The 57,518-nt window shown below is 60.8% G+C and carries 54 protein-coding genes (2 of these 54 running past the window's edge); 34 read left to right on the top strand and 20 right to left on the bottom strand.

Features of this window, described 5'->3' with window-relative positions:
• On the bottom strand, positions 1-101 hold the beginning of the coding sequence (locus tag AC061P_RS00565; RefSeq protein ID WP_480391550.1) for a 3-hydroxyacyl-CoA dehydrogenase. It extends 883 nt beyond the left edge of the window; 101 of the gene's 984 nt are visible here — the first part of the coding sequence; it begins with the start codon at positions 99-101; its stop codon lies beyond the left edge, outside the window.
• A gap of 7 nt (positions 102-108) precedes the next feature.
• The gene (locus tag AC061P_RS00560; RefSeq protein WP_480391549.1) at positions 109-1,080 is read right to left on the bottom strand and encodes a dihydrodipicolinate synthase family protein; all 972 of its coding nucleotides are present in this window, start codon (positions 1,078-1,080) and stop codon (positions 109-111) included.
• 222 nt (positions 1,081-1,302) lie between these two features.
• Here AC061P_RS00560 and AC061P_RS00555 point away from each other — a divergent pair, with 222 nt between their 5' ends.
• Positions 1,303-2,013 carry an IclR family transcriptional regulator domain-containing protein gene (locus tag AC061P_RS00555; protein ID WP_480392186.1) on the top strand — a complete coding sequence of 237 codons (711 nt, stop codon included), beginning with the start codon at positions 1,303-1,305 and terminating at the stop codon, positions 2,011-2,013.
• Positions 2,014-2,087: 74 nt separating this feature from the next.
• Here the strand turns inward: AC061P_RS00555 and AC061P_RS00550 are convergent, their stop codons facing one another.
• Positions 2,088-3,581, bottom strand: a complete 1,494-nt coding sequence (locus tag AC061P_RS00550) for an NAD-dependent succinate-semialdehyde dehydrogenase (protein ID WP_449647971.1) — start codon at positions 3,579-3,581, stop codon at positions 2,088-2,090.
• Between the two features lie 129 nt (positions 3,582-3,710).
• On the opposite strand from AC061P_RS00550, the gene AC061P_RS00545 reads away from it, so the two are divergent.
• The 22 genes from AC061P_RS00545 to AC061P_RS00440 all read left to right on the top strand — a co-directional run bounded on the left by AC061P_RS00545 (position 3,711) and on the right by AC061P_RS00440 (position 30,592).
• Entirely contained in the window at positions 3,711-4,106 is a 396-nt protein-coding gene (locus AC061P_RS00545) for a nuclear transport factor 2 family protein (protein ID WP_449647970.1), read from the top strand.
• 97 nt (positions 4,107-4,203) lie between these two features.
• On the top strand, positions 4,204-5,349 hold the full coding sequence (locus AC061P_RS00540; protein WP_480391548.1) for an NAD(P)/FAD-dependent oxidoreductase: 1,146 nt from the start codon (positions 4,204-4,206) through the stop codon (positions 5,347-5,349).
• Positions 5,350-5,680: 331 nt separating this feature from the next.
• Positions 5,681-6,085 carry a DUF4440 domain-containing protein gene (locus AC061P_RS00535; RefSeq protein ID WP_449647968.1) on the top strand — a complete coding sequence of 135 codons (405 nt, stop codon included), beginning with the start codon at positions 5,681-5,683 and terminating at the stop codon, positions 6,083-6,085.
• A 61-nt stretch (positions 6,086-6,146) separates the two neighbouring features.
• Positions 6,147-7,733: an ABC transporter substrate-binding protein gene (locus AC061P_RS00530; RefSeq protein WP_449647967.1), complete on the top strand. Its 1,587-nt coding sequence runs from the start codon at positions 6,147-6,149 to the stop codon at positions 7,731-7,733.
• Between the two features lie 93 nt (positions 7,734-7,826).
• Positions 7,827-8,843: an ABC transporter permease gene (locus AC061P_RS00525; RefSeq protein ID WP_449647966.1), complete on the top strand. Its 1,017-nt coding sequence runs from the start codon at positions 7,827-7,829 to the stop codon at positions 8,841-8,843.
• Entirely contained in the window at positions 8,840-9,757 is a 918-nt protein-coding gene (locus AC061P_RS00520) for an ABC transporter permease (RefSeq protein ID WP_480391547.1), read from the top strand. Before AC061P_RS00525 ends, AC061P_RS00520 begins: the two co-directional genes overlap by 4 nt.
• 10 nt (positions 9,758-9,767) lie before the next feature.
• Positions 9,768-10,790 (top strand): ABC transporter ATP-binding protein, encoded by a 1,023-nt coding sequence (locus AC061P_RS00515; RefSeq protein ID WP_449647964.1) that lies wholly within the window; start codon positions 9,768-9,770, stop codon positions 10,788-10,790.
• Complete coding sequence (locus AC061P_RS00510; RefSeq protein ID WP_449647963.1) at positions 10,777-11,769, top strand: ABC transporter ATP-binding protein; 993 nt, start codon at positions 10,777-10,779, stop codon at positions 11,767-11,769. The genes AC061P_RS00515 and AC061P_RS00510 overlap by 14 nt, the downstream gene beginning before the upstream one ends.
• Positions 11,770-11,872: 103 nt before the next feature.
• Positions 11,873-12,244, top strand: a complete 372-nt coding sequence (locus AC061P_RS00505; protein ID WP_480391546.1) for a PPOX class F420-dependent oxidoreductase — start codon at positions 11,873-11,875, stop codon at positions 12,242-12,244.
• A gap of 80 nt (positions 12,245-12,324) precedes the next feature.
• Positions 12,325-13,953: a DUF885 family protein gene (locus tag AC061P_RS00500; RefSeq protein ID WP_480391545.1), complete on the top strand. Its 1,629-nt coding sequence runs from the start codon at positions 12,325-12,327 to the stop codon at positions 13,951-13,953.
• A gap of 85 nt (positions 13,954-14,038) precedes the next feature.
• The gene (locus AC061P_RS00495; protein ID WP_449647960.1) at positions 14,039-14,281 is read left to right on the top strand and encodes a hypothetical protein; all 243 of its coding nucleotides are present in this window, start codon (positions 14,039-14,041) and stop codon (positions 14,279-14,281) included.
• Between the two features lie 707 nt (positions 14,282-14,988).
• Positions 14,989-16,203 (top strand): M24 family metallopeptidase, encoded by a 1,215-nt coding sequence (locus tag AC061P_RS00490; protein WP_480391544.1) that lies wholly within the window; start codon positions 14,989-14,991, stop codon positions 16,201-16,203.
• A 70-nt stretch (positions 16,204-16,273) separates the two neighbouring features.
• Entirely contained in the window at positions 16,274-18,052 is a 1,779-nt protein-coding gene (locus AC061P_RS00485; protein ID WP_449647958.1) for an ABC transporter substrate-binding protein, read from the top strand.
• Between the two features lie 61 nt (positions 18,053-18,113).
• Positions 18,114-19,970, top strand: coding sequence for a dipeptide ABC transporter ATP-binding protein (locus AC061P_RS00480; RefSeq protein WP_480391543.1), 1,857 nt, complete (start codon positions 18,114-18,116; stop codon positions 19,968-19,970).
• Positions 19,970-20,983 (top strand): ABC transporter permease, encoded by a 1,014-nt coding sequence (locus AC061P_RS00475; RefSeq protein ID WP_480391542.1) that lies wholly within the window; start codon positions 19,970-19,972, stop codon positions 20,981-20,983. Before AC061P_RS00480 ends, AC061P_RS00475 begins: the two co-directional genes overlap by 1 nt.
• Positions 20,980-21,939, top strand: a complete 960-nt coding sequence (locus AC061P_RS00470; protein WP_449647955.1) for an ABC transporter permease — start codon at positions 20,980-20,982, stop codon at positions 21,937-21,939. The genes AC061P_RS00475 and AC061P_RS00470 overlap by 4 nt, the downstream gene beginning before the upstream one ends.
• Positions 21,940-21,951: 12 nt before the next feature.
• Positions 21,952-22,323 carry a TIGR03618 family F420-dependent PPOX class oxidoreductase gene (locus tag AC061P_RS00465; protein WP_449647954.1) on the top strand — a complete coding sequence of 124 codons (372 nt, stop codon included), beginning with the start codon at positions 21,952-21,954 and terminating at the stop codon, positions 22,321-22,323.
• Positions 22,324-22,409: 86 nt separating this feature from the next.
• Complete coding sequence (locus AC061P_RS00460; protein ID WP_480391541.1) at positions 22,410-25,610, top strand: WD40/YVTN/BNR-like repeat-containing protein; 3,201 nt, start codon at positions 22,410-22,412, stop codon at positions 25,608-25,610.
• A gap of 23 nt (positions 25,611-25,633) precedes the next feature.
• The gene (locus AC061P_RS00455; RefSeq protein WP_480391540.1) at positions 25,634-26,650 is read left to right on the top strand and encodes an extracellular solute-binding protein; all 1,017 of its coding nucleotides are present in this window, start codon (positions 25,634-25,636) and stop codon (positions 26,648-26,650) included.
• Between the two features lie 2 nt (positions 26,651-26,652).
• On the top strand, positions 26,653-28,263 hold the full coding sequence (locus AC061P_RS00450) for an ABC transporter permease (protein ID WP_480391539.1): 1,611 nt from the start codon (positions 26,653-26,655) through the stop codon (positions 28,261-28,263).
• Positions 28,260-29,306 carry an ABC transporter ATP-binding protein gene (locus AC061P_RS00445; RefSeq protein ID WP_449647950.1) on the top strand — a complete coding sequence of 349 codons (1,047 nt, stop codon included), beginning with the start codon at positions 28,260-28,262 and terminating at the stop codon, positions 29,304-29,306. The genes AC061P_RS00450 and AC061P_RS00445 overlap by 4 nt, the downstream gene beginning before the upstream one ends.
• Positions 29,307-29,338: 32 nt before the next feature.
• On the top strand, positions 29,339-30,592 hold the full coding sequence (locus AC061P_RS00440; RefSeq protein ID WP_449647949.1) for an MFS transporter: 1,254 nt from the start codon (positions 29,339-29,341) through the stop codon (positions 30,590-30,592).
• Between the two features lie 19 nt (positions 30,593-30,611).
• On the opposite strand, the gene AC061P_RS00435 is transcribed toward AC061P_RS00440, so the two are convergent.
• The 4 genes from AC061P_RS00435 to AC061P_RS00420 all read right to left on the bottom strand — a co-directional run bounded on the left by AC061P_RS00435 (position 30,612) and on the right by AC061P_RS00420 (position 34,091).
• The gene (locus AC061P_RS00435; RefSeq protein WP_480391538.1) at positions 30,612-31,418 is read right to left on the bottom strand and encodes an IclR family transcriptional regulator domain-containing protein; all 807 of its coding nucleotides are present in this window, start codon (positions 31,416-31,418) and stop codon (positions 30,612-30,614) included.
• A gap of 68 nt (positions 31,419-31,486) precedes the next feature.
• On the bottom strand, positions 31,487-32,653 hold the full coding sequence (locus AC061P_RS00430; RefSeq protein WP_449647947.1) for a thiolase family protein: 1,167 nt from the start codon (positions 32,651-32,653) through the stop codon (positions 31,487-31,489).
• Positions 32,654-32,670: 17 nt separating this feature from the next.
• Positions 32,671-33,333, bottom strand: a complete 663-nt coding sequence (locus tag AC061P_RS00425) for a 3-oxoacid CoA-transferase subunit B (RefSeq protein ID WP_449647946.1) — start codon at positions 33,331-33,333, stop codon at positions 32,671-32,673.
• Complete coding sequence (locus tag AC061P_RS00420) at positions 33,330-34,091, bottom strand: 3-oxoacid CoA-transferase subunit A (protein ID WP_449647945.1); 762 nt, start codon at positions 34,089-34,091, stop codon at positions 33,330-33,332. The genes AC061P_RS00425 and AC061P_RS00420 overlap by 4 nt, the downstream gene beginning before the upstream one ends.
• Before the next feature lie 369 nt (positions 34,092-34,460).
• On the opposite strand from AC061P_RS00420, the gene AC061P_RS00415 reads away from it, so the two are divergent.
• Complete coding sequence (locus AC061P_RS00415; RefSeq protein WP_449647944.1) at positions 34,461-34,685, top strand: tautomerase family protein; 225 nt, start codon at positions 34,461-34,463, stop codon at positions 34,683-34,685.
• A gap of 84 nt (positions 34,686-34,769) precedes the next feature.
• Positions 34,770-36,398 (top strand): LuxR C-terminal-related transcriptional regulator, encoded by a 1,629-nt coding sequence (locus tag AC061P_RS00410; protein ID WP_449647943.1) that lies wholly within the window; start codon positions 34,770-34,772, stop codon positions 36,396-36,398.
• A 13-nt stretch (positions 36,399-36,411) separates the two neighbouring features.
• Here AC061P_RS00410 and AC061P_RS00405 read toward each other — a convergent pair whose 3' ends face one another.
• Entirely contained in the window at positions 36,412-37,518 is a 1,107-nt protein-coding gene (locus tag AC061P_RS00405) for a hypothetical protein (protein ID WP_449647942.1), read from the bottom strand.
• Between the two features lie 147 nt (positions 37,519-37,665).
• Between AC061P_RS00405 and AC061P_RS00400 the strand changes: the two genes are divergently transcribed.
• The 4 genes from AC061P_RS00400 (at position 37,666) to AC061P_RS00385 (ending at position 40,358) form a co-directional block, all read left to right on the top strand.
• On the top strand, positions 37,666-38,577 hold the full coding sequence (locus tag AC061P_RS00400; protein WP_480391537.1) for an ATP-binding cassette domain-containing protein: 912 nt from the start codon (positions 37,666-37,668) through the stop codon (positions 38,575-38,577).
• Entirely contained in the window at positions 38,574-39,458 is an 885-nt protein-coding gene (locus tag AC061P_RS00395; RefSeq protein WP_480391536.1) for an ABC transporter permease, read from the top strand. Before AC061P_RS00400 ends, AC061P_RS00395 begins: the two co-directional genes overlap by 4 nt.
• 127 nt (positions 39,459-39,585) lie before the next feature.
• Positions 39,586-39,897 carry a hypothetical protein gene (locus tag AC061P_RS00390; protein ID WP_480391535.1) on the top strand — a complete coding sequence of 104 codons (312 nt, stop codon included), beginning with the start codon at positions 39,586-39,588 and terminating at the stop codon, positions 39,895-39,897.
• 65 nt (positions 39,898-39,962) lie between these two features.
• Positions 39,963-40,358, top strand: coding sequence for a GntR family transcriptional regulator (locus AC061P_RS00385; RefSeq protein ID WP_449647938.1), 396 nt, complete (start codon positions 39,963-39,965; stop codon positions 40,356-40,358).
• A 41-nt stretch (positions 40,359-40,399) separates the two neighbouring features.
• On the opposite strand, the gene AC061P_RS00380 is transcribed toward AC061P_RS00385, so the two are convergent.
• Together AC061P_RS00380 and AC061P_RS00375 are read right to left on the bottom strand one after the other, a co-directional pair.
• Positions 40,400-41,020, bottom strand: a complete 621-nt coding sequence (locus AC061P_RS00380; RefSeq protein WP_480391534.1) for a response regulator transcription factor — start codon at positions 41,018-41,020, stop codon at positions 40,400-40,402.
• Complete coding sequence (locus tag AC061P_RS00375) at positions 41,017-42,306, bottom strand: sensor histidine kinase (RefSeq protein WP_480391533.1); 1,290 nt, start codon at positions 42,304-42,306, stop codon at positions 41,017-41,019. Before AC061P_RS00375 ends, AC061P_RS00380 begins: the two co-directional genes overlap by 4 nt.
• 162 nt (positions 42,307-42,468) lie before the next feature.
• Here AC061P_RS00375 and AC061P_RS00370 point away from each other — a divergent pair, with 162 nt between their 5' ends.
• Positions 42,469-43,542 carry an ABC transporter permease gene (locus tag AC061P_RS00370; protein ID WP_449647935.1) on the top strand — a complete coding sequence of 358 codons (1,074 nt, stop codon included), beginning with the start codon at positions 42,469-42,471 and terminating at the stop codon, positions 43,540-43,542.
• On the top strand, positions 43,539-44,246 hold the full coding sequence (locus tag AC061P_RS00365) for an ABC transporter ATP-binding protein (RefSeq protein ID WP_449647934.1): 708 nt from the start codon (positions 43,539-43,541) through the stop codon (positions 44,244-44,246). The genes AC061P_RS00370 and AC061P_RS00365 overlap by 4 nt, the downstream gene beginning before the upstream one ends.
• Here the strand turns inward: AC061P_RS00365 and AC061P_RS00360 are convergent.
• Together AC061P_RS00360 and AC061P_RS00355 are read right to left on the bottom strand one after the other, a co-directional pair.
• The gene (locus tag AC061P_RS00360) at positions 44,243-45,055 is read right to left on the bottom strand and encodes an aldo/keto reductase (RefSeq protein WP_449647933.1); all 813 of its coding nucleotides are present in this window, start codon (positions 45,053-45,055) and stop codon (positions 44,243-44,245) included. The genes AC061P_RS00365 and AC061P_RS00360 overlap by 4 nt on opposite strands.
• Before the next feature lie 53 nt (positions 45,056-45,108).
• Positions 45,109-48,579 (bottom strand): bifunctional proline dehydrogenase/L-glutamate gamma-semialdehyde dehydrogenase, encoded by a 3,471-nt coding sequence (locus tag AC061P_RS00355; protein ID WP_449647932.1) that lies wholly within the window; start codon positions 48,577-48,579, stop codon positions 45,109-45,111.
• A gap of 127 nt (positions 48,580-48,706) precedes the next feature.
• Between AC061P_RS00355 and AC061P_RS00350 the strand changes: the two genes are divergently transcribed.
• Positions 48,707-49,600 (top strand): LysR family transcriptional regulator, encoded by an 894-nt coding sequence (locus AC061P_RS00350; RefSeq protein WP_449647931.1) that lies wholly within the window; start codon positions 48,707-48,709, stop codon positions 49,598-49,600.
• A gap of 72 nt (positions 49,601-49,672) precedes the next feature.
• Here AC061P_RS00350 and AC061P_RS00345 read toward each other — a convergent pair whose 3' ends face one another.
• The 5 genes from AC061P_RS00345 to AC061P_RS00325 form a co-directional block, all read right to left on the bottom strand.
• Positions 49,673-50,014, bottom strand: a complete 342-nt coding sequence (locus AC061P_RS00345; protein WP_449647930.1) for a hypothetical protein — start codon at positions 50,012-50,014, stop codon at positions 49,673-49,675.
• Positions 50,015-50,115: 101 nt separating this feature from the next.
• The gene (locus AC061P_RS00340; protein ID WP_449647929.1) at positions 50,116-51,084 is read right to left on the bottom strand and encodes a sensor histidine kinase; all 969 of its coding nucleotides are present in this window, start codon (positions 51,082-51,084) and stop codon (positions 50,116-50,118) included.
• Positions 51,081-51,806, bottom strand: coding sequence for a response regulator transcription factor (locus AC061P_RS00335; protein WP_449647928.1), 726 nt, complete (start codon positions 51,804-51,806; stop codon positions 51,081-51,083). The genes AC061P_RS00340 and AC061P_RS00335 overlap by 4 nt, the downstream gene beginning before the upstream one ends.
• 81 nt (positions 51,807-51,887) lie before the next feature.
• The gene (locus AC061P_RS00330) at positions 51,888-52,436 is read right to left on the bottom strand and encodes an acyl-CoA thioesterase (RefSeq protein ID WP_480391532.1); all 549 of its coding nucleotides are present in this window, start codon (positions 52,434-52,436) and stop codon (positions 51,888-51,890) included.
• A gap of 67 nt (positions 52,437-52,503) precedes the next feature.
• A complete protein-coding gene (locus AC061P_RS00325) occupies positions 52,504-53,412 on the bottom strand; it encodes an endonuclease/exonuclease/phosphatase family protein (RefSeq protein WP_449647926.1) in 909 nt (302 codons plus the stop codon).
• A 160-nt stretch (positions 53,413-53,572) separates the two neighbouring features.
• On the opposite strand from AC061P_RS00325, the gene AC061P_RS00320 reads away from it, so the two are divergent.
• Both AC061P_RS00320 and AC061P_RS00315 read left to right on the top strand, forming a co-directional pair.
• Positions 53,573-54,172: a helix-turn-helix domain-containing protein gene (locus tag AC061P_RS00320; RefSeq protein ID WP_449647925.1), complete on the top strand. Its 600-nt coding sequence runs from the start codon at positions 53,573-53,575 to the stop codon at positions 54,170-54,172.
• Positions 54,169-54,321, top strand: coding sequence for a hypothetical protein (locus tag AC061P_RS00315; RefSeq protein ID WP_449647924.1), 153 nt, complete (start codon positions 54,169-54,171; stop codon positions 54,319-54,321). Before AC061P_RS00320 ends, AC061P_RS00315 begins: the two co-directional genes overlap by 4 nt.
• Positions 54,322-54,355: 34 nt before the next feature.
• Here the strand turns inward: AC061P_RS00315 and AC061P_RS00310 are convergent, their stop codons facing one another.
• The 3 genes from AC061P_RS00310 to AC061P_RS00300 form a co-directional block, all read right to left on the bottom strand.
• Entirely contained in the window at positions 54,356-55,291 is a 936-nt protein-coding gene (locus tag AC061P_RS00310) for a DNA-3-methyladenine glycosylase family protein (RefSeq protein WP_449647923.1), read from the bottom strand.
• Positions 55,292-55,354: 63 nt separating this feature from the next.
• Positions 55,355-56,383 carry a LacI family DNA-binding transcriptional regulator gene (locus tag AC061P_RS00305; protein WP_480391531.1) on the bottom strand — a complete coding sequence of 343 codons (1,029 nt, stop codon included), beginning with the start codon at positions 56,381-56,383 and terminating at the stop codon, positions 55,355-55,357.
• Between the two features lie 55 nt (positions 56,384-56,438).
• Positions 56,439-57,518: the 3' portion of a GH1 family beta-glucosidase gene (locus tag AC061P_RS00300; RefSeq protein ID WP_480391530.1), read on the bottom strand. Its footprint extends 336 nt past the window's final position; 1,080 of the gene's 1,416 nt are visible here — the last part of the coding sequence; its start codon lies beyond the right edge, outside the window — the gene reads right to left on this strand; it ends in the stop codon at positions 56,439-56,441.

Genomic DNA, 57,518 nt, shown 5'->3' with positions numbered 1-57,518 from the left:
CCACTCGTTGCGAACACTACGGCCCAACCGATGCCGATTGTGCCGACACCGATGAGCGCTATGGTCGGCGCTTCGCTGTCGTGTTCGAGGCTGGTATTCACGCTCGAATCACAGGCCCAGACGAGTGGACTGCTGCGAGATCCGTTCCATGATGGGGAGGATGCGGCTCACGCGCTCTTCGCCCTCGTCGCCCAGTTGCGCGAAGGTAGTGAGGGGCGGGCGAACAGTGCCGACGGGGTAGCCTGCGCGAGCCGCCAACTCCTTCGAGTAGCACTGGTGACCGTAAGTGGGGTGACCCTCGGCGATAATCTCGTCGAGTTCATCGATGAGTCGCTGAATCGTGCGAGCCTCTTCGAAGCGACCGTCGGCGGCAAGCTGAACGAAGCCAGCGGATGCCCGGGGGATGTAGTTTCCGTAGGGGTTGACGTAGCCGACCGCGCCCAAAAGATAGGAGTCGACAACGCGCTCTCCCGCAAAGACGTTGATGAGGCCGTCGCTGGCTTCGAGCACATCACGCACGCGACCGAGCTCTTGGCTCGATTCCTTGATGTAGCGCACGTTCTCAAAAGCGCGAGCGAGTCGAGCGACCAGTTTGGCACTCATGTCGACGTTTGATGTGACCGGGTTGTTGTACAACATGATCGGGATCTGCACGGCTTCACTGATCGCCTTGTAGTGGCGGAAGATCTCGTCATCCGTTGGCGTGTAGTAGAAGGGGGGAAGAATCATGAGTCCGTCTGCGCCCAACTCTTCTGCTTGTGCGCTACGTCGGACCGCTTCCTTGGTGCTCGCGGCCATCGAGCCGACAACAACAGGAATACGTCCGTTGATGTGCTTGACGGTCTCTTCGACAACCTGCTGACGCTCGTCATCGGTGATCGCGACGAACTCGCCGGTCGTACCGAGCATGATGATGCCGGGGACTTTCTCGTCGAGCTGCCAGTCAAGGAATCGCTTGAGCGCTGGTACGTCGATTGACGAGCCGTCGGCGGTGAATGGGGTTACGGCGACGGTATAACTACCTCGGAATTCGGCGACCACAATTTCCTCTCTGCGCACGAGTGTGCGTGTAATGAACATTTACAGCATACGGGAGTTGGACTCTGCTCGTCGAGAATTGGCACGAAGTATTTCACTATGCGGTCGATCTGTCCGTATAGCGAACACAAATGAGGTCTGCGCGCTATATGCTAGTTTTCTTGACGATCAAGATTCAGGTAGGGAAAATTAGTGAGCGATCCAGAACTCCCAGCGAATGGCGCGGCCGATTTCGTCCAGTCTCTCGATCGCGGACTCCGCGTTATTCGAGCGTTCAGCGATCGACATGATCGTCTATCCATGGCCGACGTCGCGCGTGCGACCAATCAGAGCCGTGCAGCGACCCGCCGCTTCCTCCTCACTTTGGAGTCACTGGGCTACCTGGGCGTCGATGACAAGCGATATTACCTTCGGCCCCGGGTTCTCGAACTCGGCTACGCCTACCTCTCCTCCTCCACCGCGATCGAAGTGACACAGCACTACCTTGAGGAACTCAGCAAGGAACTCAATGAATCTTGTTCGGCGTGCGCTTACGATCGTGGCGAAATTGTCTATGTCGCGCGGTCCGCTGCCGACCGGATCATGACAGTCAACATCGGTGTTGGCCGCCGACTCCCTGCTTTCGCCACGTCGACCGGACGGCTCATGCTGTCGTCCCTCTCCCCAGCGGAGCTCGATGACTTCTTCGCGACCTATCCCCGCCCTGCGCTGACAAACAAGACCATCACCGACGAAGGCGAACTCCGAGCCCTCATCGCAACAGCGGGCGAGCAGGGTTGGACCATCAACGACGAGGAATTCGAGCACGGGGTTCGCGCCGTCGCGGCCCCGGTTTATGACGCCGCCGGAAAGATGTGGGCGGCAGTCAACATCTCCGTGCCCGCCTCCCGCGCCTCGATGAAAGAACTCGAGTCAAAGTTCTTGCCCCGCTTGCTCGAAGTGACTCAACAGATTTCACGAGACATTAAGCGCTAACAACAAGATCCGCTATGAGTCAAGGGCCGAGAGATTATCTCGGCCCTTGACTGTTGCATCGCGAAGCGTACTTGTTACTCGAAGCTCGACTCGTCGACCGTAAGAGCGATGTACTTCGTCTCCAAGAAGTCCTCGAGACCCTCATGCCCGCCCTCACGGCCGAGTCCCGACGACTTCACTCCACCGAACGGGGCTGCAGGCTCCGCCATGATTCCGCGGTTGACGCCGACCATTCCGAAGTCGAGGCGCTCCGACAACGCAACTGCTCGCGAAATGTCACGGGTGAAGAGGTACGCCGCCAGCCCATAGTGGGTATCGTTGGCGAATTCCAGCGCCTCAGAAACAGAGTCGACGGTGTAGAGCGCAGCGACGGGCGCGAAGATTTCGTCGTTGCAGAAGTCGTGCTTCTTGTCGGGGAAACTCATCACGGTTGGCTCGAAGAAGAAGCCGTCGCGATCGATCGCCTTCCCGCCGAGCAGCAGCGTTGCTCCCGCGGCTTTTTGGAAGTCTTCGACGAGACGCCCGGTACGGTCGCGCTGACGAGCGTTGATGAGGGGCCCGACAACAACGTTCGAGTCAAAGCCATCGCCCACTTCAAGTTCGCCGGCCGCAGCCACGAACTTCTCCGTGAACTCCTGCGCGATGTCGCGGTGCAAAATGATTCGATTGGCGGCAACGCACGCCTGACCGGCGTTACGGAACTTGCAGTTGACCGCTTCACGCACAGCAAGATCAACGTCCGCGTCATCCAGCACCACAAACGGCCCGTCGCCACCCAGCTCCATCGACGTGTTGACGATATTGCGCGCAGCCTGTTCGAGCAACGTGCTTCCCACGGCTGTAGACCCGGTGAAGCTCACCTTGCGCAGCCGCGGGTCAGCAAGCAGCGGTGCCGAGATGGATGCCGAATTGCTGGTGTGGATGAGGTTAACGACGCCAGCGGGGAAACCTGCCTCCTCCAACGTCGCCACAAACAGTGCCGCCGTCAGCGGGGTCTCGCTTGCCGACTTGAACACCACGGTGCAGCCCGCGGCGAGCGCAGCCCCACCCTTGCGCGCGTTCATGAGCATAGGGAAGTTCCATGGGGTGATGAGCAAAGCAGGCCCGACGGGCTGCTTGGTGGTCATTACGCGAAATCCACCGTTGGATGACGAAGAATAGGTGCCGTGGATGTGCGCAATCTGCTCGGCGTACCACTGGAAGAATCCCATCGATAGAGCGAATTCGCCCACGGACTCCGCCCGGGGCTTTCCGCTCTCGAGCGTCATGACGTCGGCAAACGCATCTGCGCGGGATTCGAGCAGACGGTGGGCGGCGTGGAAGAGGTTGGCACGCGCACGAGGCGCCATCGTGCGCCAGCTATCTTGCGCGGCAACCGCCGCGTCGAGCGCGCGCACGGCGTCTGAAGCGTCACCGTCGCTTACGCTGGCAATGACGCTGCCGGTTGACGGGTTAACGACCGAGAACTCGCGGCCGGTTTCTTCCCAGGTGCCCCCGATGAAGATTCCCAGCGGAACCTTGTGGTCGCTAAGCAGTGTATGTGTTTGCGGGGTAAGTGGTTCGACCATGGCGGCGCCTTCCTGGAGCGTGGGTGGTGTTCACATCAATTCTGCCATCTATCCGCTTTGCGCACGAGAGGGCGAATAGCGGTTATTCTCATTCATGATTGCACACCATCTAAATGAGAGGCACAACAAATGTCGAACGAAACCGATGCCGCAGAGATTTGGGCGAACCAGCAAGACATGTACGTCGGATTTGAAACCGGCAACCGCGCTCGCACCGACCAGTACATTCATGCCGACTGCACGATCTGGGATTCAGGCAACTGGTCTATGGTGATCGGCCTCGACGGACTCAACGCCGTTCGCGCAGCACGCCCAGCCGACGACGACCAGCCCAAGGTCCTCTCACTCACTGCACACGACCCCGTCACCGACGTCTGGGGCGACATCGCCGTGCTACGCCACTACGCCACCGTCGTATTCGAGGGAGACACCCCCGACGAGCTGCTGCGCAACACCGGCGTCTGGCAGCGCGAGCCCGAGGGATGGCGCCTCATTCACAACCAAGAACAACGCTCGTGGGAATAACTTCCCCTTCGCCTTCGTGGTGCTGCGTTCCCGTGAGCGCAGCACCAAGGCTGCATAGTAGATACAGAACTCACGGGTTAATCGGGGACAAGACACAGTGAAACAGAATGCGGAAGTCGCCGTAATCGGCGGCGGAATTACGGGCGCTGCAACCGCCTACGAACTGGCCAAGCGCGGCGTCGATGTCGTACTGGTCGACGGCAAGGATCTCAACACCGAGGCCTCAGGTCGCAACGCTGGCAGCCTTCACGGGATGATCCAGCATCCGTCCTTCATGGAACGCGGCGATGACTGGGCGCGCAGCTTCCTTCCTGCCCTGCGCTTTCTCACTGATTCCCTTGAGCTGTGGGATGCGCTCTCTGCCGAGCTTGGCGTCGACCTCGAGGTCACTCGCAACGGCGGCATCCTCATCGGCGCCACCCAGGGACAGCTCGACGACATCGCGCGCAAGGTCGCGATTGAACAGGAGGCGGGCTACAGCTCCCGCATGCTCAGCCAGACGGAGCTGCGAGAACTCGCCCCGTGGGTATCGCCCGACATGCCCGGAGGGTCCTATATGCCGACCGAGGGCAAGGCCAATCCCCTCCTCGCCGCACCCGCCTTTGCCCGGGCCGCTGAAAAACACGGTGCTCGCTTTGCATTGGGCGCACCGGTGACGCGCATCACCCGCACGCTCAACGGCTACGACCTTGAAGTAGGGGCAACCATCATCAACACGCGTTCCATCGTGCTTGCCGCTGGTGATGGGCTGAATTCAATCGGTCGGATGCTTGACCTCGACATCCCCGTCACGAGCGAGCCGGTGCAAGTCAGCGCCACCGAACCTGTCAAGCCGCTCGTGAAGCACCTTGTTTACTACGCCGGCGACAAGCTCACCCTGAAGCAGGCACACACGGGCGCATTGTTGATCGGTGGCGGGTGGCCCGCGCGACGCAACTCTGAGGGTGAGTGGGTGGTCAACCCAGACTCATTGCGCGACAATCTCCGCGTCGCGATGAAGGTCGCCCCGGCGATCGCTAATGCTCACGTTGTTCGCACTTGGGCGGGGATCGGGAATGCGACGCCAGACCTGCTTCCCATCATCGGAGAATATGCTGCGGCTCCCGGCGTCTTTGTCGGGATTTATCCACACATGGGATTCACCGCTGGCCCGCTGATGGGACGCATTCTGGCAGACCTCGCCACAGGCACTCCCGTCGAGCGGGACCTTTCGTCTTTCGCGCCGGAGCGTTTCACTCCTTAGCTGGCTCAGGCACCGCAGGCAGCATGCGCCGATGTCGCGCCCGCAGGGCCCTGAGGGTCGTTTCGGGCAAATGTACTTCCGATTTCCACAGTGTTACTCAAGCAAAAATCGAGATTTGTTCGCAACACGAACACTTGTTCAATTATGCAACATGCGTGTAGGCTCTCGATCCAAGAGGTCGAGACCCGAGTCTTACCCTAGATCTGAACCGACATTCGCACGACGAAAGTCACGTTCGATCAAGCACCTCAGGCTTACCGACGCCTCTTGTTTTGCATCAAACGGCACTAACCACACCGCGGCAGACGCACATCTGGCGAAGGGGAACCGCATGACAATCGAAACCGACAAAGCCGAAATTTGGCATGGGCAGAGCGAGATGTATCGCGGATTCGAAACACAGGACCGTGCCCGCATCGACCGCCACATCCATCCCGACTGCACCATTTGGGATTCGGAGCATGAAGCACTTGTATTCGGCCTTGAGGGACTAAACGCCGTGCGAGCCGCTAGACCAACCGGCAACGATCAACCACACGTGGCTTCGCTCGAAGCATTCGGCCACGTCATCGATGTCTGGGGCGATGTCGCTGTACTTCGCCACATGCTCGTCGTTCGCTTCGACGGTGAGACGCCCGACGAGCGCATCCGCAACACGGGTGTCTGGCGTCGCACACCAGAGGGCTGGCGCGTAGCCCACAACCACGAAGATGTGCTTGTGGCCGCCTCGGCGTAACAAAGAAACACAGACTGCACCACACACTGCAACACCAACGGAAATGAAAGGAATGACCCTGATGAGAATCTCACGTGGCGGCGCTTTTGTCGCCGCTGTCATCGCAGGCGCTCTCGTGCTTACCGGTTGTACTCCGGCAGACACAGCGGGCCCCGACACAGTAAAAGACACCTTGGTCGTCGGCAAGTCTTTTGATCTTGCCACTGCTGACCCCGCTCGCAGCTTCGAAACCACCGGCGGAATTTTCGGCCGCGCGGTTTACGACACCCTGCTGACTTTTGGTAAAGGCGATGCAACGACGCCCATCCCGATGATCGCGGAAAGCTACGAAGTGAACGACGGTGCCACCGAGTACACCTTCATGCTTCGCGACGACGTCGTTTTCTCCGACGGAACGCCGCTCACCTCGGCTGACGTGGTCTTCTCCTTCGACCGCGTTAAGAACATTCAGGGTAACGGCTCGTTCCTGATGGAGGGCCTGTCAGTGACGGCTCCCGATGAGACCACCGTGGTCATCACGTCCGAGAAGCCAAACACGGCCATCCCGGCAATTATCACCGCCCAGACGCTAGGTATCGTGAACTCTGAGGTCGTCAAGGCCAACGGTGGTACGGATGCCGCTGATGCAAGCACAACCGACACTGCAGAGGAATTCCTCAACACGACGTCAGCCGGTAGCGGTCCGTACATCATCGAGACGTTCAACACGGAGACAGAGACTGTCATCGTCGCAAACCCCAACTACTGGGGAGAGCCTGCAGCGTACGAAAAGATCGTCCTCAAGAACGCCACCGCTGAGAACCAGTTGATGGATGTTCAGAGCGGAACGATCGACATCGCTCTCGACCTCGGAGCAGACCAGCTTCCCGCAATCGAGTCCAACCCTGATCTCATGATCGAAAGTGGGATCTCCCCCACGATCTTCTTCTTGTTCTCTAACGCAAACCCGGAGATATCGAAGGTCACCTCGACTCAGGCTTTCCGTGACGCAGTCAAGTACGGTCTCGACTACGACGGTCTGCTCGAGATTGCAGGCGAAGGTTCCGAGCAGGTTGCCGGAGTCGTCCCCAGCGTCTTCTTCGGTGCACTCAAGCCAGCAGATGTCACCGTGCGCGACATTGACAAGGCAAAGGCTGCTGTCAAGGAACTCGGTGACATCGACCCGATTTCGCTTGAGTACCCGAGCGACTTCTCCGTTGCAGGAATCAGCTTCGGTGCTGTTGCCGAACGGATCCAGGCAAACCTGAAGGAAGTAGGACTCGAGATCACGCTCGCTCCCGCGCCTATCTCTACGGCACTCGACTCGTACCGTGCAGGCACCGAAGAAATGGGTCTGTGGCTCTGGAACCCGGATTACCCGGACCCGGCCGACTACCTCGTCTTTGCACCTGACAACATCGTTGGTCTCCGCGCCGGTTGGACCGGCGGCTCGCACCCTGAGCTCGTCGAGCTTTCTGAGCAGGCAGCTGTTGCAACTGAAGAAGCAGAGCGTGGAGACATTTTCCGCGAATACCAGCTGGCTATGAATGAGGTGGGGGTCTTCGCACCGCTGTTCCAGCCCGCAGCTTCTGTAGTCGCAGGCAAGGACATTGAGGGAGCAGTATTCTCGGCAGTGTTCGGAATTGACCTGACCTACATCGGCAAGTAATCGGGATCGTGCTGGTTGACGGTTCTTCACGAACCGTCAACCAGCATTCCATTAACCGCACGACGCATTCTGCGACGCGAGAGGGAGGCCCTCATGTTGTTTCGCTTCATCCTTAGCCGACTGGGTTCGGCCGCAATTCTCTCCGTCGGAATCATTTTCGTTTCCTTTATTCTTACCGCGCTTCTCCCCGGCGACGCCGCGACCTCGAGACTCGGCGAGCGCGCAGCCGCCGACCCTGAGATTGTTGCTGCAGTGCGCAGCCGCTACGGGCTCGACCAGCCGCTGTACATGCAGTTCTTCATCTACCTAGGCAATCTCTTTCGCGGCGATTTGGGTACGTCGATTCGCACGCAGAACCCGGTTCTGTCTGATCTAGCCCAGTTCGGCCCCGCATCCGCTGAGCTAGCGATTGCAGCTACCCTCATCGCAGTAGTGTTGGGCGTGGGCTTCGGAATCATCGCCTCGCTCCGCGCGAACGGCATAGTCGACCAAGTGCTTCGCGTCGTCAGCCTCGGCGGCGTCTCGATACCCATCTTCTGGCTCGCGCTCATCGCGGTCTACTTGTTCTCGACCGTCAACCGCATCTTCCCTTCTTCTGGTCGACTAAATCCGGGCGAGACTCCACCACCTCAGGTCACGGGCATGTATACCTTTGACGCCCTCGCGGCCGGCAACTGGCCACTATTCGTGAGCGCCTTCACTCACCTGATTCTGCCGGCCCTTGTACTTTCGGCCCCGATGATCGGGCTGCTGCTGCGCTTCACTCGATCGTCGATGCTCGAAGTTCTCGGCAACGAATATGTTCGTGCCGCCGAGGCTAAGGGCCTGCCCCGGCACACTGTCGTGCTTCGTCACGTGTTGCGCGGCGCCCTCGTGCCTGTAATCACCGTGCTGGGAACTGCATTCGCATCTCTCCTCGCCGGAACCGTGCTTGTCGAGCAGATTTTTGGCTGGCCGGGGATCGGCGCCTACGCCTTTAGAAGTGCCAGCAACCTCGATCTTCCCGCAATCGTCGGCGTCACTCTTTTCGTCGCCCTCGTGTACATCACCGTCAACCTGATCGTCGACTTCTTATATGGCGTCATCGACCCGAGGATCCGCAGAGCATGACAACGTCAACTACAGACCCCGCCCTCGCGCCCGACGGTATTCCGATCAAGCGCAGTCGCTGGCTACCCGCACGCAAGCGGCTTCCCGCCGCATGGCGCAGACCCCTCGCGGTTGTCGGCATCGTCGTCATTCTCTCGTGGACCGTCATCGCGATATTCGCGCCGTGGGTTGCACCCCACGACCCGCTTGCTCAAGACTTCGAACGCTACCTTCCGCCGTCGGGTGATCACCCGTTTGGCACCGATGTCGTAGGCCGAGACATCCTCTCGCGCGTCATCTACGGAGCTCGCGTCAGCTTGCCACTCGCCGTGCTACTGGTCACCCTCTCGGTGATCGTTGGCGCAACGGTGGGAGCGATCGCTGGCTACGTTGGTGGTGTCGTAGATGCGGCGCTCATGCGCGTCGTTGACCTCTTCTTCGCCTTCCCCGCGATCATTCTCGCGATGGCTGTTGCTGCTTCGCTCGGCCCATCACTCACGAATGCAGTGCTCGCAATCGTTGTCGTCTCGTGGCCGGCCTACGCCCGTGTGACTCGATCACTCGTGCTGAGCCTTCGCGAAACGAATTACTTGGCCGCGAGCCGACTGCTGGGTGATTCGAGCGCCAAAGCACTCGTCAAAGAAGTGATGCCCAACGTTGCGGGCCCCGTGCTCGTGCTTGCATCTCTCGAACTGGGTAACGCAGTCCTCCTCCTTTCGGGGCTTTCATTCTTGGGCCTCGGCGCTGTGCCGCCGTCGCCTGAGTGGGGCTCGATGGTCTCCTCCGGCGCTGCGGTCTTCTACAACTACTGGGTAGCACTGTTCCCCGGGCTTGCGATCTTTACCGTCGTTCTGGGATTCAACTTCCTCGGCGACGCCATGCGAGATGCCCTCGACCCCCGCTCGGCGCGTTCTGTCGCCACGAGTGAACTGTGAGGAATGACCGATGAGCCTTCTAGAAGTCGACAACCTTTCCATCCTGATCCGCGGTGGTCGCAACCTTGTTGACGGCGTGAGCATCACGGTAAATTCCGGTGAAATCGTCGGCATCGCCGGTGAAAGCGGTAGCGGCAAGACCGTGACCGCGATGACCGCGCTCGGCTTTCTTCCCGCTGGCGCGACGAGCGCCGGCGAAGTGCGCGTCAACGGCGTCGATGTGCTTTCCATGACCCCCAAGCAATTGCAGTCCGTGCGCGGTACTGAAATGGCCATGGTGTTCCAAGACCCCATGACCTCGCTGCACCCCATGCTCAATATCGGAACCCAGCTCACCGAGCACTTGCGAGTGCACAAGGGTCTTGGTCGCAAAGCAGCCTGGGCTCGCGCCGCCGAATTGCTCGAGATGGTGCGCATCCCTGACCCTAAGTCAGCGCTGACGGCATTCCCCCACCGGTTCTCAGGTGGAATGAGACAACGCATCGCTATCGCAATGGCGTTAGCGTGCGACCCGAAGCTGCTGATCGCCGACGAAATCACCACGGCGCTCGATGTCACCGTGCAAGCCGGCATCCTCGATCTGCTCGACCGGCTGCGCCGAGAGACAGGCATGGCCGTGGTATTCATTACCCACGACCTCGCCGTGATGAACGTCATCGCCGACCGCCTCTACGTCATGTACGGCGGTCGCGTGGCGGAGAGCGGCGCCATTGGCGAAGTGCTCAATGCCACTAGGCACCCGTACACCCGCGCTCTCATCGAGGCCCTCCCCGAGGGCGCCGCGCTCGGAAAAGCGCTCGTTCCCATTCCCGGAGAGCCATCAACGCCTGATCGTCGACCGGACGGCTGCGCGTTCAACCCGCGGTGTACGTTCGCCGTCGAGTCTTGCCGCACCGATGTGCCGGCACTTCGCGAGCTGGAGAAGGGACACTTCGCGGCGTGCGCAGTAGATCCGTTCGGCTCGCTGCCCGAGGGCGCTATCCCTCTTGATATCTCGCTCGCTCCCCGGAAGGATCAGCATGTCGCTTCTTGAAGTACGAGACGTCATCGTCGATTACAAGACCCCCGGCCGTCGCCCCGTTCGTGCAGTTGCCGGAGCCTCTCTCGAAGTGGGGCCCGGGGAAATTGTGGGACTCGTTGGAGAGTCAGGGTGCGGAAAGTCAACGCTGGGTCGCGGCATCGTTGGTCTGCAAAAACTGACCTCCGGTTCAGTAACGCTCAACGACGTTCCGGTAAGCCCTGTGGGGCGAGGCGCTCGCCCGAAGGCAGATCGCGGACTGCAAATGGTCTTCCAAGATCCCTACTCTTCGCTGAACCCTCGACGCCGCATCTGGCGTCAAATCGCCGATGGACTCACTGAGGTCTCGACCGAGTCATCGGCACGAGCCGCTGCTGTGGAGTTGCTCGAAGCAGTAGGGCTCTCTGCCGCGATCGCCGACCGCTTCCCTCACGAGTTCTCCGGTGGTCAACGCCAACGAATCGCCATTGCTCGAGCACTCGCACCCCAGCCATCGGTGATCGTCGCGGATGAGGCCGTGTCTGCCCTCGACGCCTCAACTCAAGCTCAGATCGCGAACCTCCTCGTGGGGCTCGTCAAAGAACGCGGGATGGGCTTGCTCTTCATCTCACACGACCTTTCGGTGGTACGCCACATCGCCGACAAGGTCGCAGTGATGTATCTCGGCCGGATCGTAGAGACTGCGCCAACTGATGAGCTGTGGGAGTCTCGGCTGCACCCGTATACGGACGCGCTGGTGCGAGCGATTCCCAGCCTCGAAGAGGATGCTACCGCTCCTATCGCACCGAAAGGTGAAGTTCCCGACCCCGCTGCACCGCCGACAGGCTGCCGGTTCCACCCGCGCTGCCCCGTCGCCATGGACCGCTGCTCGACCGAAGATCCGTCGCTCGTCATGATTGACGATTCACGTGCGGCCGCTTGCTGGCATCAGCCTGCCGGCGGCCCAGCTGTGCGGCTGGAGCTTCTCGCGACGCGAGTTGCCGAGCCGATCTAACCCTGTTGGGGCTGTGTCCCTCCTGGCAGGGCCCCAACAGTTCTACTCCGACCCTTCGTCGCCCGCGAAGCGAGGGTCACGCTTTAACGAAGGAAAGGCATAAATGCTTAGCGAGAAGACGCGCGAACTGGCTCAGGGCGGGCATTTTGCTTCCCTCACGACCCTCAAGGCCGATGGCCAACCGTGCGCTCAGGTCATGTGGGTGGATTGCGATGACGACCACATCCTCATCAACACAGAAGTTCATAGAGCGAAGTACAAAAATGTTCAGCGCGACCCGCGTGTGGCCGTGCTCATTATCAACAAGGACAACCCCTACGAGTACACCGAGGTGCGCGGCACCGTTGTCGAGGAGATTCACGGGGCCGAAGCTCGCTCTCACATCGACACTCTGGCATGGCGCTACTTCAATCGCGCCTACATCCCCGAGCAGATCGAATCTGAGCGGGTCATCCTCAAAATCAAGCCGCTTTAGCCGCGACGCACTTCTTCATCTACACAACATCACATAAGCTCACAACGCTTCCCGCGGGTGAGCTCGTCAAAGGAGATCACATGGGACACGACGCCGTACAACAATTAGGCGCCGAAGTATGGAAGTGGCGTAACGCAACAGCGTTCCACACCGGCGACGACATTCCGCGCGTCGACCGCGGCGCCGACTGGGTGCCGCAGTTCAGCATTGCCGCTATCGACGACATCCGCAGCCGGTACACGGATTTCCATGCGCGCTGGGCAGCTCTCGACGTAAGCGCAGAGCCCGTTCCTGTTCAGGTCGACTACCGACTGGTCGGCTCGTCACTGGCTCGTGTGACATGGGATATTGACACCCTGCGCAACTGGGAAAAGGACGCCGTCTTCCTGACGAGCCAGATTCTCGGCCCTTTCTTTGATCGCTTGCTTCAGGTGCCGCCGTTTTCTGCCGAACGCCAGCAGGCATTGCTGACCGTTGCCAAGGCAATCCCTTCGCAGGTCGCCACCGCTCAAGAGAACCTCGCTCGCGCCGGTGTGAGCACCCTCGCCAAGGTTGCCGCAGAAATGCTTGCAGACGCCGGGGCTCAGTTTGCCGACACGGTAGAGAAGCTTGAGGGCTTTGTGGATGCCGCGGTGCTCGAGGAACTCCGCAGCGTAACCCCGGCCGCCGCCGAAGCACTCGGCGCCTTCCGGGAATGGCTTGAAGCCAACGCTGATTCAATGGCACCGGATCAGGCAGTGGGGCGCGACAAGTTCGTTTGGTTCTTGCGCAATGTCGCGCTCGTCGCGGCCGAGCCAGAAGACTTGGTTCGCGCTGCGCGCCAGGACTACCAGCGAGCTGTGGTTTCCGAAACGATCGTCACGAACCGCTACCGCAATCTGGCCGCCGACAAGCTGTCGGAGAACGTAGGCGCACAGGTCGCTCGCGAGGCAGAGCAAGAGCAGCAGGTTCGCGACTTCTACGAGTCCGAGAACCTCCTGAGCCAGCCGGATAGCTTGCGGCACTACCTCGTCGGCGCTCTGCCGGAGTACGTAAAGCCCTTGCGCTGGTTGGGCGTGACCGACGACCTCACGAGCGAGCAGCGTGTCGACATGGACGGCATTTCTTACTCTCCCGACCCGACTCCGGGACTGCCCTACTTCTACGCCGCGAACGCACGCGACCCTCGACTCGGCATTGTGCACGAGGGCGCGCACTACCAGCAGCTCGCGCTGGCATCGCGCCACGAGAACCCACTCCGTCGCCGGTACTACGACTCTGCGGCGAACGAGGGAATCGCGTTCTACAACGAAGAGATGATGATGCTGGCTGGGCTCTTCACCGATTCGCCGCACTCCGAAGAGGTCATTCACAACTTCAACCGCCTGCGCAGCCTACGGGTCATCGCTGACGTGAGCCTGGCAACGGGTGAGTTTAGCGTTCACGACTCGACACAGTTCTTCGTTGATCTGGTTCCCATGGACCGCGAAACAGCACTCGACGAATCGTCGATGTACATCGCGACACCGGGACTGGCCATGTCGTACCACGTGGGCAAGATGTTGCTCATTCGCATGATGACGGATGCCATCAACCAGCAGAAAGACGCCTTCTCAACCCGCGAGTTCCACGACTACGTGTGGCTCAACGGAAACGTGCCGTTTTCGCTTCAGCGGTGGGAGTTGCTCGGCGACCGTTCGGACGTCGACATCCTTGACGCTTCTGCCTAACGGCGGTCAAGGAACGCGCCGAGGTTGGTACAGTCGGCGGTCTCGCACATGGTGTGTGTCATCGATGAGAAGAAAGTAGGAAATTATGATTAGGGCTCGCATAGAGGTCGTTGCTGCTCTTGTACTTGGCGCCCTCACCGTCGCTACGCTGGTCCAACCGACGTGGATCGAGATGCTCATCGGGCTTGAACCCGACGGCGGTAATGGTGAATCCGAATGGCTCGTCGTTGCCGTCCTAGCTATCGCGACGGTCGCAGTCGCTGCTCTCGCAAACCGTGATTGGCGCTCGGCGCGTCGTCGCCAGCACGAGGCAAGCACGGCGTCCTAAACGTGCCAATTCAGCTGGCCCACGTCCGCTGAATTACCACCCACCACGCACCAATCGGGGCGCGAGCCCAGTGTCGCGCCCCGATTGCCCGTAGATCACATCTCAGTGCTGTGCGCTCAACGCCGACTTCGCCTCTTCTCCGCAGTCCCGAGCTCACGATGTGGTCATCGTCGCGCCGTTGCGCTTCCGCCCCGACCGGCGCGTGCTCTCTTCGCACGTCGTTAAGCGCCAGAAGACCCCCGTAGTTACGCTGTTGCGTAGCTCAATTTGTTCGCTTTGCGAACTAGTGTTCAAATGACGAATTTTCCGGTACAGTGAAAAATATGAACGAGTGATCGCTCAGTTTGGTGCCGAAATCCACGCCACCGAGAGCGCTGCGGCATCCGTCGGCGCGCCCTGACTGAGCATTGTCGCGCGCTCTCAACGCAGCACCTCGTGACCCAGCACGCACGCAGACCCCCCACAGCATTTCCAATGAAGGAGCAGCTCATGACGCTTGGCATACCCACCGCCAATCGTCGGGTCGCCGTGAGCGCCGCCGCCAGCGATGCACGCCCACCTTTACCGCAGGCGTTAGCACTCCCCTCGCTGCCACGTCGCTGCCACCAAGCCCCGGCGAGAAGCCTGTCAACGACACTCAGGCTCCACCCTTCCTCCAGCACCCCAACCGCTGTGTCGTCAACCGAAAAGAAACGAGCGTTACGTCCATGATGGAAAAGATCGAATTCGACTACTCCCAGCGCCTTTCCAAGCTCTGGACCAAGCTCGACGAGTCCAACATCGATGTCGTCTTCCTGCCTGCATCGCAGTCCGACCTTGAGTACTTCACTGGGCTTGGTCGCCGTCTTCCTTCGTTCGGAAACATTGGATACACCAACCACTGGATCTCGGGAGCTTTCATCTCCCCCGGCAATGACCCGCTCTTCGTTCTCACTCGCCACTTCCAGGAGTTCGACCTCCCCGATGGCATTGCCGGTGAGGTCATGACGGCGAATGAAGACGACGACGGGGGCGAAATTTTCCGCAAGGCATTCGACAGCTACACGCGCAAGGCAAACACGGTCGCCATGGGCGCTCGCCCCGGCCAAGAAAGCTGCGGACACGAGGCGGATGCCGTCAACCGAATCGCACTGAGCGGGCGCAGCTGGGCAGAGACCACGATCGAACTGCGTAACCACAAGCCTGATGCTGACTTTGTGGTCGCCGACACCATCATCAACCAGATCCGCCGCATCAAGGACGATCAGGAAATCGCCCTCATGCGACAGTCCGCGAAGATCGTGGATGACGTTTTCGCCGACGTCGAAAAAATGGTTGTCTCCGGAATCACCGAGCTCGAGCTTTCCTCTGAAATCGACCTTCGGATGCGCCAGCACGGCTCTCTGGGTGCCTCTTTCGACACAGGGGTGTGGGCCATGGGTCCCGAACTGAGCCGCGATGCCAGCGTGCGCGTCTCCAACGATTCCCTCAAGTCGGGAGCAGGCGTGAGTTTCGACTTCGGTGCGATCACGCAGGGCTACTGCTCTGACTTCGGCCGCACCATCCACATCGGAACTCCCAACGAAGAATACGAGCGCGTGTACGACCTCGTTATTGCCGCGCAGGAAGCCGGCCGCCAAGCTGCGGTTCCCGGCGCAACAGGTGGCGACGTGCACCGCGCGACTCGTGCCGTGATCGAAGAGGGGGGCTACGGGGACTGGTTCCGCCACCGTACAGGGCACTGCATCGGCCTCGACGTGCACGAACTGCCGTACATCTCAGAGGAAGACAACACCCCCCTCGAACCAGGAATGCTCTTCACGATTGAGCCCTCAGTGTTTTGGCCAGGCCGCGTCGGTGTGCGCGTCGAAGACGTGTTCCTCATGACAGAAACCGGCACTACGAGTATCAACACCCACGCAAACGACCTCGTCGCCAACTAGGCACGCCTCCAGTCCAGCACCACAATCTCAACGCTCGAGAACGCCTCATACAGGCAAGAGAGGAATCACAATGAAACAACACTTCAGCACAAAGGCGGTGGCGGTCCTCGCCATGGCTGTTCCGCTTGCGATGCTCGCGGGCTGCACAGCAGCCACGCCAGGATCGGGAAACGCGGACGCAACCGCCGGCGGCACGCTGCTCGTTGCAGGGAACGCCGATGTTCTCTACATGGACCCAGCATCGTCGTACAGCGCCCAGGACTCGCAACTGCACCGCCTCATCACGCGCTCGCTTTTCGCGGACCTACCCGACGGAGACGCAGGTGCATCAAAGATCGTTCCTGACCTCGCTCTAGAAATTCCGACCATGGAGAATGGCGGAATCTCAGAAGACGGAATGACCTACACGATCAAGATTCAGGAAGGCGTCAACTTCGACGCACCCGACGGCGCTCGCGAGATTGTCGCGGACGACGTAGTCCGCGCCGTCAAGCGCATCTGCAACCCGGTATCGCCCTCCGTCGCGCTGTCGTACTACACCGCAACGATCGAAGGACTCGAAGCGTACTGCTCCGGATTCGCTGATGTTGCTGCTGACGTTGACGCTATCCGCGACTACGTCGAAGGCAACGACATCGCGGGCGTTCAAGCAACGGACGACAACACCGTGACCTTCATGCTGACGCAACCGGCGACGGACTTCATCAGCATTCTCGCCCTCAGCGTTTTCATGGCACCGCAGCCAGTTGAGTATCTCGACTACCTGCCGGACTCCCCTGAGCTGCGCCAAAACATGATCTCCAGCGGCCCGTACCGGATCACGGAGTACACGCCGAACGAGAAGCTCGTGCTTGAGCGCAACCCCAACTGGGATGCCGAGCTCGACACCGTGCGTGAAGCATACGTCGATGCCGTTGAGATCTCGATGGGTCAGGAAGCTGCCGCCGTTCAGCAGCAGCTTGAAGCTGGCACCGTAGACATGCAGTGGGCTGACACCGTCACGCCGACCGCAGCAGTTCCTGCGTTGCTTGCCGCAAACGACGAGCGTCTTGTCATTGGTGGCAGCGGCGGAATTCGCCCCTACATCGTAATCAACACGCTTAGCCCGAACGCGGACGGCGCATTCGCCAACGTTGACGTTCGTCAGGCACTCAACTTCGCCGTGAACCGTGCTGCAATCCAGCAGACTCTCGGTGGACCGGGTCTTGCTGAGATCGCTACGCAGATCCTACCTCCCGAGGTTTTCGGTGACGCGCAGACGAACGCTTTGGATGTTCCCGAGGAGGGCGACCAGGCCAAGTCCAAGGAAATTCTTGAAGCAGCCGGCTACAGCACCGACGTTCCGGTTCGCGTTCTCTACCGCGAGACGGAACCCTACGCATCCATCGCAGCGATCCTCCAGCAGGATCTTCAGGCCGGTGGTTTCGAAGTTGACCTCCGCGTCACCACGCAGAACGCTTTCTACGGTGAGTTCCTCTTGAACGAAGACGTCACCCGTGCGGGCGAGTGGGACATCGCAATCGCTGCGTGGGGTGCTGACTACCTCGACGGTCGCGCCTACCTGGTCCCGATGCTCGACGGCCGCAACTACGAGGGTGGCTCAGCCAACTTCGGTGGCTGGAACAACGACGAATTCAACGTAGCCATCGATGACGCTCTCGCCGCGACCGATCCTGCTGAAGCCAGCAAGAGTTGGAAAGAAGCAGATGAGATCGCGACGACTGACGCTGCATGGGTACCCGTTGCCTTCACTCGCACTCCGGTGTTCGCTTCGGAACGGGTCGGTGGTTTCGGCTTCTTGGCCTCGACCAAGAACGGCGACATGGCCAACGTGTGGCTCAAGCAGTAACTAGCCCCACCTCACCACATCAGTAGCAAATAAACACGAACAGTTTGGAGGGCGATGCCGCGTGCTGCTCACAGTAGAGAATCTCGATGTCACGTTTAACACCGGTGATGGTCCACTGCATGCGGTACGCGGCATCTCCTTCGAACTTGATCACGGCCAGACCCTCGGAGTAGTAGGAGAGTCTGGTTCTGGCAAGTCCGTTAGCACCCAGGCGATGGTCGGACTTGCCGCCGGCGCGCACGTTACGGGGCGCGCGTTGCTCAATGGTCGCGATCTTCTCACGATGAATCCCACGGAGTTGTCCGCAATCCGCGGGCCGCAGATCGGCATGGTTTTCCAGGACCCCCTGTCGTCTTTGCACCCGCAGTTCCGAATTGGGTGGCAGATCGCAGAAGCCATTCAGCGCCATGAGCGCAGCAGCTCCAAGAACGTGCGCGCCCGCGTGATCAAGCTGCTCGACGAAGTCGGCATTCCCGAGCCCGACAAGCGCATCGATGACTACCCCCACCAATTTTCGGGCGGCATGCGTCAGCGAGTCATGATCGCTCTCGCGCTAGCGCTCAGACCAGCTCTCCTCGTAGCCGATGAGCCAACGACAGCACTCGACGTTACGGTGCAGGCTCAACTACTCGACCTCATGAAAGATCTTCAGCGTGAGCACGGCACTGCCATCCTGATGATCACCCACGACCTTGGGGTCGTCGCAGGGGTCGCAGACAACGTCATCACCATGTACGGCGGACGAATCGTTGAACGTGGAACCCGCACCGAAGTGCTCGGACACCCGCATCATCCGTACAGCAAGGGTCTGCTCGGATCGGTGCCGCGTGGGGGAAGTCAGCGCACGGAGCTGCAATCTATTCCTGGCCAGCCGATGAGCCTTTTGATAGATCAGCCCGGCTGTCCCTTCGCCGAACGCTGCGCTTTCGTTCAGGATGCGTGCTTAGAGAAATTCCCCGAAGCCCGCGTTATCTCCCCCAGTCAAAAATCCAACTGCATCCTCCCGACAGAATTTGCCGGCCCCGTGGTGCTGCCTGCTATGCCCGCCGCCGAGATCGAGTCCGCAAAGTCAGGCGCACTACTGGCCCGGATCTCTGACGTGCGCATCGAATTCGATGGTGCTCGAAAAGGTTTGCTCGGGCTCACTCGCAACAAGATCACCGCGGTAGATGGTGTGAGTCTCGACATCCGCGCCGGTGAAACACTGGGCATCGTTGGCGAATCGGGCAGCGGAAAGTCCACTTTGGCCCGCGCCCTCACAGGGCTGATCCCGCTCTCCAGCGGAACCATCGAGTTTGAGGGCAAAGACATTTCGACCTTTACCGCCGCGCAACGCCACACCCTGCGCCGCGATGTGCAAATGGTGTTCCAAGACCCGTTTGGGTCCCTCAACCAGCAACGTCGAGTCGGCTCGATCATCGCTGACCCGCTCGTCATCCACAAAATCGCGGATGGCAAAGCGCTGCGCGCGCGAGTGCAAGAACTCATGGAAATCGTCGGGCTTAACCCTGAGCACTTCAACCGGTTCCCTGCCGAGTTCTCCGGCGGTCAGCGACAGCGCATCGGAATCGCCCGCGCTCTCGCTTTGAATCCGAAGCTGATCGTGTGCGATGAACCAGTATCCGCTCTCGACGTCTCCATTCAGGCGCAGATTCTTAACCTGCTCAGCTCGCTCCAGCGCGAGCTGGGGCTCACCTATGTCTTCATCGCTCATGACCTCGCGGTCGTCGAACACATCGCCGCCCGTGTCGCAGTGATGTATCACGGCAAGATCGTTGAGACCGGGCCGGTTGAACAGATCTATGGCTCTCCCAGCCACGAATACACCCGCTCGCTCTTGGCAGCGGCACCCCACCTCGACGATGTCGCCGCAGAGGCTGCCGCATTGTCGACAATGCAGATTGACGAGGCCCACTGATGTCTGAGCCAACCGTGGATCCCCCAGGCGATGAGACTCTCGCCGATCCCGCCGCAGCGAAAGCGGCAAGAAGCGGCAACGAAGTTGCTGCCCGCAGTCCGTTCCAGCTTGTGTGGACGAGGCTGCGCCGCGATCCCACCGCAATGGTGTCTGCCGCGGTCATCGTGCTCGTCATTATTTCCGCAATAGCGGCGCCGCTCATTGCTTCGTGGGTAGGTCACGGTCCTGACGAGCAATTCCGCAAAGAAGGCTTGACGCCGTCCGGGCTGCCCACCGCACCGAACGCAGATTTCTTGCTAGGCGCCGACAACCTCGGCCGTGACCTCTTCGTGCGGCTTATCTATGGCGCGCAACTCAGCCTCATCGTGGCGTTCGTTGCAACCGTAGGTGCGCTCGGCATAGGAACCCTTGTCGGCATGACCGCGGGCTTCATGCGCGGCAAGGTCGACACTGTTCTGACCTGGCTCATGGACACCACGCTCAGCCTGCCTCAGTTGCTCTTCGCGATCTCGCTCGTCTCCCTTGTAGGTCCGTCGTTCGGCACAACGGTGATCGTGATCATCCTCTTCTCGTGGGCCCCCATTGCGCGTGTCGTGCGCGGTCAGACGCTGTCGATTCGTGAGCGCGAATTTGTGGAAGCTGCGCGGTCTCTCGGCGCGTCCAACTGGCGAATCATGCGAGTGGATGTCCTTCCCAACCTTGTCGTGCCGATTCTCGTCTACGGCACTCTCCTTATCCCACAAGCGATCGTTTTTGAGGCGACACTCTCTTTCTTGGGACTTGGAGTACTGCCCCCTACTGCAACGTGGGGAAACATGCTTGCCGCGGCATCAACCGGCAGCATGTACACGATCGCCTGGTGGATGCTCGTGTTCCCGTCAGCCGCTCTACTCTCCGTGACCTTGGCTTTCAACCTGCTTGGCGACTCCGTGCGTGACGCACTTGACCCCCGCCAAACTCTCTTTGCGAAAAAGCGTCGCATAAAGAAGCTGAAGAAGGAGATCGCTAAGTGATCCGGTTCCTCTCTCGCCGAGTTCTCTCGGGAGTCCTCACGCTTTTCGCCATCAGTGGCGTTATGTTCCTATTGTTCTACGTTGCCCCGAATGACCCAGCGGCGACGATTGCCGGGCCTCAAGCAACCAACGAGCAAATCGATCAAGTGCGTGCGCGTTTGGGTCTCGACATGCCTATCTTTGAGCGTTACTGGCTATTCATTTCGGGTCTCTTCCAAGGCGACCTCGGCTACTCGTACTTCAACAAAGAGCCCGTTCTTGACTCACTCGTGCGGCGACTCCCTGCAACCGCGTCTCTCGCACTCGGTGGACTCGTTGTGGCGCTCGGTCTCGGTGTCACCATCGGCATCGGCGCAGCCCGCAAGCCAGGTTCGTGGCGCGACAAACTAGGAACGACTTTCGTTCTCACCGGCCTGAGTGTGCCGACGTTCGTCGCTGGTCTGCTCCTGCTGTACGTCTTCTTCTACTTACTGACGGTGATGGGAATTACGTTTTTCCCCGCCGCGGGCTACGTTCCCTTCACTGAGAATCCGCTCGAGTGGGCAAGGCACCTCATCCTGCCCTGGATCACGGTTGGCTTTGTCGCCGCTGCAACCTACGCGCGACTTGTTCGAAGTCAGCTTGTGAGCGTCATGGGCGAGGACTACATCCGCACGGCACGCAGCAAGGGAATCCGCGAAGGCCGCGTTGTCTACCGCCACGGAATGCGCAACGTGCTCACCCCCGTCGTCACGCAGATCAGCCTCGACTTCGCGGTGCTAATGGGCGGCCTCGTCGTGACCGAGCGTATTTTCGGCATCAACGGCATCGGCCGTCTCGCGATTGACTCCGTCAACCGAGGCGATCAGCCGGTAATCATCGGCGCAATGCTGCTCGCATCACTCTTTGTCGTCATTGCAAGCATCTTGGTTGACCTCGCTTACGCGATGCTCGACTCCCGAGTCCGAGTGAAGTAAGAAAGGGCTGAAATGCTTAGCGAGAAAACTCGTGGACTAGCCACTGGCGCAAACTTTGCCTCGTTCACCACGCTCAAGGCAGATGGCCAGCCGTGCGCCCAAGTCATGTGGGTCGACTGTGATGACGAGCACATCATCATCAACACTGAGGTTCACCGAGCGAAGTACGCAAACGTGAAGCGCGACCCCCGAGTCGTTGTGCTCATCATCAACAAGGACAACCCTTATGAGTACGCCGAAGTCCGCGGCACCGTAGTGGAGTTCGTGTACGGCGATGAGCCGCGAGCGCATGCCGACACCCTCGCGTGGCGCTATTTCAACCGGCCATACGTGCCCGAACAGATCAAATCAGAACGCGTAATCTTAAAGATCAAACCGCTGTAGAACGGCAACCGAGCACGTCGATGTTCCCGTTCACGCGTGCCAGATTTTCGCGTTCATCAGGCACCGACATCACGATATGAGGAGAAATGATGAGCCCATCCACGCAGGAACTTTCTAACACTCTCGGTGAGGTTCCCCAGCGCTGGCGCAACGTAGGCCCGGCCCGCGGTGGCCGGGTCGTTGCCGTATCTGGCGACCTTACCGACTACCGCCGTTTTTGGATGGGTGCGTGCTCCGGTGGAGTGTGGCGAACGGATGACGCTGGCCAAAACTGGCGCCCGATGACCGACGGCCAATTGGCCACCGCCTCTATCGGGGCGATCGCCGTTGCCGAATCCAACTCCAACGTTGTCTGGGTTGGCACGGGGGAGTCTTATGCTCGCAACAACGTGGTGCCCGGCGACGGTGTGTACCGCACTGTCGACGGCGGTCGCACCTGGGATCACCTTGGCCTCGAAGCAACCAAGCACATTGCCAAAGTACGAGTCAACCCCACCGACCCCGATGTTGCCTTCGTCGCGGCGACCGGCGATATCTTTGGCCCTAGCGCCGAGCGTGGCGTTTACCGCACCACCGATGGTGGGCGGTCGTGGGAGCACGTGCTGCACGTTTCTGACAAGGCAGGCGCCGCTGACCTCATCATCGACGCCCATAATCCGCGCATCATCTTCGCGTCAATTTGGGAAGCCGTTCGGCACCCGTGGGACATCGTCTCTGGTGGAGAAGACTCCGGGCTCTGGCGCTCGATCGACGGAGGTGACACATGGCAGGAGGTTTCCGCTAACTCCGGATTCGCCACTGGCTTGCTAGGCCGCATGGGTGTTGTCACTAGCCCGGCTAAAGAGGGTCGCGTCTGGGCACTCGTTGAAGCGCGAGACGACCAGGGTGGAATCTACCGCTCCGACGACTACGGCCTGAGCTGGGAACACATCTCCACTGAGCGCTCCGTTCAAGGCCGCCCTTGGTACTACAGCCACCTCATCGCCCACCCCACTGAAGCTGACACGCTCTGGAGTATGAACACGTGGGCTTGGCGGTCGCGTGACGGCGGTCGAACTTTCCAGCAGGTACAGACCCCACACGGCGACAACCATGATCTGTGGATCGACCCGAACGATGTGAACCGCATGATCAACGGCAACGACGGCGGGGCATGTGTCTCGTTCAATGCCGGGATGACGTGGTCCACCGTGTACAACCAGGCCACGGCCCAGCTCTACCGCTTCGACGTTGATCACCGATTCCCCTTCGACCTGTATGCGACGCAACAGGACAACTCGGGCATCCGCGTTCCCTCTCGTTCGTGGAAGGGCGCCATCCGCTGGGCGGACTCTCTCGAACTCGGCGAGGCGGAAGCCGGCGACGTCGCGCTCGACCGGTCGAACCCGCGCTACGTCATGCTCGGCGGTGCAGGATTCGGTCATCCAGGTCCTTTGTTGCGTTTCGATCAGGTGACAGAGCAAGCGCGCGATGTGGCAGTCTGGCCCGAATACTTCATGGGAGTCGGGGCTGCGGAGGCTAAGCATCGATTCGGGTGGACGTATCCCATCGAATTTTCGCCCCACAATCCCGGTGTTCTTTACGTCGCGGGCGAACGTGTGTTCCGGTCGCCCAACGGCGGGATCGATTGGGAACAGATCAGCCCCGACCTCACGCGCAACGATCCGAGCAAGCAGGTTCCCACCGGCGGTCCCATCTCGGGAGATAGCACCGGCGCCGAGGTGTATTGCACAATCTATTCCTTCGCCGAATCGCCCCTCACTCCCGGCGAACTGTGGGTCGGCACTGACGACGGACTGGTTCAGCTCTCCCGCGACGGCGGGACTTCGTGGAACGAAATCACGCCAGCGGGCCTTCCCGAGTGGGCAACGATTGCACGCATCGAGGTTTCTCAGCACACCGCGGGTACCGCTTATGTGGCTGTTCACGCATACCGCGTTCAAGACTCGCGCCCGTTCCTCTTCCGCACGCGCGACTTCGGCCAGACGTGGGAACCGATCACAACGGGGTTACCCGAGGGCGAGTGGGTTCGCACGGTACGTGAAGACCCGAAGGTCGCATCCTTGCTCTTCATGGGCACCGAACGCCGTGTGTGGTTCTCGACGGATAGCGGAGACTCGTGGGCAGAACTACGCGGCAACATGCCGTCGGTCCCCATCTACGACCTCAAGATCCGCGATCACGAACTCATTGCGTGCACCCACGGTCGTGGCTTCTGGATTCTGGATGACGTTGCCCCGTTCCGTGAGGCTGCGCGCATCAATGACACCGATTCCCTCGTGCTGTGCGAGCCACCGCTAACCTACCGCTACCCGACTCCAGACGGCTTCGATATGCCCGGAGAAGGTAGTTGGATGGGTGGCTTCCCCGGGGTCCCCTTGGGAGGAGCTACCTTCACGCGCGAGCGTCAGCCTGACGGACGCGTCGTCTCGGTCTGGCTCGATGGAGGAAAGAATCCTCCTAACGGCACCCAACTGCAGTACTTCGTGCCTGCGACTCTTGCCGATGCCTCGTCACCTCAACTCACCTTGACGATCCGCTCTGACACGGGCGAGACGCTCCGCACCTTTAGCTCGAAAAAGGATGATGCTCGAGAGATTCCGATCGAGGATGTACTCACCGTCTCGTCTGGAATCAATTCATTCGTCTGGGATCTGCGCACAGAGCCAGCCCTGGGCCTCCCCAATGAGCACGGTGTTCGCGGTCTCTACTCTCCAGGCCCCCGCGTAGCTCCAGGCCGCTACACGGCAGAACTCAGCGACGGAGAACACTCCGCGTCGCAGACGATCACCGTTGTTCGCGACCCACGCGGAGATGCCACGGATGCCGACCTCGGTCTGCAGTACGACATCCTGATTCGCATTCGTGACGTTTTGCAACGCATCACTACCGGTGTTGCCGTGTCGCGGTCGGTTCGGGAGCAGCTGACTATGGTGCGTTCGCGCATTGAAGAGTCGGCCGAGCTCACCAGCTCGATCGACTCTCTCGTCGCCGACCTCGATCGCATCGAGCGAGTGCTCACGAATCCCGATCTCAAGAACCACAACGATGCACTCAAAATGGCAGCTGGTCTCGACGAGAAAATCAAGCTGCTTCCAGAAATCGTCATCGAGCTCTCGGACACCGCGCCGACGCCGGGCACTTTTGATGTTCTGGGGCGGCTGTCAGACCAGGCCACCGTTGTTCTTGGCGAGCTTGATGAGATTGTCGACAGCCGCATCCCGAGCCTTGAAAAGACCTTAAGGGCGAGTGATTCTGTGCCATTCATCGTCGTGCCACTTCTGTGACGAGCTTCACGCAATCTCGGCAGGTGAAGCGCACAGCACTCGCTCTTGCAGCGGTGCTCGCGCTCACCGGCTGCGGTGTGGCCGCTGCCCAGAGCGATTCCTCCGACAGCGAGTCGACGCTTGTTGTCTATGTGGGACGCAATGAGGATCACGTGCGCCCGCTCGTGGAAGCATTTGAAGCCGAGACGGGGGTCAGTGTCGAGGCGCGCTATGGCGGCACGGGTGAGCTGGCGACGACAATCCTGCAGGAGGGCGACGCCTCTCCGGCAGATGTCTTCTTCGCTCAAGACCCGGTCTATATTGGCGCGCTCGTCGATGGAGGAATGCTCGCGAGCCTTCCCGCCGACATCCTTGACCGGGTTCCCGAAGGGATCTCGGGGGCCAATGACGAGTGGGTCGGGGTCACTGCCCGACGCCGTGTGATGGCCTACAACCCGACCTTTCTCAGCGAGAGTGAACTCCCCCGTTCCATCAACGAACTGACCGGCCCCGATTGGTCTGGTCGAGTCGGGCTTGCTCCGACACACAGTTCCTTCGTTTCCTTCGTCGCTTCGATGATTGCGACGGAAGGCGAAGAGACTACGCGGACGTGGTTGGAGGGCGTCGCCGCCAACGATCCCGTGCTGTTTAGCGGCAACCATGAGATTGTCGAAGCGATCGCGGCTGGCGACCTCGATCTCGGGCTCGTCAATCACTACTACGCGCTCCAAATGGCCGCTGAGCGCGGCTCAATCGACGCCGCGAACAGTTCCTTTGAAGCCGGGGACCCCGGCGACGTCCTCATGCCGACCACGATCGGGATGCTGGAATCCAGCACTCATCGCGAGGCCGCGCTCGACTTCATCCGCTTTCTCTTGCGCGATACTTCGCAACAGCATTTTCTCGACAACGTGAAGGAGTACCCACTCGTCGCGGGAGTCGGAACCCTCGATGGAGAGAACCCGCTCGACGCCGAATTGATTCGCGGTATGCACCTTGATGAAGTGGGAAACAACCTGACTGTGGCGACGACGCTCATCGCCCAAGCTGGTCTTATTTGAGCATGGCGGTGAAACGGAAGGGCATTGTTCACGGTGCGGGGCAGTTGCCTCGACACATCCCTTGGGTAGCCATCCTTGCCGTGACGATCGCCGCAGTCCTGTGCGTTCCGCCGTTGGTAGTTCTCCTAGTTGAAGCCCTGACGGCGGGCTCGGCAAGTGGAATTCCCGCAGCCCGATTGCTGGAGTTGCTCTCTGGAACAGGGCTGTTGATCGCGATTGTGACGGCGTGCACCGTTGTGCTTGGCACGGTCACCGCGGTCATAGTGACGCGCACGAACTTGCCGGGGCGACGTGTCTTCTCGTTTCTTGTCATGCTGCCACTCGCCCTGCCTGCCTACCTTCTCGCGCTGGCGTTCGTGGGCTTGGGCGGTGGTGGTGGTGGGCTTGCCTCGCAGCTTTCAGCACTCATCGGTTGGGGTGCGGCACCCGTGGCGCAGGGGCTCTCGGCCGCGGCACTGTGCCTCACCATTTCGAGCTTGCCCATTGTGCATGCGCTCGTGGTCACAGCGCTCAATAGGCTCGATCCCGCTCTCGAGGAGAGCGCACGGCTCGTCGGCGACTCGCCTGCGCGCGTCTTCGTTCGGGTGATCCTTCCGCAGCTTCGCACACCACTGGCGACCGCCGCCTGCATCGTTTCTCTCTATACGCTGTCAGACTTCGGGGCGGTATCGGTGCTGCGCTACGACACCTTCACCCGCGCGGTCTATTCGCAATTCCGCGGCGGCGTCGACCTTGCCCCTGCCTTCGCGCTCTCGGGAGTGCTCATCTCGATGGCCGCGGTGTTCATCGTGTTGCAAGCGATCCTCAGCGGAGTTCCGATGCCGGTCGCCTCTCGCGGTCGCCCCCCTCTCACTCTCCGCCTGTCTGGGGTCACGAAAGCAGCGTCTTTCACTGTTCTCGGCAGCGTGGTGCTCCTCAGCTTGGTGGCCCCCTTGGGCACCCTGGGGTTCTGGGCAGTGCGGGGAATCATGGCGGGGGTCCGACCCGGGCCGATTCTCTCCGAAGCGTCGAACACTCTGCTGCTGGCGCTCACGGCGGCGGCAGTGACGACGGTGCTCGCGATTCCAATCGCGCTGAGTTCCTACCGCGGAGCGTCCCGGCTCGGGCGTATTGCCGAGACTCTTCCATGGTTCACCCACTCGCTCCCCCATCTCGCGATCGGGCTCGGGTTTCTTGTCGTGAGCTTGGCGCTGCCGCCGATCCTGTACCAATCAACGATGATGCTCATCCTCGTTTACGTCGCCATCTTCTTACCGATTGCCGTCGGGGCACAGCAAGTTGCCCTGCGTCAGATTGATCCGCGGCTTTTTGAAGTGTCTCGCACACTCGGTTACGGAAGGTGGTCAACAGGTTTGCGGGTAGGAGTTCCTCTCGTCTGGCGTGCGGCAATGACCGGAGCTCTGCTGGTGGCAGTGTTGGTGTCACAAGAGTTGCCTGCCACCCTGCTGCTGCGCCCCACCGGAACCGAAACCCTCGCGATCCGCGTCTGGGGTGCCGTGACAGAGGGCCAACTCACCACGGGAAGCATCGCCGCAATCCTGCTCGTCGTGCTCTCCGTTCCGTTGGTTGCCGCGCACCACCGGGCGACATTGCGGGTAAGGCAGCAGATATGACACAGCAGCAAGAACCACCAGCCCTCGTCGCGACGGGGCTTGTTCGCCGCTTCGGCGACAGACTCGCCATTGACGACGTGGACATCACGGTGCGCCCGGGAACGCTCACCGCAATTCTCGGCCCATCCGGCTGCGGCAAAACAACGGTGCTGCGCATCGTTGCCGGACTCGATCAACCGGATGCTGGAGTCGTCGCCCTGTCAGGCACTGTCGTGCAGGCACCCGGCCATCATGTGCCTCCCGAGCGCCGCGGCGTGGGGCTCGTTTTTCAAGACAACGTTCTATTTCCCCATCTCACGATCGCCGAGAACGTCGGATACGGCGTCGCCCGCAGCGAACGCGCAGCGACGACGGCCCGCCTTCTCGAACTGGTTGGCCTCAGCGATATCGGCCTCCATATGCCCCACGAAGTTTCCGGCGGTCAGCAGCAGCGCGCGTCGCTTGCTCGGACCCTTGCCACCAACCCCCGCATCATCCTGCTCGATGAACCTTTCTCCCAACTCGATGCGCATTTGAGGGAACGGGTGCGCAACGACATGGTCCGGGCCATCAAACGCACGAACACCACAGCGCTGCTCGTCACTCACGATCAGGAAGAAGCTTTCGCTCTCGCTGACGAAGTCATCGTCATGTCAGAGGGCCGCATCCACCAAGTCGGAAGTCCGCAACAGATTTACCAGAACCCTGCTGATCGCTTTGTTGCAGAGTTTGTCGGTGACGCGACTCTCGTGCCAGTGATTCACGCCTCACCGGGTCTCGTTAACACGCGGATCGGTCAGGTTGCCGTGTCGGAGCAGTCGCAAAGGGCGGGGTCTTTCGCTGTTGTGCGACCAGAAGCTGTCGTGATCGGCTCACCGGATGACGTAGCTCTCGACGCTCGTCCCGCTCGCATTGTGGGATTGCGCTTTCACGGCGTTAACCACGTTCTCAATCTCGAACTCGACGACGGGATGCACCTGCTTGCCCACGTTGCGGGGCACGTTCCCGTGGCCGTCGGCGACACCGTGTCATTCCGCGTGCAGGGTCCGGTCGCCACCGTATGACAGCGCGATCACCCCACACACCCTCCACCACCATGACCGAAGGTAACGCTATGCCGCACTCCCATCCCCTCCCGCTCTGGGCGGGGCGCACCATCGCACTTGGCGGCATCCTTCTTGTCGCTCTCAACCTGCGAACGGCCGTCTCGGCAATTTCTCCTATTACGCGAGAGATCGCCGTCGATATCCCGCTCGACAACGTGGCGCTTGGTCTGTTGGGGATGATCCCGCCGATGGCCTTTGCAATATCCGCAATTTTCAGCGCCCCGATCGCGCGCCGCCTTGGGCTGGAACGATTCTTGATCCTGGCGATTGGCTTCATGATTGTTGGCCACTTGCTCCGCGGCGCTGCCGGAGGCTATGCCATGCTGCTCGTCGGCAGCGCTCTCGCACTCATCGGAATGGGAATCGGCAACGTGTTGCTGCCGCCCCTCGTGAAGCGTTACTTCCCTGACCGCATCGGCATGGTGACGGCGCTCTACGCGACGTTGGCATCGGCGAGCGCTGCGGTGCCTGCCCTCGTTGCCGTGCCCGTGGCTCACGCTACCGACTGGCGTGTGTCTTTGGGTATTTGGTCGATCCTTGCGTTCGCAAGTCTGATTCCCTGGATGACGCTTCTTGTGCAGCGCTCCCGAGAGAAGCGAGACACGTCGGCAAACGACACCGCTGAACTCCCCCAAGCACTTCCCCTGCGCGGGCGCCCGATCTGGCAATCTCCCGTGGCCTGGACCATTGCAATCGTTTTCGCCGTCTCGTCGTTCAACGTCTACGGTGTGCTCACCTGGTTGCCCGACATCCTCGCTCAAACAACAGACACGACGGCGGCCGAGTCGGGAGCGTTGCTCGCGCTCTACGCCGCGATGGGATTGCCAGCGGCGCTTTTTATCCCGGTGTTGGCCGCCCGGCTCACAAACGTCGGCCCTCTTGTTCAGATGGGTGTCGTGTTCTTCATCGTCGGCGATCTGGGCCTCCTCCTCGCGCCGGGCTTCGCCACCGCCCTCTGGGTGTTGCTCATTGGCTTGGGAGCGTTACTATTCCCGGTGTGCTTGGTCCTTATCAATCTCCGGTCACGGACGATGCGGGGCTCGGTTGCGCTGAGCGGATTTGTGCAGGGCGTTGGTTACACCATTGCGTCGCTCGGCCCGCTTTTGGTCGGCGTGCTACGCGAAGTGACAGGTGGCTGGGTTGCTGTTTTCATCATGCTGATCGCTTCTGCGGTTCTTGCATCGGTCGGCGGTTTCTTGCTGCGCAAACCTGTATTTGTCGAAGACCAGCTTGAGCGTCGCTGAGCGCGCAGGCTATATCGGCTCAGAGTGAGAGACGGAGCAGATCGCGCTGGATGTCATCCGCGGTCGCGAGCACAAGCGGCAGGTGGTGCGAACGCAGGTACTCTACCGAGTCTCTGGTAGCGCTCGTCGAAATGTTGAGCGCGGCGGTGACGGTTCCGACGCCATCGCGGATGGGGACGGCAACCGAGAGCAACCCGGCCTCAAGCTCGCCATCGACGATCGACCATCCTTGAGCGTTGACTCGCTCGATTTCGGCCTCAAGCAGCCGGGCATCGGTGATAGTGGTTGGCGTGAGGGCAGGCATTGTTGCTCTGGCAAGCAGTTGCTTTCGCTCGATCGCAGGCAGCCCGGATAGGAGTACGCGCCCCATGCTTGTGGCGAAGGCCGGAAAGCGAGTGCCGATGGTGATGCGGACGTTCATGATGTGGCGTGTGGGAACACGAGCAACGTACACGATCTCTTCGTCGAGAAGCACCGCAACGGAAGCAGATTCTTTGGTGGCACGCGAGAGGGATTCGAGGTGGGGCTGCACTACATCGTGAAGCGACAGCGATGAAAGGTAGCCGAACCCGATTTCAAGAACCTTAGGAGTGAGCGCGAATTGACGTCCCGAACTACGCACATAGCCGAGAGATTCGAGGGTGCGAAGAAACCGACGCGCCGCGGCGGCAGGAATGCAAGCATTACGGGCGACTTCACTCAGAGTCTGCTGCGCATTGTCTGCGTCGAACACACGAAGCACGGCGATTCCGCGCGCGAGAGACTGGACGAAGTCTTCTGCAGGTGCATCCGCGTCTGACGTCGTGCTTATTTCGGTGTCCTTCATCGCGCCTCCTCCAGAACTCTACCGAGGAACCTCGCGCCGGTCGGAACCTCGAGGTTCATCGCGACCCGTTAGCGTTCGAGAACGACTGCCAATCCTTGTCCGACACCGATGCAGATAGCAACGACAGCCACTCCACCGCCGCGTCGCTTGAGTTCGTGTGCCGCGTGGCCGATGATGCGACCACCGGATGCACCGAGCGGGTGCCCCATAGCGATGGCACCGCCGTGGATATTGACTCGTTCGGGATCGAGCTCGGGCCAGAGCGCAATACAGGCCAACGATTGGGAGGCGAAGGCCTCGTTCAGTTCGACGATATCGACATCAGCCCAAGTGCGTCCTGCGCGCGCGAGTGCTCGGTTCGCGGCCTCGACAGGGGCGATTCCGAACACGTCTGGGTCATTGCCCGCGACGCCGCGCCCGGCTATTCGGGCAAGTGGTTCGATATCGAGTGCACCTTCTGCACCCAGAAGCACCGCGGATGCGCCATCATTCAGTGAGGATGAGTTGCCTGCTGTCACTGTGCCATCCTGAGCGAATGCCGGACGAAGAGTGGCGAGGGTTTCCACCGTCGTGTCGTCGCGGATCCCCTCATCGCGCATCAGTTCGTGGCCGGGTACGTGAACGATTTCTGCATCGTAGTGTCCGGCAGCCCACGCTTTGGCCGCCAGGCGGTGGCTGCGGGTGGCGAACTCATCCTGCTGCGTACGACTGAGATTGTGCATCCGAGCCAACTTTTCAGCGCTTTGCCCATTCGAAATTGTCCACTCGTCGGGTAATTCCGGATTGACCATGCGCCACCCAATCGACGAGTTCCAGACCGTCTGGTTGGCCACGGGGAAGGCGCGGGACGACTTTTCTACGATGAACGGTGCGCGGCTCATTGACTCAACCCCACCAGCGAGCACGATGTTGGCGTCACCGGCTTCGATCGCTCGGCTCCCCTGAATCACCGATTCCACGGCGGAGCCGCACAGCCGGTTGACGGTCACTCCGGGAACCGAGCTGGGGAATCCTGCAAGGAGCGCACCAAACCGCGCAACATTGCGGTTGTCTTCCCCGGCCTGGTTGGCATCCCCAAAAATGACGTCATCGACGCGCGCAGGGTCAATGTCAGTGCGGTGAACCGCAGCCTTCATGACGACAGCGGCAAGATCATCCGGCCGCACGTCGGCAAAGGCTTTACCGTGACGCGCGAACGGGGTGCGGACCGCGTCGTAAATGTAGCTACCAGTCATGATGAGTGTCTCTTTGCTTAGTCGGTGGCAGGGGTCGTTGTCGCGTCAATGAGCTCTAGCCCAGTGAGATTGGCGAGAAGTTCCATGGTGCTGTCACCATACAATTCCCGCACCGCAAACCCCTCAGGGGTGATGTCGAATACCGCGTAGTCGGTGTACACCCGCGACACACAACCAACACCGGTCAGCGGGTAGCTGCACGCAGCGACGAGCTTCGACTCATCGTGCTTGGTGAGCAGGTCGGTCATTACGTAAACCTCTTTGGCACCGATCGCGAGATCCATCGCTCCGCCAACAGCGGGGATGGCACCCGGCGCACCGGTTGACCAGTTTGCAAGATCACCTCTCTCCGACACTTGAAATGCTCCAAGCACGCAGACGTCGAGATGCCCGCCGCGCATCATGGCAAAGGAGTCGGCCTGATGAAAATAGGCCGCTCCGTCCAGAGCGGTAACAGCCTGTTTTCCCGCGTTTATGAGGTCGGGATCGACTCGCCCTTCCTCGGGCGCCGGACCCATTCCGAGCATTCCGTTCTCAGTGTGAAGAATGATTTCGAGCTCGACAGGCAGATAGTTCGCGACGAGAGTGGGCGCGCCGATTCCGAGGTTCACGATCGAGCCCTCAGGGATTGCTTTGGCGATCTTTTCTGCAAGCTCTGTGCGGCTTAGCGTGATGCTCATTTCTCTCCTCCCATCGCGAATCCGGCGATACCGTCGAGAGGACGCCCTTCTAGGTCGACGCCACCAACGAAGTCGTTGTAGTGCAGCCAGCGACGCTCACCGACCACCACAACCCGCTTGACGTAAATGCTCGGAGTCACAATGCTCTCTGGAGCGAGCGCGCCGAGCGGAACGACCTCATCTACTTGCACAATGCTCGTTGTCGCTGCCGTAGCCATGATTGGCCCAAAATTGCGGGCCGTCTGCCGGTACACCACGTTGCCCCAGCGGTCTGCTTTGAGCGCACTAATCAACGCGAAATCTGCACGGATAGGGTAATCAAGTAAATAGGTTCGTCCGTCTATTTCGCGGGTTTCTTTACCTTCGGCAAGTTGAGTACCAACGCCGGACGGGGTGAAGAATGCACCAATTCCTGCGCCTGCCGCGCGGATGCGTTCGGCAAGATTTCCTTGCGGCACCAGCTCGAGTTCAATCTTTCCCTCACGGTAGAGTCCGTCGAAAATCCATGAGTCCGACTGGCGAGGAAAGGAACACACGATTTTTCGCACTCGACCGGCCGCGAGCAAGGCCGCGAGTCCGCCGTCCCCGTTTCCCGCATTGTTGCTCACCACTGTGAGATCGGTCGCACCACGAGCGATGAGCGCGTCAATCAACTCCTGAGGCTGACCAGCATTGCCAAAGCCCCCAATCATCACTGTTGCCCCGTCTTCTATGCCTGAAACAGCATCCGACAGGTTCGGAACAACCTTGTTGATCATGGAATCTCCCTGCACGCGACTGACGGTGTCGCCCGCTTTTCTTATATTTCGTAGAACGAAGGAAGTTTCTCTACGCGAACATAGTATGGCACGTCACCAGTTGAAGACGCAAAGCATTTACGCTCCCGAGACTCCACGCAGTTGCTTCGTACTCTTCTCCCGCACTCACCTCGACACGTCGGTCATCACTTGGCTTCGCCCGAGTGGGTGTCAGAGACGCAGCACGATGCCCGCGAAGCCATGACCCGATCGGGCCACAAGCCCGACGACCACAAATGGCCTGTCTTGCCGACGCGCAGCAACCCTCAGAAGACGACAGTTGATGGAGAAGTCCCACACAGCGTGGGGCCGAGATACGAGGAGATTGAGATGCCATTCATCCAAGTCAAAGTCATTGAGAACGTCTTCAGCGACGAGCAGAAACAAGAAATGATTCGGACGCTTACCGACGCCATGGTGGGAATCGAGGGCGAGAACATGCGCCCCGTTACGTGGTGCGTTGTCGAAGAGGTGCGCAGCGGCAGCTGGGGCATTGCCGGCAACCCGCTTTCTACGGCAGATGTGAAAGCGCTAGCCGCTGGCGTGAACGCCTGAGTCACCCAAACTCGCCGGGCCAGATCGGGCACGGACACGGGCCCGGGCCCGACTGGCCGGCGAGCGAAGGACCATAATGAGGAGATGACGTCCCTTACGTCGGCACGCGAAGCATTAGCTGCCGGTTCGTGGCAAGTCGCACGAACCGAATTTCTCGCTGTCACAAAGGAAACTCGCGACCCTCTTGCCTATGAGGGATTGGCGCAAGCCGCCTGGTGGCTCGACGATGGTGAAACCTGTGTCGGATCACGCGAATCTGCCTACCGACGCCACCGCGAGCTCGGCGATTCACTCGGGGCAGCACGCACCGCCACCAGTCTGGCATGGGACTCGTTGCTGTTCGGGCACGGCGATGCGGTAGCGCTCGGATGGTGGACGCGGGCCGAGTCACTCCTTGAGGGGCTCGACGAGTCCCCAGAACATGGTTGGCATGCGGTGCGTGAAGCAGAACTGGCGATGGAAGTCGGCCATGACCCCGACCGCGCATTGGCTTCAGCAGTGCGAGCATCCGACATCGCACGGCGACTCGACGTTGGCGACCTTGACGTGGTCGGCATGGCCCTCCAGGGCGTAGCGATGACCAGCGCCGGAGATCTCGAGGGCGGAATGGCCAAATTGGATGCCGCGGTGGCCGCAGCGACATCGGGCGACGTGGTCGACCCCATGTGGATGGGGAAAGTGTGCTGTTGGTTGATCGCCGCCTGCAACCAAAATAAGGATGTGACGCGTGCCGCTGACTGGTGTCGCCGCGTGGAAGCGATCTGTGTTGAACGCGATCTCGCTCCCCTCTTCACTGTGTGCCGCATCCAATACGCTTCCGTTCAGGTAGCCCGCGGATCGTGGCGCGAAGCCGAAGACGAACTCGTCGGCGTCATGGAACGGCTCTCATCGTCTCAACGCACTTCACGACTTGAGGCTGTTGTGCAGTTGGGAGAACTCCGCCGCCGCCAAGGTCGTTTCGATGAAGCCGAAGCCCTCTTTGCGCAAGCCGAATTTCATCCCCTCGCGATCACCGGCATCGCCCAGCTACGTTTAGCCAGCGGCGATACCGCGAGCGCTTGGACTGCTATCCGGGGGCTTCTCGATTGGCTGCCGCACAACAGTCGCATTGTTCGCGCCGACGTTCTTTATCTCGCCGTCATCATTGCTCACGCTGCCGCCAAGACCGAGCAGGCGCAACTCTTCGCGAACGAACTTCGCCATACTGCTGAACTGACAGGAACCGACTCCCTCATGGCATCCGCAGCTGCTGCCGCTGCCGCTCTTGCCCCACCGGTCGCCGCAGTCCCGCTACTGATCGAGGCGGTGCGACGATTCAATGCTGCCGGACTTCGCTTCGACGAAGCCCATACTCGCCTCGCGCTCGCGAAGGTGCTCCTCACGACAGGCGACCCGGCCGCGGCCCAACGTCACCTCGCCATCGCTACAGAAGTACTTTCCGAACTATCGGCGTTCGACGATCTCACCCAAGCGCGACAACTCGCCGCTGTCGCTGGTGAAGCGTCCGGTGAACCAACCGATAAACTGCTCTCTGCCAGAGAACTCGAAGTACTCCGGTTGGTTTCGCGAGGACTGAGCAACCCCGAAATCGCTACGGAACTCGTGCTCAGTGAGCACACCGTGCACCGGCACGTTGCCAACATCCTCACCAAGCTCGACCAGACCTCGCGCACCGGTGCGGCCTCCTACGCTATTCACTCCGGGATGCTCTAGTCGGCCCCAGTTGTCACACTCCCGAATTAGTCGCGTGCCGTCGCCACCGCCGCGTTTGGACCTCTCGCATCCAAGTGGCATCAGAGACCGGATGCGTCACAACATCGGTAAACCAGTACGTTTCGTCGGGGTTCCACCCGGCGATGACACTCGCGAAGCCGTCGTCGAGCGGGATAGCGACGCCAGCGGCAGAAAGGTAGGCAGCGAGGGAAAGGTGCACCGCATCGAAATCGTGGGCCACTCGCGACCAATCAGGCATCATCCATTTACCGTTTCGGCCGGTGGCGCGGTACCAGTCGTGGCGCCGGGTAGCGGTGACCTCGCGCGGGTATCGCCGGCAAAGCTCGGCCCAAGACTCTGCCGAAACAATTTCACACACGCGCGGAGTGCCTTCGACGGGCACGGGATGGCTATTCACCAGTCCATCGTCAGAGCGATCTTCGATCAACCAGAGACCGACCGGGCCCAGCTCTGGTAGCGCCCGCGTCGTCGCGCTGAGTCCGAACGGTGGCCTCGACCACCAGTCGCCTGAAAAATTGGCGGCGGGATCTGTCGGGCGTTCCCGAACCGCCGTCTGCTCGTTTTCATCCATTGCGGCAGACCACAAGCGAAGAGTCTCCGCTGCAGGCGGCGCCCCAGGCATCTGAAAGCGGGGGTCCTGAAATTTGACCGCCCACTGCTCGGCGGCCATGGGCCCGCTCCACCATTCGATTGACGGCAACGCGACAACATGATCCGCGATGCGTTCGAGAGCGTGATCGAGGCGGAAATCCAGCAACAGTTCATCGGTACCATCGGGCTCTTGCCAGTAGCGCGCACTGTCTACACAAACAGCGATAGCGTCGAGAAGATCCGCGACGCCAAGCAACGACAACGGAATGTTTTCGAGCGCTACTGCGACTTCCTCCGCAGAGGGTTCGGGAAGGGGGTCAGGAATGTTCCAACCGAAAATCGTTCCGCCCTGACCCCGTGCAGTTTCCAGATGATGCGCAGCATAGACCAGCACACTCCACAGCTCCGCGACTTCCGGAATCGCCAGAAGCCGCTCGGGCATGGCAGCGGCAAGACACAAGCGACGGCCGCGTGGTCCCGAAAGTAGAGTGCGAGCATCCAGAGGCATGGGATCAGGCTAAGTTGCGGATGCCCCAAAGTGAAGAGAAGTCGCAGAACCGCACGCATGCCAGTAGTCCCCCAGGACTACCCCCAGCGCACAACCTCATCCGCTCGGGGGACGCCGCCAAGCGACGGGGCTTCTACACTGGAAGACATGATTGAAATTCAAGGTTTGACCAAAAGGTACGGTGCCAAAACCGCCGTCGACAACATCACCGCGACCATCCGTCCCGGTCTCGTTACCGGTTTCCTCGGCCCCAATGGCGCAGGCAAGTCCACCACTATGCGCACGATCATCGGGCTTGACCGCCCTGATTCTGGCACCGTTACCGTGAATGGAAAACGGTACGCCGAACACCACAACCCGATGCACGAAGTCGGAGCCCTCCTCGACGCGAAGGCAATCCACACCGGCCGCACCGCCTACAACCACCTCCTTGCCATGGCTGCCACCCACGGAATCGGTAAAGCGCGAGTGCATGAAGTCATCGCGATGACCGGCCTCGAATCCGTTGCCAAGAAACGTGTCGGAGGGTTCTCGCTCGGCATGGGCCAGCGCCTCGGAATTGCCGCCGCGCTCCTCGGCGACCCCCAAACACTCATCCTCGATGAACCTGTCAATGGTCTCGACCCCGAAGGTGTGATGTGGGTGCGCAAACTCACGAGGCACCTCGCCTCAGAGGGTCGCACAATCTTCCTCTCCTCGCACCTGATGAGCGAGATGTCCCTCACCGCAGACCACCTCATCGTGCTCGGGCGCGGCCGCATCATTGCGGATGCTCCCGTTGGCGAGATTTTGGCGCTCGCAACGGGAACCGCGGTGCGGGTTCGCACACCACAGGCCACGGAACTCGCCAATCGACTCGCGGGCAGTGACGTTACCGTCACCAACGTCGAAGGTGACCTTCTGACTATCGCCGGTCTGGCATCCGCTCAGATCGGTGAGGCTGCAGCACAGGCAGGCATCGTGCTTCATGAACTCACACCGCTCTCTGCATCGCTTGAAGACGCCTACCTAGAGCTCACACAAGATGACGTCGAATACCACTCGGAGGTTTCCCGATGACCAACACCGCCCTCGAGACCGCACCGGCTCCCACAGCCAACCGCGCGACGAAACTGACTTTCCCCCGCGTTGTGCACTCCGAATGGATCAAGCTGCGCACGCTTCGCTCGACCCAGTGGTCGTTTGTTATCTTCGTACTGCTCACGGTCGGCTTTGGCCTCCTCATGACAGCCACCCTCGACACCTCAGCAGGCCGAGCCCTTGACGCCGAAACGCAGAAATCGTTCACGGTGATGGTGGCAACGCTTGGCGTGAACTTCACGCAGCTCGTCGCCGCCGTACTCGGCGTGCTCATCATTAGCGGCGAGTACACGACGGGCATGATTCGTTCCACCTTTGCGGCGGTACCCAAAAGATTGCCAGCCCTCTTTGCGAAAGCGTTAGTGCTGGCGGTAGCCACGTTCGTGGTCGGCCTCGTATCAATCGTCCTCACGGCACTCGTAACCGCGCCGATACTCGCAAGTAAGGGCGTTGAAGGGCAGCTTCTGGATGGCGAAGTGATGCGAGCACTTGTCGGCGGCGCCGGCTACCTGACTCTCATCGCCCTGTTGGCGTTTGCGTTCGGTGCCATTCTGCGCAACAGCGCCGGTGGTATTGCTACCGCGCTCGGGCTGATTCTTGTGGTTCCGACCGTGCTCGCGATTCTCTCGAGCGTCGCTCAAGCCACGTGGATCTACAACCTCTCGGCTCTCCTGCCGTCTTCCGCTGGCAGCCAAATGTATGCCATCGGTAGCGACTCCGCTGCTGGAGGTCCGCCGCTCGGAGGCATCGCCGACGACGTACTCACCCTCGATCCCACCCAGGGCTTCCTCGTGCTGCTCGCGTGGGTTGTTGTGCTGATCATTGCTGCTGCCACACTCACCAAGAGCCGCGACGCCTAGTCTCCCGAGCGCCAACAGCGCACAGAGGCCGCGGGTTCACTCGTAACCAGAACACGGCAGAGTGGCGACAGCACAGCTGTCGCCACTCCCCCTTACGGTTGCTGACGCGCGTGGCTAATCTGAAGTCATGAACGAATACGAGCACACGAAAGGCAAGGATGAGACGTCTGGCCGTCGAGGCTACGTCGGATTCATCGATTGGCTCAACCTCAAACTGTTGCCGATTCTCGGCACTCCCGGTCTGGGGCCATACGACAACGTCATTCAGCAAGTTAGTGACGCGCTGTGTCCTGTGTGTGGGCAGCCGATGTCGGAACACTTCATTGATCATTCAACGCCGAACACAATTCTCAACTGCCCTGTTGAGCACTCGCCTGTTCCCGTCGACAATTCGCCAGTGAACGAACTCGGAATGAATATCGCCCCCACCGAGAACTGAGACGGTCGATTAGAGCGATCTGACTGGCGCGAGCCCGCCCAAAACAGCGTGTGAGAGAATCAACCATGGCTGAATCGTGGCGTCGCACACCGACCGAAAGTCCCGTCACCTTCGAGATTGATACCTCGGCATCCGTTCCGCCCTTTGAGCAGATCAAAGCACAGGCCATCGCTCAGATCGCCAGCGGTGAACTCCTTGCCGGCACCAAACTTGCCACTGTTCGTCAACTGGCCAGCGACCTCGGCATTGCACCCAATACTGTTGCTCGCGCCTATCGCGAACTTGAAGCAGACGGCTTTCTGCTCTCCCGTGGCCGAAACGGCACCGTCGTGAAGGCACGCCCCGGTGATGCTGCAGCGCTGCTCCAACTCGATGCGAAAGCATACGCCGACCGCGCCGCCGAGCTCGGTATCAGTGCAGAAGAAGCCCAACGCTTCGTTTCCACCGCACTCTCCCTCTAACCGCTGGCTGTAGTGCCTAACCTCGGCGGCTGCGCTCTTCTCTAGCGCAAAATCCCCAACTCGCGTGCCTGCGAGACCGCAGCGGTGCGCGACGAGACAGTCAGTTTCGAAAAGATGTGAGCCAGGTGCGACTTCACCGTCGTGTTCGACACAAACAATTCCGAAGCAATCAGCGCATTCGACTTACCTTCGGCAACCATCCCTAACACCTCGATTTCTCGCCTACTGAGACTGATCTGGGGTGCTCGCATCCGATCAAGAAGTCGACCAGCAATCACCGGTGCCAACGCGCTCTCCCCCGCGGCGGCGGCGCGCACGGCTGCAACGAGCTCGGCTGGTGGGGCATCCTTCAGCAAGTAGCCACTGGCACCCGCCTCCACCGCGCTCAAAATGTCACCATCGGTGTCGTAGTTCGTGAGCACAAGCACATAGGGCGCAGCTTCCAACGCTCGGATGCGACGCGTGACATCCGCACCCGTCTCGGCTGTGCCGAACTGCAAATCCATCAAGACAACATTGGGCACCTCAGATTGTACCAACGCGAAGGCTTCAGCGGGCGTCGCCGCTTCAGCAACCACCGTGAGATCCTCCTCATGGTCGAGCAAGGCTCTCAGCCCCGCCCGCACCACCGGGTGGTCATCCGCGATGACCAGACGAATCACGAGGTTGCCTCTGCAGCATCGACGACACTCCCGGCAGCGCTCGCACTCGCGCTAGAAGCACTCGGATCGACACTCCCCACAGCGTTCGCAACGTCCTCCAGCGCCAGCTCTACCGTCATTGTGGTTCCTTTTCCCGGCGCAGAATCGATAGTAAGCGTGCCGTCGAGCTGCTCGACGCGTTCACGCGTGGCGGTCAACCCGAAGGAATCAGAGAAACCTGCCGCGGTCTCTCCAGCGACTGCGGTGGAGTCAAAGCCGCGCCCGTTGTCAGCGACGACCAAAGTCACGCCGTCGGCATCCCGAGCAATCGAGATCGTCGCCTGGGTTGCCCCAGAATGTTGAACCACGTTAGCCATCGCCCCCTGTGCGATACGCAACAGCGCTGTCTGCATAGGCATCGGAAGATCAAGCGCATCAGCTACCCGAACTCGCACCTCACGATCCGAACTCTGCCACTGAGTGGCGGCAAGGCGGCGCAATGCTGCTCCCAGGCCCTGCTCAATGAGCGCACTCGGAGCCAACTCACGAATGAACCGACGGGTCTCGGTGAGATTCGTAGCCGCCGTCTCGCGGGCAAGCCGCACATGCTCACGACCTGCAGCATCCGGGTCAGCGCGTTCTGCCGCATGCAGCAACATCTGGATGCTCGACAGTCCTTGCGCCACGGTGTCATGAATTTCGCGCGCGAGTCGTGCTCGTTCCGCAAGCACTCCCGCTTCGTGCTCGGTCTGCGCCAACTGGTCGCGCGTCTCGAGGAGTTGCTTCATCAGTAGCTCTCGTTCCGCCGCTTCGGTTGCCAATGACTTGTAGCCAAGGCCAATCACTATCGCGACGCCGGCACCAACAAGGGGTCCGACAACTCCGCCGATTGTCCACCCCGAATGCAGTCCGAGCGCCACGATCGCGAGCCCGGTAGAGGTCAACACGGCCAGGGTTCGCCAACCACGCGGGAGAAGGTGGAGGTAAAGGAAGAAGAGAGGAAACACCAGATAGGCGGCATCTGGAATCAACCAGACCAGAACGAGCCATTCGCCGGAGAAGACAAGCAACCAAAGGTAGCCGCTCAGCGAGCGAGTCGTTGATGGCGTCGTCATGGTGCGTTTGGCCAGCACACCGCCGAAGACATAGGTCACGATCATGAGAGCGGCTAGCGCTATGACGATGCCGCTGTTGGGGTTGTTGCTAACCAGGGCACGCACGATCACGACCGCGGTCAGCGCCGCAAAAAGGATGTGCAAACTGGTGCGCAACCCGATAAAAACCGGGGTCAACGCGGTGTGGCTCATTGTTCGACCCTACTCTCGGCAACGGTCACTCCCATCCATCAAAAGGGTGATTTTTTGTGCCGTCCTTTGCTGGTGAAACTGCGTTCTTGCGGCCGATGCCCCCACGGCGAGGAACGAGGAATCTGGTAACTGTCGAATTCGCTCGACGCCGAAAGGATTCCCATGTTTGTTGCCTGGCGCGATCTGCGCTTTGCTCGCGGACGATTCGTGCTCATCGGCACTGTCGTCGCCCTCATCACTTTGCTAGTCGGCTTCCTCAGCGGGCTGACGGGCGGTCTGGCTGCCCAAAACGTGTCAGCGGTGTTATCAATTCCGGCCGACCAGCTCGTGTTCTCGCCACCGAGCAGCAAGGGTGAGTCCGAAGCGAGTTTTTCTGATTCTGCGATCACGGAGCAGCAAGTGCGCACGTGGGCTTCCGCGCCAGGCGTTGAGTCTGCGAACCCGATCGGTGTCACTCAGACGAAAGCCGAGTCAGCCAACTCCAGTGCGTCCATCGCCCTCTTTGGTGTGGTCGCGGGCTTTGATGACACCGCTCCCACTAGGGACGGCACCATCGGGCTGTCCGAGGATGCCGCGACAACGCTTGCTGTCACGAGCGGCGACACCGTCACCATCGCAGGCATCGACTACACGGTCGAGACGGTCAGCGGCAACTGGTGGTACAGCCACACTCCTGTCGCACAAGTGACCCTGAGTGACTGGCAGGCCTACTCCGCTGCCACGGGAAACCCCGACGCCTACGCCACAACCATCGCCGTCACGGGCGATACCGATTGGGATGCCGTGAATGCTGAAGCAGACACCATCAGCAACAGTGCGCTACTTTCACTGACCGCGGTCGGTTCATTTCGCTCAGAAATCGGATCTCTCCTCCTCATGGTCGCGATGCTGTTTGGTATCTCCGCCCTCGTAATTGGTGCGTTTTTCACCGTCTGGACGATGCAGCGCCAAGCCGATATTGCCGTACTCAAAGCGCTCGGCGCCTCTACGCCGTCCCTCGTCCGAGATGCCCTGGGCCAAGCGCTCGTCGTACTGCTCATCGGTGTCGGCATCGGCATCGGTGTGACAGCACTGCTCGGGGCTCTCCTGGGTAACGCTCTGCCGTTCATCCTGAACCCCTTCACTACCGTGCTGCCGGGGATTGTCATGATCACCCTCGGCCTTGCGGGTGCCGCTTTTGCTCTACGTTCCGTCACCACCGCCGACCCCCTCACTGCCCTAGGGAGCACCCGATGATCCACCTTGATGACGTCACACTGAGCTTTCCCGATGGAGACGGTCGCATCACCGCGGTCAACCATGTCAATCTCACCGCACGCCCCGGCACCGTCACCGGCATCACCGGGCCGAGCGGTTCGGGCAAGTCGAGCCTGCTCGCCGTGGCCGCTACCCTCATCAGGCCCGATTCCGGTCGCGTGCTCATTGATGACGTGGATGCCGCGCAATTGTCCCCCACTGAAGCAACAGTGCTGCGTCGCGACGCTATCGGTATCGTTTTTCAGCAGCCGAACCTGCTGCCATCGTTGACGGCGCGCGAACAGCTCGCGGTCATGAACGAGTTAGGTGCTCCCCGTAGCCGCCGACAGCGCGCTGCTGTGAAAGAGCATGCCGCTGAGCTATTGGATGCTGTTGGCCTCGCCGATCAGGCGCACAAGCGTCCCCACCAACTTTCGGGCGGTCAGCGCCAGCGCATCAACATCGCGCGAGCGCTCATGAATGACCCCAAGGTTCTCCTCGTAGATGAACCAACGAGTGCTCTCGATCAGGAGCGTGGCGCAAGCATCATCGAACTGATTCTGCGCCTCACCGATGAACGCAACACGTCAACGCTGCTCGTCACCCACGATCTGGTTCACCTGCCGCGGATGCACGCCGTCGTGAATATGGTGGATGGCGCTCTCAGCACGGTGCGCGCCGAAACCTTGGTTGCCGCCGGCTAGTGCCCGACCTCATCGGAATCGACGCCTGACCCGGGAACATCGATCGCCGCAATGGCTTCGAGATCGCGAGAGTCGAGTTCGAAGTCGAAGATCGCAATGTTGTCGGCCAGCCTTTCGGGGTTGGCCGACTTGGGGATCGCTACAAGACCGTTCTGCAGGTGCCAGCGCAGCGAGATCTGCGCCACTGAGCGCTCATGCTTCTGGGCAATTTCGAGCAATACCGGCTGGTCGAGCACTCCCTTGATGGGGCTCCACGCTTCCGTGACGATTCCGCGAGAGTCGTGATAGGCGCGCTCGGCTAGGCGAGCGTTGGTCGGCGACAGGTCAACCTGGTTGACAGCAGGAACGGTGGTTCCGGCATCCGCCAGCACATCAAGGTGCGCTGGTTTGAAGTTCGAGACACCGATGGAGCGCACAAAGCCGTCGGCTTGCAGCTGCTCGAATGTGCGCCAGGTGGAAAGAAACTTATCGAGTTCTGGTCGTGGCCAGTGGATCAGCAGCAGGTCAACATACTCCAGATCGAGGCGTTCGAGGCTGCCACGCAGCCCATCGATCGCGAGGTCATCGCCCTGAAAATCGCCATCGAGCTTGGTCGTAATAAAGAGTTCATCGCGGTCAACACCACTGCGACGGATGCCCTCACCAACGCCCACTTCGTTGCCGTAGCGCACCGCGGTGTCGATATGGCGGTAGCCGAGTTCGATCGCTGTCGGTACGACAATAGCTACCTCAGCATCGCTGAGTGGCCAGGTACCAAGGCCGAGCTGGGGAATGCTGTGGCCGTCGTTGAGCGCTATCGAGGGAATCATCCTCTTAGGCTAAACGACGGCCGTCACATTTCGGCGGTACTCGCTAGAGCGAGTTAGACCTCGAGTGCTGCCATGGCCGGGTCGGGGTTTCCGAAGCGGTGGGCGGTGATTGACAGCGACTGCTCCTGCAGGAAGATCAACAGTTCGACGCGACCGGATGTGGTGACCGGTCCCGACCACACCGCCATGTCGGGGTTTCCGTCAACGGCTTCAGCAAGATCGACAGCTGAACCGCCGATGAGGCGCACCCGGTTGGTGTTGAGCTCGCCATTCGCTGCGCGTTCGTTCCAGCGGGCATCCGACTCGACAACGACATCGGCGACCAGCACTGTAGCGTTTGCCGACTCGAACGATTCGGCGAGCAGGGACGGCAACGGAACAGCCGAGCTGATGTGAATGGTTGAGCCAACACGAGCAGCACCGGCAATCATCCGCACGAGGTGTCCCATGGGCTCACCCTCAGACAGGCGAACGGTGACGGGCACCGGACGGTAACGGAACACGTTGCGCTCCACGCCGAGGTCCGAGACGTCACGGCTAATACCGAACTCTGTTTCCCAGGCTCGCTGGTCGCTCTCGGCGGCACGGCGAACACGGTCGAACTCGGCGAAGTCCATTCCCGACTGGGCCTTCTTGATTACCGAAGACACCTGGTCGCTGAGCCCACGAACCTGAATATCGCGAGCGGCAGGCTGTTCGACGGCCTTCCACTGCCCGAGTGTCATAAGGTAGTTGGGTCCGCCAGCCTTGGCGTGGCAGCCAACGGCAGAACGCTTCCACCCACCGAAGGGCTGGCGACGAACAATGGCGCCGGTGATTCCACGGTTGACGTAGGCGTTTCCGGCCTGAACTTCATCGAGCCAGCGAGCAACCTCTGTGGGGTCGAGCGAGTGGATGCCCGCAGTCAGACCGTAGTCCACGGCGTTCTGCATCGCGATTGCTTCGGTGAGGTTCTTGGCGCGCATGACGCCGAGAACGGGTCCGAAGTATTCGGTCATGTGAAACTCGCTGCCAGAGACAACGCCGGTGCGAACTCCGGGAGTCCACTGCTTGCCTTCGTCATCAAGCTGACGTGGCTTCACGAGCCAGCTCTCGCCGGGAGCAAGAGTGGTGAGGGCGTTAAGCAACTTGCCCTGAGCAGGCTCAACGATCGGACCCATCATGGTGAGGGGATCCTGAGGGAGGCCAACACGCAGAGTGCGCACCGAGTCGACCAGCTGACGCTCGAAACGTTCGCTCCGGCCGACTGAGCCAACCAAGATGACGAGGGATGCGGCCGAGCACTTTTGTCCGGCGTGTCCAAAGGCACTCTTGGTCACGTCGGCGACGGCGAGGTCGAGGTCTGCGCTCGGCGTCACGATGATCGCGTTCTTGCCGCTCGTCTCTGCGAGGATCGGCAAGTCGTTGCGCCAGGAACGGAACATTGCGGCAGTTTCCCACGCCCCCGTCAGGATGACGCGGTCGACCGCGGGGTCGGCAATCATGATGCGACCGAGTTCACGATCCTTCAGATCGACGAAGGCGAGCACTTCACGCGGCACGCCCGCTTCCCACAGCGCTTCGACCATTACTGCGGCGCTGCGCTGCGAAAGCTTCGCTGGCTTGATGATGACGCCACTGCCCGAGGCGAGTGCTGAAAGCACGCTGCCGGCGGGAATGGCAACCGGGAAGTTCCACGGCGGAGTAACGACGATGAGTTTCGACGGCACGAACGTGGCGTCGTCGATCGCTTCAAGGTCGAGAGAGCGCTCGGCGTAGTAGTGCGCGAAGTCAATCGCTTCGCTGACCTCTACGTCACCTTCTGCAATGGTCTTGCCTGCTTCGTTGGCCATGACCTCGATGAGGCGGGCACGCGAGGCTTCGATCGCGTCGCCGGCGCGGTGCAGGATCGCGGCGCGCTCAGCGGCGGGCATGCCGCCCCAGTTCGCTCCGGCAGCGGTGACGGAATCGAGGATGCTCTTCATCTGCTCGGGAGTGCTGACAGCGCCGGCCGTGACGGTGTCAACGCCGAGCTGGGAGTCGCCGCTGCGCGCCAAGATCGCGCGACCCCACGTGCGGTTTTCGCCAATGGCGGGGTCAGTATCTGCGACGTTGTTGAAGGGACGGTCGCCGATGATCGCAGCAGGCGTGGAGCGGTTCTGCACGCGATTGGTGGTCTGGGCTGGCGTGTTGAGGTTAGCGAGCGAAGCCAAGAAACGGTCTTGCTCGCGCACGAAGATGTGTTCGTTGCTGGAAAGCTCGAACAGTCCAGACATGAAGTTCTCGGTGCTGGCGTTCTCTTCGAGGCGGCGCACGAGGTAGCTGATGGCCGAGTCGAACTCGCTCGGCTGAACAACGGGCGTGTACAGCAGCAGGCTGCCGACATCCTTCCTGACTGCTTCGGCCTGACCGGTAGCCATTCCGAGGAGCATCTCGAACTCAATGCCCTCGGTGACGCCGCGCTCTTGAGCGAGGTGCCAGGCGAACGCGATGTCGAAGAGGTTGTGGCCGGCAACTCCGATACGAACAGCGTCGATGTGCTCGGGGGTGAATGCCCAATCAAGCACGCGCTTGTAGTGGGTGTCACTGTCTTGCTTGGTGCCCCAGGTAGCCATCGGCCAGTGGTGAGTTACCGCGTCGACGTGCTCCATGGCGAGGTTGGCGCCCTTAACGACGCGCACCTTGATGTTGGCGCCGCCGCGAGCGCGACGAGCCGTTGACCAGGCGGTGAGTTCCTTGATCGCGTCAAGCGCGTCTGGTAGGTAAGCCTGAAGAACGATACCGGCTTCGAGTTCGAGCAGTTCCGGCTGGTCGAGAAGCTTCTCGAAGACCGCGATGGTGAGGTCGAGGTCTTTGAACTCTTCCATGTCGAGGTTGATGAACTTCTTCTGCGGCGAGCGCAGCGCGAGCAGGTAGAGCGGGGTGAGGCGGTCAACAACACGGTCGACAGTCTCATCGAAGGCCCACATGGAAAGCTGCGACACAACCGACGACACCTTGATGGAGACGTAGTCAACGTCATCCCGGTTCAAGAGGGCACGGGTGCCGGCGAGACGGTTGTCTGCTTCGTCATCACCGAGCACGGCTTCACCGAGCAGGTTGAGGTTCAGGTTCACACCCTCGCGGCGAAGGTGAACGAGGGCTTTGTCGAGCTTGGCTGGGGTTGCATCGATGATGAGGTGACCGACCATGCCGCGGAGGACGCGACGCGCAATCGGAACGATGATCCACGGCAGAAGTGGCGCGAAGCCACCACCGACGAGGATGGCGAAGCGGAGGTACCACGGCAAGAAGGCCGGAATGATGTGGGTGAGGCGCTCAAGGTTGCGGCCAGCGACTCGCAAATCTTCGGGACGCACAACGGTGTCAATGAAGCCAAGAGTGAACTCGAGTCCGTTCGGGTCTTTCAGTACACCGGCGAGGCGCGTGGCACTCGCATCGGTGGGAAACTCTTCACTTTCAGCCAGCCAGCGACGAACGGTGGCTACCGTTTGGTCGGCGATCTGCTGGTGTGAAGCATCAAGGTTGTCGGTATGAGTTGACATGCTCACGAGAATAGGCCTCCGAACGGGGTTGTGGCTGGAACTCTCAGTGTGTGCCCCATGGTGCCTTTAGCAAAAGCGACGGAATTCGCACGATATCCCTTAGAATTAGTTAACTATTGGAGGAGAAATGCTCGACGTTCGACGACTACGACTTTTGCGCGAACTCAAACTGCGCGGAACCATCGCCGCCGTCGCAAGCGCGCTGAGTTATACGCCCTCCGCGGTGTCCCAACAACTGGCCCTTTTGGAGGAAGAAGCTCGCGTTCCTCTGCTGGTTAAAGCGGGTCGTCGCGTGCAATTAACTCCGGAAGCAGAACTCCTCGTCGAGCACACTGTTGCCCTCCTCGAGCGCCTCGAACTGATGGAAGCGGAGATCCACTCCTCTCTCACTGAAGTGCGCGGAACCGTGCGCCTCGCCGTGTTCCAGTCCGCAGCCCTCGGCATCATTCCGCAAGCTCTCAGCGTGATCGCCCGAGAATACCCCCAGCTCCGCATCGAGATGACTCAGCGCGAACCCGAAAGTGCGCTCTTCGAGACCTGGACGCGCGAGTTCGACCTCGTGATCGCTGAACAGTACCCCGGCCATGCTGCTCCCCGGCATCCTGACCTCGACATGATCCCCCTCTACGCCGACGAACTCTCCCTCGCTGTGCCCATCGCCAGCGGAATCACGACCCTCGCTGAAGCCGCCGGCAGTTCTTGGGTAATGGAGCCACGCGGCACCGCATCCCGCCACTGGGCAGAACAGCAGTGCCGGCGAGCGGGAATCGAACCCGACGTACGCTTCGAAACTGCCGACCTTCAGGCCCACATCCGTCTCGTCGAATCCGGTCATGCGACAGCAATCCTGCCTGGCCTCGTGTGGGGCAGCCGCACTCCGAGCGTTGAGTTGCACCCCATGCCGGGCCTCCCCCGCCGCACGGTCTTCACCTCGGTACGCGACTCGAGCGTCAGCCGGCCATCGATCATCGCGTGCCGCGAAGTGCTCGAAGAGGTCGTTCAGGCGCTAGCTCCGGAATAGCTCTCGCGTCACCGCACAACACAACGGGCCGCACCCGAAGGCGCGACCCGTCCGCGTGGGTGATCTAGCTGGCTAGTCGGCGGTGCCGTCTTCAACTTCGACGCCATTCACGTCATCAGTCGTGTCTTCGTGCTGAGCACCGGGACCGTCGTCGGCCGTCTCGCCGTCGTTAGTGCCATCCTCGACACCATCGTCAGCAATCTCGCCATCATTGATTCCGTCTTCAACCTCGACAGCATCGGTGTCATCCGCGGTCTCGCCGTCGTTGGTGCCATCCTCGATGCCGGTGTCTGCCTGTTGGACTTGGCTGCTGGGCTCGGGGGCTTGTGCCGCCGCGGTGAGCGTTGCTCCTCCGGCAAGCGCCAACACGATTGCGAGCCCCGCGCCACCAAGAGCCTTGGTCTTCTTCTCCATGAGTAGATCCTTTCGTCGGTGTGGGCAGCAGTGTCGCGGCCACATAACTACGGTACGAATCGGCCCGTGAGATCAGGATGAGAGTGGATAAGCCTGTGAAGTCACCGAAGAGGAATCCGCACAATCGCGACAGTGCCGACACCCAGCTCTGAACGGATAATTAGGCTGCCGCCGTGCGCGCGGACGATTTCGTCGACGAGAGCGAGCCCAAGACCATGCCCTGCACGGTTTCGGGCAGCGTCTGCCCGCCAGAAGCGATCGCGTGCGTGCGCGAGCTCGACGGTCGACATCCCAATTCCTTCATCACGGACCTCAATTTCCGCGTGCGTTCCGAGCGACCGGATGCTCACCTGCACCTCATCGTCGGCGGCACTGAATTTGCGCGCATTGTCGATGAGGTTGCTCACTGCGCGACCCAGCAGCTCTTCGCTCCCGCGGATGCGCCCAACACCACCGCCGCCCAGGTCAATTGCTGGCGAATCGACGACGACAGGCGCGAGCGCGGGTTGCCGAGCGGATGCTTCGGCTGCGGCATCCGACACCAGAGAAATGAGGTCAATCTCGGAGAACCCCAAGGCCAGCTCGTGCGATTCGCCTCGCGAGAGGAGCAGCAGGTCGTTTGTGAGCCGCACCAAACCTGCGGTCGCGTCGGCCGCCACGCGGATGGCGCGCTCGTATTCGGTTGGAGTTCGCGAACGCGTGAGGGCGAGTTCAAGCTCACCCTGAATGACGGCAAGCGGCGTGCGCATCTCGTGAGATGCCCCATCGACAAACCGTTGCTGGAGTTCGTAGCTGCGACGCACCGGGGCTAACGCCGCGCGGGCCATCAGCCAGCTCGTGAGCGGAACGACCAGCAGCAGGCCGGCGTAGATAACTACCAGTGCGTTCTTCAGTGTCGCGAAACTCTGTTCTGCACTCGCCAAACCTCCCTCGCCCTGGACTTCGGCGGTGTCAAAGTCGAAGGTGCCGGTGACATAGAAATAAACCGCGAGCGCGAACACTCCAAACAGCACCAACTGCACCGCTGTGTAGGTAAGCGTGAGGCGTCGAATCGCACGGCGGAAAATCATCGGTCAGCCCTCACCCCTTCGACTGACTCACTCTGTTCAATCACATAGCCCGACCCACGCCGCGTCTCGATCACATCTGGCTCTCCCCCAGCGGTGAGTTTCTGCCGCAGGTAGCGAATGTACGTCTGCACGACGTTGCTGAATCCCTCGAAATTGCTATCCCACGCGTGGTCAATGAGCTCGGTGCTGCTCACGATGCGTCCGGCATTGCGCATGAGGTACTCGAGCACGGCGAACTCCTTGGCCGTGAGCGGAATGCGCCGACCATTTCGCTCGGCGGTGCGAGTCGATGCATCAAGCGCAACGCCGCGCACTGAAATCACTGGGGGTTGCGCCTGCGGGGAGCGACGCAACAACGCGCGCACTCGTGCGAGCAACTCCACAAGATGGAAGGGCTTCACAAGGTAGTCATCTGCGCCAGCATCGAGTCCGTCGACTTTGGTGCGCATCCCGTCGAGGGCGGTGAGCATAAGTATCGGAACGTTGGTGTCGAGTTCGCGGATGCGGCGGCACACCGCCATGCCTGCGGGTTCGTCGGCGGCGACATTGAGCCCGGGAAGCATCAGATCGAGCACCACAAGGTCGTAGGTAGCATCCACCTCAAATGCTTCACTACCGCCAGGCGCATCGTGCACAACGTGGGTCGCATACCCGGCCTCGCCGAGGCTGCGACGGATCACATCAGCGAGGCGCACATCATCCTCAACGATCAATACCTTCATAGCCGCCCCTCTTTCGCCGAGGCTACCGCGGATTCAATGAGATCCACGTGAGAGTGGTCGTGCCGACCTGTGTGGCGGCGGCTACTCCCAGATGCTCGGCGCTTCTGCGCGACTGACGGGCAGCGCAACATGATCAGCCCACTCCTGAACCCACTCGGGAAGCACCGGCTGTTCGCCACCCCATCCGATGGTGTCGAGAAGTTCGGCAACACTGACGGTGCCGCCGGAGCGCTTCAGGAAGCGGGCGCGGGTCATTGCTTGGGCATAGATTTCGCCACCAACGACGAAACGTTGCTCCACGAAGACGGCTTTCTCGTCATAGCCGACTACGCGGGTTTCGAGGTCAAACTTTTTCCACAGGTCGAGTGATTTGCGAAAACTGATGGTCTCGTTCGCCATCACCGGGTAGTAGCCCTTGGCGGAGAGCTTCTGCCAGCCGCCGGCACGAATCAGGAGGTCCATGCGGCCGATGTCCATGATCGAGAAGTAGACACCGTTGTTCATGTGGCGGAGCACATCAATGTCGGTCGGCAGCACCCGGAAAGACATGCTTCCGACATCCCTGATGCCCAACGCTGAACGACGCGTGCTGAGGATGCGGTGGAGGATGGTGCGGAAGATCAGATTCACTCGCCCAGATTAGGTGAATCGTGATCGAGATTGTAAATCGTTTGTAGGGATGCTCTAGTGGGGTATCTTATTTTGCCCCGGCGAAACGCACAACGGCCTGCACCGGTGCGTGATCCGAGGGCCAGCCACCCGAATACCGGGTGACGTTGATGCCTGTCTGCATTACGGTCACGTCGGGCGTTGCCAGAACCCAGTCGATTCGCTTGCGGTTGCGCTTGGGCGGGCCGTAATCGGGGAACGTTCCCCACGCTTGAGTGAGACGCTCTTCGGCCGTGTTCCAGGTATCGACCAGCAGCCCGTTACCGGTGAGCTGGTCATAAGGGTGAGTGTCAGCATCCGTATTGAAATCGCCGGTCATGATGGTGGGATGCGGTGTCGACTGCACAATGTTTCTTAACGCTTCGGCCGAGCGAAGGCGTGAGGTGCGGGAACGGTGATCGAGATGCGTGTTCACGGCCTGAAAGTGGATGCCGGTGGCGAGGTCGCGGAAGATAGCTTCAACCACAACGCGCGGGGTGCGATTGCCCCACGAGGTCGAGCCCGGAACATTCGGAGTATCGGAGAGCGCGGACTGTCGCCATTCGACCACTTGCAGACGACGGGAGTCATAAAAAATGGGGCAGCCTTCGCCACCCGTGTTCTTTTCGCGACCGTGGCCGAGCGAACGATAGTGCTCGCCCAACGCCTTGTGCACAAACCGCGCCTGAGTGAAGAGGGCTTCTTGCACGCCGAGCAGCGCCGGTTGTTCGGCAAGGAGAAGGCGCCTCATCAGCGGCTGACGGTGCCGCCACTGGTCGGGGTTACGTGGAATAAGTTTGGGCAGGCGCCGGCGGATGTTGTAGGTCATGACATGCAGACCGGGGGCCTCAACGGGGCCGATCAGCGAGCTACCGCGCGGCGGGAACGCCAGTCGTGGTTCGCGCTCTGGGGCGAGCGCAGAGAAGTGTTTCGACCGTGGGGTGGTGATTCCCGCCATAGTTCCAGCCTAGGGCGTGCTCTGGTGTTTCGGTGGGGTCGCGCAACCTCGCGTATGGGGATCACCTACGCAGCATCCGGAATTTTGAATTCTATGCGTATACGCATACGTTCGGTATTACACTGAAACTCAGTACTCGTGACTCGAGATGGGAGAACCGATGACGCTCGCGGCCGAAACGATCCGTACCGCTCGCACTCGCGCGGGGATCAGCCAGGCCGCACTCGCGCGCCGAGCCGGTATCGCGCAGTCGACCATCAGCCGGATCGAGCACGAAGAAATTGATCCGACCTGGGCGACCATGCAAAGCCTGCTCGCTGCCACTGGATGGGCGATCAACCCGCAGCCCACAGGCACAGCTCAATTGCTCTCGCCGGAGACGGTATCCCGGGCGATGGCGCGAAGTCTGCGAAAAGGCGACTCGGAGTCGGCCATTAGAGATCTAACCGAAGGCGTCGGGCGCCTGATTCGCGCCGGCGAAACCGGTGAACACATCCCCGCCTGGGCCACAGAGCAACCGTCTCGACTGATCGGGATTCCCCTCTGGGACACCTTCCTCGCTACCGCCTTTGCGTACGGTCTTGAACGTGCGGGCCAAGCCCCACCCCAATGGATGCTCGATGCACCGTCATTGCCCCATGAAACCTCACCCGGCGACGAACCCGGTCCAGAATTTCGGGACTGGCTGCGAGCGCGAACACCTCCGGTGTTCCTTAACAAGAACATCCTCTCGCGGGCTGAAGACTGGGCGATCGCATGAGCGGCGGCTACCGTCAACTCAATGCGAGCGAGATCACAGAATTACTCGGCGAAGAGTCGTTGTCACTCACCACTGGTCGGGATGATCTGGTGATACTGGCCCCAGAGGCACTGGCAGGCGTGAAACGAGAAATGGAACTGCCGCACTGAACTCGCGGTAGCGTGGCGCGTCTCCCGAGTGCCTCTAGTGCCCCCGGTGATCCTGGATCGTCATCCGCGGCCCGAAAGCTGGCTTGCGAAACCCGGATGCCGTGATGAGCCGCACAACCCGCTGACGGTGGCCGCGCCAGGGCTCGAGCAGTTCGAGCATCCGCTCATCGTCAACGGGTTCGCCAATGAGGGCCCACCCGACGACCGCGGCAAGGTGGTAATCGCCGACGCTCGGGCTGTCGGGGTCAGCGTGCGAGCGCTGCGCGGTTTCGGCGGCTGTCCACACTCCGACGCCCACGACTGATCGCAGCGCGGCTTCGATGCGCGGGCCGCCGCGCCCCCAGTCGGCGGTGCGCTCGAGGGATGCCGCCACTTGCGTCGCGCGCATCACGGTCGCCGAGCGCTGGGGCCCGACTCCCGCGCGGTGCCACTCCCAGGACGGAATCCGCGCCCAACCCTGCGGCGGCGGCACGACGCGCATCCCGGCCGGGGCGGGACCGGGTGCCGGTGAACCATGCTTGGTGACGAGGATGCGCCAGCCCCGCTTCGCTTCAATGCCCGTGACTTTCTGCTCCAGAATTGCCATCACGAGTGCCTCAAACACGAGCTTCGTGCGAGTGAGCCGAAGCCCAGGGTTCTGGCGCTGAGCCTCAGCAGCAAACGGAAGCGCCGAGATATCGAAGTCGCTCCAGTCGTCGCCCTCCCCCAGCAACTCAGGGACACTGTCAATCGCCCACTCCGCTCCGGCACCCCACGCAGTGCACTCCACGTGCGATCGTTGTTGCACGAGGAGAAGCGTGGCCGGGCCAGCAGGCGTGAGCATAGTTCGCCACGTGCCCGCGGTATCCGTCTGCATCGTCGGATCACCAGCACCACGCTTGAGCGGTTGCAGGGTTGCGCGCACGTCAACCGGACGACCTGGTGCGTAACTCGTGCGCACAGGCTCGACGGCGGAGCGCGCGAAAGTCATAAAGCTAGGCTACGCGCCGCCACCGATAACGCTTCACGCGTCGGCCAACACGAATCAGCGAAACTACGCCGAGTCGCGCACCACAAGGTACGTCGGCATGATGGTGCGGTGCGGAACGGTCGTGTCTCCACTCAGCAGTCGCAGCAGAGTGTCCGCCATCGCGAAGCCCATCTCCTCAGACGGCTGACTCACCGTCGTGAGAGGCACAGCAGCGGATGCCGCAGCCGGGCTGTCATCAAACCCCACGATGGCAACATCCCTCGGTACGACCCTCCCCTGTTCGCGCAGCACGTCAAGCACCCCTGTTGCCATGAGATCGCTCGCAACAAAGAGGGCGTCGATGTCAGGGCAACGTTCGAGCAGTTTGCGGGTGGCCGCTGCGGCACCGGCGACCGAAAAGTCGGCGTGCTCGATGGCATCCGTGGCTATACCCGCACGCGTGAGAGTGCGGAGGAAACCATTGAACCGGTCAATCCCGGCAGACATATCGACCGGTCCGGTGATCGAGCCGATACGACGACGACCGATGTCGACAAGATGTTGGGTGCCCGTCTCGGCGCCCTCAGCGTTGTCGACGTCGACGAAATAGGCATCCGTGTTGTCATCATCCTCAGGGCGCCCACCGAAGACAACCGGCATTGTTGTTTCGAGTTCGGCCACGAAGTCGTCACCGGTGTGGTGCGAGATAATTAGGGCTCCGTCAGCACTGCCCGAGCGCAGATAACGCATTGTTTTGTGTTGAGGGTCGCTTGATGCGACGAGCAAATTAAGCGTGTAGTCGCTCTCATCAAGGCGGCGAGTGATCCCTTGAACAATCGCCGCAAAGTACGGGTCTCCAAAGAATCGGGTCATATCCTCGGGGACAACGAGGGCAAGTGCCTGAGTTCGGCGGTTCGCGAGCGAGCGAGCGGCCCGATTAGGCAGGTAGTGAAGAAGTTCGACAGCAGCATTTACGGCGGCGGCGATCTCCGGGTTCACCTTCGTCGATCCATTCACCACCCGACTCACGGTCGCCCGCGACACCCCTGCCTCCGCAGCCACCATTTCCAGGGTGGGCTGCGTAGGGCGCGTCTGGCGCACTGAGACTGTCATAACCCCAGTCTATTTGTGCACACGAGATACCCTCTCCATAAGTGCGGACTCCCCCTTAGGAGAGAGCCCGGTCGCGAATGACCTTGGCGTACGCCAACCCGCTGTCCTTGATCGTGCGTTCTTGCGTTACGTAGTCGACCCGCACAATACCGAAGCGCTTTTCGTATCCCCACGCCCACTCAAAGTTGTCGAGCAGCGACCAATAGAAGTAGCCATGCACGTCAACGCCTTCAGCGATGGCGTCGAGGATGGCACCCAAGTGTGTCTGCAGGAACTCGGTTCGCTCGACATCCCGCACGCCACCATCTGCGTCAATGGTGTCGTCGTAGGCAGCGCCATTTTCGGTGACGTAGAGCTTCGTGCCTGACGGCCGAGCGTATTCGCTGTCGACTCGAGCCAAGAGCTCGCGCAGTCCGTCAGGCTGAACTTCCCAGTTCATCGCGGTGAGCGGGAGTCCCTGCGGGTGGTTGTAGACACCATCGGCAGCGGGGAACGGAGAGCTCGTTGCCCGGTCGGTGGGGGCTTCCCCCAGAAGCGGATGCTCGGCTGGCCGGTCGCTGACCAACTCGCCGTGATAATAATTCACGCCCAAAGCGTCGATCGGTTGCGCGATCTGGGCGAGGTCGCCGTCGTGAATGACGTCGGTGAGACCAAGCCCAGCAACGTCCTGTAGCAGATCGTCAGGGTACGCACCGCGAAAAATGGGGTCAAGGAAGAACCGGTTGAACTGTCCATCGATGCGACGGGCAGCATCAACATCACCGGGGCTAGCGGGGTCGACGGGCTTCGCAACAGTCAGGTTGATTGTGATGCCGAGCTCGAGCTTGGGGTTGCGTTCCCGCAGCGCTTCAACCGCAAGACCGTGACCCAGCAGGAGGTGGTGGCCGGCGGCGAGCCCGGCTTGCTTGCTTTGGCGTCCGGGGGCATGAACGCCGGCGGTGTAGCTGAGGAAGGAGGAGCACCACGGCTCATTGAGCGTCGTCCACACGTCAACACGGTCGCCGAGGGCATCGTGCACGTTGAGTGCATAGTCACGGAAAAGGTATGACGTGTCGCGATTAGCCCAGCCGCCCTTTTCCTCGAGCGCCTGCGGGAGGTCCCAGTGGTGCAGCGTCAGCCACGGCTTGATGCCCGC

Source organism: Rhodoglobus sp. G.S.4 (assembly GCF_056619605.1).
Note: the sequence above shows the minus strand (reverse complement) of the source record. Positions and strands in the feature narration are given on the sequence as shown.

Coding starts and splice junctions, on each gene's coding strand:
- AC061P_RS00560 (WP_480391549.1), bottom strand. CDS start 1,080: ATGTTCATTACACGCACACTCGTGCGCAGAGAGGAAATTGTGGTCGCC.
- AC061P_RS00550 (WP_449647971.1), bottom strand. CDS start 3,581: ATGGTCGAACCACTTACCCCGCAAACACATACACTGCTTAGCGACCAC.
- AC061P_RS00545 (WP_449647970.1), top strand. CDS start 3,711: ATGTCGAACGAAACCGATGCCGCAGAGATTTGGGCGAACCAGCAAGAC.
- AC061P_RS00535 (WP_449647968.1), top strand. CDS start 5,681: ATGACAATCGAAACCGACAAAGCCGAAATTTGGCATGGGCAGAGCGAG.
- AC061P_RS00530 (WP_449647967.1), top strand. CDS start 6,147: ATGAGAATCTCACGTGGCGGCGCTTTTGTCGCCGCTGTCATCGCAGGC.
- AC061P_RS00525 (WP_449647966.1), top strand. CDS start 7,827: ATGTTGTTTCGCTTCATCCTTAGCCGACTGGGTTCGGCCGCAATTCTC.
- AC061P_RS00520 (WP_480391547.1), top strand. CDS start 8,840: ATGACAACGTCAACTACAGACCCCGCCCTCGCGCCCGACGGTATTCCG.
- AC061P_RS00515 (WP_449647964.1), top strand. CDS start 9,768: ATGAGCCTTCTAGAAGTCGACAACCTTTCCATCCTGATCCGCGGTGGT.
- AC061P_RS00510 (WP_449647963.1), top strand. CDS start 10,777: ATGTCGCTTCTTGAAGTACGAGACGTCATCGTCGATTACAAGACCCCC.
- AC061P_RS00505 (WP_480391546.1), top strand. CDS start 11,873: ATGCTTAGCGAGAAGACGCGCGAACTGGCTCAGGGCGGGCATTTTGCT.
- AC061P_RS00500 (WP_480391545.1), top strand. CDS start 12,325: ATGGGACACGACGCCGTACAACAATTAGGCGCCGAAGTATGGAAGTGG.
- AC061P_RS00495 (WP_449647960.1), top strand. CDS start 14,039: ATGATTAGGGCTCGCATAGAGGTCGTTGCTGCTCTTGTACTTGGCGCC.
- AC061P_RS00490 (WP_480391544.1), top strand. CDS start 14,989: ATGATGGAAAAGATCGAATTCGACTACTCCCAGCGCCTTTCCAAGCTC.
- AC061P_RS00485 (WP_449647958.1), top strand. CDS start 16,274: ATGAAACAACACTTCAGCACAAAGGCGGTGGCGGTCCTCGCCATGGCT.
- AC061P_RS00475 (WP_480391542.1), top strand. CDS start 19,970: ATGTCTGAGCCAACCGTGGATCCCCCAGGCGATGAGACTCTCGCCGAT.
- AC061P_RS00465 (WP_449647954.1), top strand. CDS start 21,952: ATGCTTAGCGAGAAAACTCGTGGACTAGCCACTGGCGCAAACTTTGCC.
- AC061P_RS00460 (WP_480391541.1), top strand. CDS start 22,410: ATGATGAGCCCATCCACGCAGGAACTTTCTAACACTCTCGGTGAGGTT.
- AC061P_RS00450 (WP_480391539.1), top strand. CDS start 26,653: ATGGCGGTGAAACGGAAGGGCATTGTTCACGGTGCGGGGCAGTTGCCT.
- AC061P_RS00445 (WP_449647950.1), top strand. CDS start 28,260: ATGACACAGCAGCAAGAACCACCAGCCCTCGTCGCGACGGGGCTTGTT.
- AC061P_RS00440 (WP_449647949.1), top strand. CDS start 29,339: ATGACCGAAGGTAACGCTATGCCGCACTCCCATCCCCTCCCGCTCTGG.
- AC061P_RS00435 (WP_480391538.1), bottom strand. CDS start 31,418: ATGAAGGACACCGAAATAAGCACGACGTCAGACGCGGATGCACCTGCA.
- AC061P_RS00430 (WP_449647947.1), bottom strand. CDS start 32,653: ATGACTGGTAGCTACATTTACGACGCGGTCCGCACCCCGTTCGCGCGT.
- AC061P_RS00425 (WP_449647946.1), bottom strand. CDS start 33,333: ATGAGCATCACGCTAAGCCGCACAGAGCTTGCAGAAAAGATCGCCAAA.
- AC061P_RS00420 (WP_449647945.1), bottom strand. CDS start 34,091: ATGATCAACAAGGTTGTTCCGAACCTGTCGGATGCTGTTTCAGGCATA.
- AC061P_RS00415 (WP_449647944.1), top strand. CDS start 34,461: ATGCCATTCATCCAAGTCAAAGTCATTGAGAACGTCTTCAGCGACGAG.
- AC061P_RS00410 (WP_449647943.1), top strand. CDS start 34,770: ATGACGTCCCTTACGTCGGCACGCGAAGCATTAGCTGCCGGTTCGTGG.
- AC061P_RS00405 (WP_449647942.1), bottom strand. CDS start 37,518: ATGCCTCTGGATGCTCGCACTCTACTTTCGGGACCACGCGGCCGTCGC.
- AC061P_RS00400 (WP_480391537.1), top strand. CDS start 37,666: ATGATTGAAATTCAAGGTTTGACCAAAAGGTACGGTGCCAAAACCGCC.
- AC061P_RS00395 (WP_480391536.1), top strand. CDS start 38,574: ATGACCAACACCGCCCTCGAGACCGCACCGGCTCCCACAGCCAACCGC.
- AC061P_RS00390 (WP_480391535.1), top strand. CDS start 39,586: ATGAACGAATACGAGCACACGAAAGGCAAGGATGAGACGTCTGGCCGT.
- AC061P_RS00385 (WP_449647938.1), top strand. CDS start 39,963: ATGGCTGAATCGTGGCGTCGCACACCGACCGAAAGTCCCGTCACCTTC.
- AC061P_RS00375 (WP_480391533.1), bottom strand. CDS start 42,306: ATGAGCCACACCGCGTTGACCCCGGTTTTTATCGGGTTGCGCACCAGT.
- AC061P_RS00370 (WP_449647935.1), top strand. CDS start 42,469: ATGTTTGTTGCCTGGCGCGATCTGCGCTTTGCTCGCGGACGATTCGTG.
- AC061P_RS00365 (WP_449647934.1), top strand. CDS start 43,539: ATGATCCACCTTGATGACGTCACACTGAGCTTTCCCGATGGAGACGGT.
- AC061P_RS00360 (WP_449647933.1), bottom strand. CDS start 45,055: ATGATTCCCTCGATAGCGCTCAACGACGGCCACAGCATTCCCCAGCTC.
- AC061P_RS00355 (WP_449647932.1), bottom strand. CDS start 48,579: ATGTCAACTCATACCGACAACCTTGATGCTTCACACCAGCAGATCGCC.
- AC061P_RS00350 (WP_449647931.1), top strand. CDS start 48,707: ATGCTCGACGTTCGACGACTACGACTTTTGCGCGAACTCAAACTGCGC.
- AC061P_RS00345 (WP_449647930.1), bottom strand. CDS start 50,014: ATGGAGAAGAAGACCAAGGCTCTTGGTGGCGCGGGGCTCGCAATCGTG.
- AC061P_RS00340 (WP_449647929.1), bottom strand. CDS start 51,084: ATGATTTTCCGCCGTGCGATTCGACGCCTCACGCTTACCTACACAGCG.
- AC061P_RS00335 (WP_449647928.1), bottom strand. CDS start 51,806: ATGAAGGTATTGATCGTTGAGGATGATGTGCGCCTCGCTGATGTGATC.
- AC061P_RS00325 (WP_449647926.1), bottom strand. CDS start 53,412: ATGGCGGGAATCACCACCCCACGGTCGAAACACTTCTCTGCGCTCGCC.
- AC061P_RS00320 (WP_449647925.1), top strand. CDS start 53,573: ATGACGCTCGCGGCCGAAACGATCCGTACCGCTCGCACTCGCGCGGGG.
- AC061P_RS00315 (WP_449647924.1), top strand. CDS start 54,169: ATGAGCGGCGGCTACCGTCAACTCAATGCGAGCGAGATCACAGAATTA.
- AC061P_RS00310 (WP_449647923.1), bottom strand. CDS start 55,291: ATGACTTTCGCGCGCTCCGCCGTCGAGCCTGTGCGCACGAGTTACGCA.
- AC061P_RS00305 (WP_480391531.1), bottom strand. CDS start 56,383: ATGACAGTCTCAGTGCGCCAGACGCGCCCTACGCAGCCCACCCTGGAA.